Source organism: Pseudoalteromonas sp. BSi20652 (assembly GCF_000239855.1).
Lineage (GTDB): Bacteria > Pseudomonadota > Gammaproteobacteria > Enterobacterales > Alteromonadaceae > Pseudoalteromonas.
Genome location: NZ_BADT01000041.1, coordinates 1 through 57,671 on the forward strand (window position 1 = coordinate 1; position 57,671 = coordinate 57,671).

Consider the following 57,671-nt stretch of genomic DNA (forward strand, 5'->3'; position numbering starts at 1 on the left):
GAAATGTGCGCAATTAACACTCACTGGCATGAACACATATCACGTAGGTCGGGCTAGCGTAGCGATTCCCGACGCTAAAAATATATTTATAATAACTATAGTGTTCTTATTTCACGAGCTGGGTTACCCGCTACCACGGTATTAGGCATTACATTTTTAGTAACCACAGCACCCGCACCCACAATACTATTTTCGCCTATATTAACTCCAGCAATAATAATTACACCTGCGCCAATCCAAACGTTGTTGCCTATTGTAATAGGGGCCGCAAAGTTTTTCTTATTAAGCCTTTCTGCTGGATTAGTAGCATGTGACACAGCTAAAAGCTGAACGTTCGGGCCAATTAAACAATCACTGCCAATGGTAATTGCACCCTCACTAATAGGGGCATCTAAAACAGTACAGTTAATGTTTATAAAAGTACGATCACCAATTTGTATTTGACTGCCATAGTCACAATGAAAGCCCGCTTCAATAATTACTCCATCACCACAGTGTGAGCATAACTCCTTTATTCGCTTTAAATTACCTTTACTGGGGCTTTTATTAAATAAGCGGCAAATTTCGTGCACAGCTTTACGCTGTGCTAGATTATCTTTACTAATACTATTAAATGACTGCATATCAATTTTGTTTAACTTAAATAATGGTGCCTAGCTTAACCTACTTTAAGCATGATGATAATTTGAATAAAACTGTGCTTTTTTTACGCATTCACTTGCCATTTATAATGTTTCGTTTAAAATTAATTAACTTTCGAAACGAAACTTAATTGTAATTACTTATGACCAAACGAAACACCCAGCAACGTCGTCACCTTATTCTTACTCAAGTTAATGAGTTAGGCGAGGTAGCTGTAGATAGTTTAGCTGAGCAGTTTCAAACATCAGAAGTAACCATTCGAAAAGACTTAACCGCGCTTGAAAAAAGTGGCTTATTACTTCGCCGTTATGGTGGAGCTATTGCATTGCCTAAAGAGATAGTAAGCGACGAAATAGACTCAAAGCGTAAAGTAGCCATTGCTAAAGCGGCAGCCGCGCTTATAAAAGATCATAATCGTATTATTATAGACAGTGGGCGCACCACTGCGGCGATGATCCCTGAATTGGCTACCAAGCAGGGGTTAGTTGTTATGACTAACGCGATTAAAGTGGCAACGCGTTTATTAGCACTTGAAAACGAACCAACACTTTTGATGACAGGTGGCACGTGGGATCCGCATTCAGAATCGTTTCAAGGGCAAGTAGCTGAAAATGTTCTATGCTCTTATGATTTTGATCAGCTTTTTATTGGTGCTGATGGTATAGACGTAAAACGTGGCACAACGACCTTTAACGAGCTAGTTGGTTTAAGCCAAGTTATGGCAAAAGCCGCTCGTGAAGTAATAGTTATGGTTGAATCAGACAAGATTGGCCGAAAAATACCAAATTTAGAATTACCGTGGCAAACAGTAACCACATTAATAACCGATTGTGGCTTGGCTGATGATAAACGCAAAGCGATTGAGGCATGTGGTGTAAAACTAATTTGCGCTGAATTTATTGAATAGCCACAAAGTGGTAAATATACAAAATTATTGGAGAGACTATGTGTGGAATCGTTGGGGCAGTTGCAGAACGTCCAGTAAATAGAATACTGATTGAAGGGCTTAAGCGTCTTGAATACCGTGGTTACGACTCAGCAGGCGTAGCACTGCTTAATGGCAACACACTTAATACTGTTAAAGCAGTAGGTAAAGTGGTTAATGTAGAAGCAGCTCTAGAAAAAGCAGGCGTTAGCGGTCATACAGGTATTGCACATACGCGCTGGGCAACACATGGTAGCGTTACAGAAGCAAATGCACATCCACATGTTTCAAATAATCAATTAGCACTTGTACATAACGGTATAATTGAAAACCACGCTACATTACGTGCGGCTTTAAAGGCTGATGGATACGAGTTTTTATCGCAAACTGATACTGAAGTAATGGTGCATTTAATTCACCAACTTCGTAAGCAACACACAACGTTACTTGCAGCAGTACAAGCAGCTGTTAAACAGTTTGAAGGCGCTTTTGGTACCGTTGTATTTGATAAAGACAACGACAACGAAATCATTGTAGCGCGCTCAGGTAGCCCTCTTGTTATTGGTTTAGGCCTTGGCGAAAACTTTATTGCGTCTGATCAGTTAGCATTATTACCAGTTACTCGTAGCTTCATCTTTTTAGAAGAAGGCGACGTAGCGCGTATTACACGTGACACAGTGGAAATTTTTGATGAAAATGGCGATGCTGTAGAGCGTGAAGTGATTGAATCAAACATTACGCAAGATGCATCAGGTAAAGGCGATTACCGTCATTACATGCTAAAAGAAATTTACGAGCAGCCACTTGCTGTACGTAATACGCTTGAAGGGCGTTTAAACGACGACCGCGTGGCAATTGATGCATTTGGCGAAAGCGCTCAGCAAATATTTAAAGATGTAAAACACGTACAAATTATTGCCTGTGGTACGTCTTACCATTCAGGTATGGTTGCACGTTACTGGCTTGAGCAATTCGCGGGTGTTAGCTGTAATGTAGAAATAGCTTCTGAATTTAGATACCGTCAGTCGTTTGTACATGAAAATAGCTTACTTGTTACTATTTCTCAATCGGGTGAAACTGCCGATACGCTAGCTGCATTACGCCTAGCTAAAGAGCAAGGTTACATGGCCTCAATGACTATTTGTAACGTACCTGGTTCATCGCTTGTACGCGAATCAGACCTTGCCTTTATGACCAAAGCAGGCGCAGAAATAGGCGTAGCCTCGACTAAAGCATTTACAACACAATTAGTTGGTTTGTTAATGCTTACTGCGTCTATCGCGCAAGAAAAGCAGCTTGATCAAAGTGCCATTGTAAATGCGATTAAAGTACTACCAGCTAAACTTGAAGAAACATTATTACTCGCTGATGGCATTGCAGACCTTGCAGAAGAATTTGCCGACAAGCATCACTCACTGTTTTTAGGTCGTGGTTCACAGTACCCAATTGCAATGGAAGGCGCACTTAAACTTAAAGAAATTTCGTATATTCATGCAGAAGCTTACGCCGCTGGCGAGCTAAAACATGGGCCACTCGCACTTATTGATGCCGACATGCCAATTATTGTTGTAGCGCCAAACAATGAGCTATTAGAGAAGCTTAAATCAAACGTAGAAGAAGTACGCGCACGTGGCGGCATTATTTACGTATTCGCAGATAAAAATTCACACTTTGAGTCAGACGACACAATGCGTGTAATCAACGTAAACCACACTGACGATATTATTGCGCCAATTGTTTATACACTGCCATTGCAGTTACTGTCGTACTACGTAGCGGTAATTAAAGGTACCGACGTTGACCAACCACGTAACTTAGCTAAATCGGTTACGGTTGAGTAAAATCAAAAGGTTGGTAATTACCTGTTAAAGATAAAAAGGCGCTTAATGCGCCTTTTTTTGTGCCATTAACTCAATAACTTCATCTCAATTAATAGATCTTTATTGCAAGTCAGGATTGCATGGTTTGGAGTGTAATTTAACTACTTGATAATAAGTAATAAGAGGATATAAGAAAATTAAGGCAACAAAGAAAATGATGTTAGAGAGCATTAACATTTCACTGGTAGTATAGCCGCCAGCAGTAAACTCATAATAAAGAGTCAGTAAAACAGTCGTTATTTGAGCGAATATAATTAATAGCCAAATAAAATGATGCAAAAAATAACGCTTATAGATAATGCCTAAGCATGCGCCAACAGTCAGAGTGTCCAAAGTAAGAGTTAGGTAACTAAGCCATGTTGGATGAGTTGTTTGTAAACTAACATTGAATGATGAAGTGTAGATATCATAGCCTGTGGTAGTTAAAAGTAACAGAAGAAACCCATACCAAAAAGTGTTGCTTTTCATAATACTAATACCAAAAACCATAAGGTATATCATTTGGGTTTTTTGGTAATTTTAACCAGCCTTCGCTACTACTTATATATCTTTTAGTAAAGTTTCTTCTAATAGCACCTGCAGGCGCAAGATTTGCGAGTATTTTCAATAATTCGCTAGCTTCATTTGAATTACGACCATAACTCTGAATAGTGAGTTTGATTGTTGGGAAAATTCTGGAGTAAGCTTCGTTCGCATCTTTATGATTACCGATGAATTGGCGATATACGAAATGACCGACAGAAGCTATTCTACCTGCAATTCCTGCCTTTTTTACAATGCTCATATCCTTTGATGAACCCATAACATTCCTTGTTGTTTTTTAAATTATTTACCAATTCAAGTATCTCATGCCCCCTCTCCGATGTAAACTAGCCTCTAGAGGCTGAACTTAATGAAGTATAACTTTCTTTTTGATCTATAACTTGTTGGCTTCATTAATACATATTTATTAAAGGATTAGTCATGCGTTTATTCACTGCTATTTTTATATGTAGCTTATTTATAGTTTCTAATAGCACACTTGCAGAGCCTGATTTAAAACAGCAAACCATTAGCTATACGCAACAAACACATACTATTAATTCAGCAATTTTAAATGAGCAACGTACCGTTGTAGTCCAGCTTCCAAAGAGTTACCAAGCTAATCCAAACAAAGTTTATCCAGTTATTTATCGCCTAGATGGCGCGGGTAACATACCGCTTATAAGTGCAGTGATGGAGCGTTTACAAAATGATAATCGTGCGCCAGAGCTCATTATTGTCGCTATTGAAAACACTAATCGGCTTAGAGATTTTTACCCTACAGTGAATAAAGAGCCACAGGGCCCTGTTGGTGAAGGCGGTGGCGCAGGAAAGTTTTTAGCATTTATTGAGCAAGAGCTCATTCCTTTAGTTAATAAGAACTATCGTACGCATAATTATAAAGTGATTTCTGGCGCATCTGCTGGAGGTGTATTTGCGCTATACGCGTTGCAAACTAACCCTGAACTTTTCCAAGCGCATATTGCTTACAGCCCTGCTGTTTGGTGGAACTATGGCGCTCCGGTAAAAGCGACTAAATCGTTTATCAATAAATCAAAAGATCTGAATAACTATGTTTATATAAATATTGGTGAAGAAGCCGGCATAATGCGTGAAAGATACGATGAACTTAAGAAAGCTTTGCAATCTGATAGCTTGACTAATTTACGCTTTTTCAGTGATGCATTTAATAATGTATCGCATAACTTAACATCTGCCGCTGGGGCCTTTAATGCTTACCACAATTTATTTTTACCTAAGCATATGCCAATGAGTGCGTTAACTAACGATTTAGCGTCTATTGATACTTATTATCAAAACTTATCTCAGCAATGGGGTGAGCAAATATCTCCACCAGATCGCGCTGTTAGATTACTAGGTTACAACTTAACGGACAGCAAGCAGTTTACCCGTGCTATAGAGGTGTTTAAGTACAATATAAAAAATCATCCTAAATCAGTCGATGCGCTTTCAGCCTTATCTTATGGCTATGAAATGCAAGGTAACACTCGCCAAGCGCTTGAGAATATGGAATCTGCTTTAGCAATTGCAGACGATTCATACCCTTATATAAATTACTTAAAAGAAACAAAAGCTAGGTTGCAGGCAGAGTTTGATAAGCGTAACTAGAGTTTTTAGTTACTGTTAAATAAAAACGACGCGCAAGCGTCTTTTTACTAGTTGTAGCTAAATATTATTTAAACCACTAACCCCTACTTAATACGTGCTAAATACGCTAAAATTACAGGCTACTTTTTTAGCAATAAGCCCGTAATAAATATGACCTCAGCCGCAAGCCCTAGCACGTTTACCGAACTTGGCCTTATCCCAGAGCTACTAGCTCGTTTAACCGATTTGGAATACAGCCAACCTACGCCAATTCAAGCTAAGGCTATACCTAGTGTGCTTGCGGGCAGTGACCTAATTGCAGGGGCAAATACGGGCTCGGGTAAAACAGCAACGTTTGCATTACCTATGTTGCAAAAAGCTTTCCTTGAGCAAGGCGCTAAAAAAGCAGCGAGCAAAGGTAACTTTGTAACGGGGCTTATTTTGGTACCTACCCGTGAGCTTGCTACGCAAGTGGCCGATAGCGTTAAGTCGTATTCTGCTAACTTTAATGGCGCAATTAAAACGGTAGCCGTGTTTGGTGGTGTGTCGGTTAATACGCATATGCAGGCTCTACGCGGCGGTGCTGATATTATAGTGGCAACACCTGGGCGTTTGCTCGATTTAATCTCAAGCAATGCTATTAAGCTCGATAAAGTAAATACCCTTGTGCTTGATGAAGCCGACCGTATGCTAAGTCTTGGCTTTACCGAAGAACTGGCTAATTTGTTGGCTCTTATGCCAGCTAAAAAACAAACCATGTTGTTTTCTGCTACTTTCCCAGAGCAAGTAACACAATTAACGCAAGAGCTATTAACTAACCCAGTTGAAATACAAGTACAAAACAAAGAAGAAAGCACGCTTGTTCAACGCGTGTTTACGGTTAATAAAGGCGAAAAAACCACGGTTTTAGCGCATTTAATTAAAACACATAAATGGCGCCAAGCATTGATTTTTGTGAACGCGAAAAAAGACTGTGAGCATTTAGCGGCTAAGCTTGAAAAACGCGGTGTTAACGCACAGGTATTTCATGGTGATAAAGGCCAAAGTGAGCGTACTCGCGTAATAGAAAAATTTAAAGCGGGCGAAATCGAAGTACTTATCGCAACCGATATTGCAGCACGTGGTTTGGATATTGAAAAGCTGCCAGTGGTAATAAACTTTAATCTACCACGCAGTCCTGCTGATTACATGCACCGTATTGGCCGAAGTGGCCGTGCTGGCGAAGTGGGCTTAGCGTTATCGTTAATTGATTATGAAGATTTGCATCACTTCAAAATAATCGAGAAGAAAAACAAGCTTCGCCTTGAACGTGAAGAAGTAACCGGCTTTGCCGTTAACCAAGCTAATCTTGATGCTGCCGAGGCGCTTAAAAATGAAAAGCCAATGGCAAAACCAGAAGGTACGGGCAAGAAAAAGAAAAAAATAAAGCCGATGATATAGATGATGTATGGAGTGGCTGGCGCCGTAAGTAGTTATTTATAGTTACTTTATATTAGGCAGCTATCTCTATGAGACGCTGCCTTTTTAATGCTATCTTATACGTACATAAATACAGCTATAACCTATAAAAAGAAATTAAGTGAATTTATTATCCAAACTAATATTAGTAATTTGTGCCCTAGCCTGCTTTAAATTAAGCGCTAATACCCCATACGAAATCCCCAGAAGCAACGTTATTCAACTTACAGAACTTTCAACCGACCGTGTTTACTCTGTTTACATTCAATTGCCTAAGTCATATAAAAATAAGCCTGATAAAACGTATCCAGTTATTTATGTAACCGATGCACCGTATACCTTTCCCATCGTTGCTGGGGCTACACGATTCCCTATGAATAGTGGCAAAATGCAACAGGCTATTATTGTAGCAATTGGCTATGAAAAAGGGTCCGCTGGCTCTAACAGCCGAATTAGAGATTACACGCCTACCTTTGCAAAAAGTTGGAAAAAGCAAACAGGTAATGCCAAAGGGCATATTCAGTTTTTACAAAGTACAGTTTTCCCTTTTATTGAAAAAAACTATCGGGCCAGTAACTTACAAAGAACCTACATGGGGCATTCGTTAGGCGGTTTATTTGGCGCGACTATTTTATTAACGACACCGGATTTATTTAGCAATTATATTATTGGCAGCCCATCGGTTTGGTTTGATAACAATGCACTATTAGCGTTAAAAGTGAATAAGCCAAAATTGCCTATAAGGGTATATATATCAGTTGGAGCAATGGAAACGCCAGCTTTTGGCGAAGGGCAAAATATGGTTGAAGGGGCGCAGCAATTAGTGCAAAAAATAAAAGCGCTTAAAAGTGACAATATAGAATTAAAAAGTGTTGTTATTGAAGAGGCTATTCATGCAACCGCATTTCCAACAACAGCAATCCAAGGCTTAGATTGGGTGCTGGGTAAAGCGAATATAAATACCAACCTGCATAAATCTTTGAGCAATTTAACGAATTAAATTGCACTATAACGTCGTTAAAAATTTTTTATTTAGAACAACTAGATACAAAAATTTTTTCCTAGCTCTAGCGTAATTTTCTTAACGTTAAATAGACCCCATATATAAGCAGATTGGTATAATACAATTAAATTATTTTTAACAAGCACAAAAAAAGCGACTACCTAATAAGGTGTCGCTTTTTTTAGTAAGCATTATTAGTTTACTTATAAAAGGCTTCAACAGTGCCTTTTCTTGTAAGTAAAAGTGGTTGTCCGCGACGATCAAGGCCTTTTGGAGATGCAAATTTTATCCAACCTTCGCTGATGCAGTATTCTTCAACATCAAAACGCTCTTTGCCGTTGAACGTGATACCAATATCGTGTTCAAAAACGTCTTCCACATGATGTGGGCTACGTGGATTAATAGAAAGGCGATCTGGTAAAGCAGGTTTTGCGGTAGTGTCGTTCATGGTCATATTCTATATTGAATGAAGTATGCGCTATTGTAGGCAATACAAAGCTTTCGCTCAAGAGAGATAGTAGTAAATGTGTTTAAAAATGTACTAATTAATGAGTTGTGTATACAAATGAGATTGCGCTTGGAAAATATTTACAGAGGAGGTTTTGAAGATATTTGACTAAATAATTATAAAGGTAAATATATTAATGGGTTATTGCTAACCCATTAAATTGTGTAGCAATTAGATGCTAACAATGTTTTCGGCTTGTGGGCCTTTTTGACCTTGAGTAACAGTAAACTGTACACGTTGGCCTTCAGCTAAAGTTTTGAAACCGTCGCCAGAGATTGCGCTAAAATGTGCGAACACGTCTGCGCCAGATTCTTGCTCGATAAAACCAAAACCTTTTGCTTCGTTAAACCATTTTACTGAACCAGTAGTTGTATTAGACATAATATGTATCCTAAAAAATTAATATAAGTGTGCCTGAAAAGAGGCGATTGAGCCGGAAAAAATAGTTAACTTGAGGATATCGTGCAGGATTATTACTAAAACAACTCGGTACTAACAAATAAAACAGAACTTCTTTCAAACTAGTATTCAAAATGGGTTATTGCTAACCCATTAAATTGTGTAGCAATTAGATGCTAACAATGTTCTCGGCTTGTGGGCCTTTTTGACCTTGAGTAACAGTAAACTGTACACGTTGGCCTTCAGCTAAAGTTTTGAAACCGTCGCCAGAGATTGCGCTGAAATGTGCGAACACATCTGGGCCAGACTCTTGCTCGATAAAACCAAAACCTTTTGCTTCATTAAAAAATTTAACTGTACCAGTTGTAGTATTAGACATAATAGTATCCTAAGAATTAATATAATTGTGCCTTAAATTAGGCGATTTAACAGGAAGAAAACGTGCATTTAACTGAGGATAACGCGAAGGATTATTACTAATAACAACGTGGTACTTACAAATAAATTGGGTTTTCATCAACCCGATGCCGAGCAGGATAACAGCATGTTTGTGAATACGCCAAGCTTTATATTTATTTAATTTTTAATGAGATAGCAAATTTGCTTAAAAAGATGTTGGCGATTTACATATGGATTAACGTGTTTAATTTATGTGCTTATTTTAATTAAACTTATTTAAATTATATGGTTAAGTTGTTTTTGAAGGACTTTAATAATTAATGAAACCAAGTAAAAAGAGACGAGTAAAAGTCACTTAATTATTGTCTACATTTTTTTATATTATCTTTGAGTTATTAACTAAATCAGCTAAAAACAACCAAACCAAGCATTCAGAAGGTAATTCAAAGGGCTTTAAGGAAAAAGGAGCATAGCAAGTGTGTAGTTGTTACTTAAATAACGGTGTATAAGTTGTCGCGATTTATATTCGTTAAAATAGATTGTTAGTACTAAATGCGTTTTATATTCAACCGGAACACGGCCTAATTGAGTCATAATAATATTTAAATTCATTTCTCTAGCGCTGAAAATAGCTGCGGAGATGGATTTATTATCCAAAGTTCAGGTTATTAAAACAACGTCCTTTATAAAAAGTGGATCGCTTTTCATATTGTGTTTTTTTGTGACTTATTTTCGTCATAGTTTAGTCATCTTACTTTCATCAAAATTACCTTTATCAGTCACATCTGTTTTCTATAGTGCTGCGGTTGATCTTTTTTGAATAACCACTAAACAATGGGAATTACGGATGAAAATTAAAAAAGTCGCTGCGGCAATCGCGCTAACATTTGCGTTTAGCGCCGCTAGCCATGCCAATGTATTGCCACAAAGCCAAACAGATAATAACTGGTATACAAACGCACAAACTACGTTAGCTACTAAAAATACTCAGGCACAAAGTGCACAAGTTACAAAAGCAAAAAACGTGATTTTATTTGTGGGTGACGGCATGGGTATTTCTACCCTTACGGCAGCACGTATTTTAAAAGGCCAACGAGCAGGCAACCCAGGTGAAGAAGGCTATTTAAGCTTTGAAGAATTTCCATACTCTGCGCAAGTTAAAACCTACAACGTAGATGCACAAACTCCCGATTCTGCCGGCACAATGACCGCAATGATCTCAGGTGTTAAAACCGATGTAGGTGTAATAGGTGTAGACGAAGATATTGAACGTGGTGTGTGTTCAACAGTTGCAGGTAACGAGCTTTTAACGGCAACAGAACTAGCTGAAATTAAAGGCCTAGCAACAGGTGTTATTTCTACCGCGCGTATTACCCATGCAACGCCAGCGGCAACGTATGCTAAATCGGCAGACCGTAACTGGGAAGATATCTCAGATATGCCAGCAGGTTCAGAAGCCTGTGAAGATATTGCATCGCAACTGGTTAACTTTGAAAAAAATCTAGAAGCGCGCTTTTTAGGCACCGACGTAGACGGTCTTGATTTTGTAATGGGTGGCGGTCGTCGTCACTTTTTACCAAAAGATGCTGCGGCTAATTCAAGCGACGCAGTGAGCGCTGTTGAAGGCGACCGCACCGATGAGCGTAACCTTGTTACTGAGTGGCAAACACAATACCCAGACGCCACGTACGTAATGGATCAAACAGGCTTTGATGCAATAGCAGACGATGCCACTAAAGTATTTGGTTTATTTAACGAATCGCACATGCAATACGAAGCCGATCGCGCAAACGACGTGGCAGGCGAGCCCTCACTTACCGAAATGACCACTAAAGCGATTGAGGTATTGGGTAAAAACGAAAACGGCTTCTTCTTAACGGTTGAGTCGGGCCGAATTGACCACGCACATCACGCGGGCAACGCTTACAATGCACTTAACGACACCATTGAATTTGCCAATGCAGTGCAAGCCGCAATCGATAATACCAACCCAGAAGAAACCCTTATTTTAGTCACTGCCGATCACAGCCATGTATTTACTATTGCAGGCTACCCTAAGCGTGGTAATCCAATTTTAGGCCAAGTAGTTGCAGTAGGCCAAACAGCGCCAAGCCTTGCCGCCGACGACATGCCATACACCACGGTAGGTTATGCAAACGGACTCGGTTTTAGAGACCTAGGTGATGAAACAGACGCCGACGCAGCGTACTTAAGCGGCTCTGTCGCTGGGCGTGTTGAGTTAAACGGTGTTGACACAACAACCCCGGGTTTTCACCAAGAAACAACCGTACCACTGGGTTCTGAAACGCATGCTGGTGAAGATATTTCATTGCATGCTAAAGGCCCAGGTGCACAACTTGCTCAAGGTGTTATTGAGCAAAACGTTGTATTTCATTTAATTAGTCAAGCTCTTGAATTAACTCAGCAATAATGGCGGCGAACATGAAAAAATTAACAGTACTTTCTTTAGCAGTAATGGTCGCGCTAGCGGGTTGTTCAAGTGATGACGATAAAAGCGATAATAACATTATCGCATTAGACAACGTCATAGCCGTGGGCTCAGCGCAATGTATAAATGGCGGTGTAGAAACCCAAGTGGGCGTAGATACAAACGAAAATGGCGTGCTTGATAGCGACGAAGTTAACTCATCTAACCTAGTGTGTAATGCGCCGGCAACGTCGCTAACTACAGAGCAATTAGCTAACCTTACAGGTAACGCATGGTATAGCGATGCGCAAACTAAGTTAACAGCAACACAGCAAGCTAATACCGAAGTGGTTACAGAGTCGGGCAAAGCTAAAAACGTTATTTTATTTGTAGGCGACGGTATGGGAATTTCTACCGTTACAGCTGCACGTATTTTAGCAGGCCAGCTTGAAGGCGGCATGGGTGAAGACTACCAACTTAGTTTTGAAACCATGCCTTACTCAGGCTTTGTTAAAACATACAACGTAGATGCACAAACACCCGATTCAGCAGGCACAATGACGGCTATGGTGTCAGGTGTTAAAACCGATGTTGGCGTAATCGGTGTAGACGAAGACATTGAGCGCGGTATTTGTTCAACCGTTACCGGTAACGAACTGGTGACCTCGCTTGAGCTTGCTGAAATAGCAGGTAAAGCAACCGGTCTTATTTCAACCGCGCGTATTACCCACGCAACCCCTGCGGCAACGTATGCTAAATCGGCTGGTCGTAACTGGGAAGATAACTCAGATATGCCAGCAGGCTCAGACGCATGTGAAGACATTGCATCGCAACTTGTTAACTTTGAAGCCAACCTAGAAGCACGTTTTGCAGGCATTGATGTAGACGGTATTGATGTTGTAATGGGTGGCGGTCGTCGTCACTTTTTACCAAAAGATGCTGCTGCAAATTCAAGCGATGCAATCAGCACGGTTGAAGGGGATCGTACCGATGGCCGTAATTTAGTAACCGAATGGCAAGCTACTTATCCTAATGGCAACTATGTAATGGACCAAACAGGGTTTGATGCAATTAGCGACGATGCTACAAAGGTATTTGGTTTATTTAACGAATCCCACATGCAATACGAAGCAGACCGTGCAAACGATGTAGCGGGCGAGCCTTCACTTTCGCAAATGACTGAAAAAGCAATTAAAGTGCTTAACAACAACGATAAGGGCTTTTTCTTATCGGTAGAAGCAGGACGAATAGACCACGCGCACCACGCAGGTAATGCATACAACGCGCTTAACGACACCATTGAATTTGCTAAAGCCGTTAAAGCTGCGATGGACAGCACTAACCCAGAAGAAACACTGATTGTAGTGACCGCTGACCACAGCCACGTATTTACTATTGCAGGCTACCCAAAACGTGGTAACCCAATATTAGGCAAAGTAGTAGCGGTTGGCGCCACTGAACCAAGCTTAGCTGCCGACGATATGCCTTATACAACAGTTGGCTACACCAATGGTGGTGGTTTTAGAAACCTAGGCAGCGAGACCGATGCCGATGCAGGTTACGCCTTTGCACCGGTTACAGGGCGTGTTGATTTAACAAATGTTGATACAACCACACCGGGCTTTCACCAAGAGTCACTAGTACCACTTAGTTCAGAAACCCACGCGGGTGAAGATGTAGGTGTATACGCAATGGGCCCAGGTGCGCATTTAGTAACAGGCACTAACGAGCAAAGCTTTTTATTCCATGTAATGGACTTTGCCGCTGACCTAGTTAAAACAGCTGACGAAAAACTAGCGCAATAAATACTGGCTAGTTATAAATTTAGTTAAATATATCTAAATAAAAAACCCCGCCTACTTTGCGGGGTTTTTGTCATTAAACTGACATTTATAATCGTTATGTTATTGCCATAAACTTGAAATATAAATAAGAGATAGCTAAATGAAAAAAGCGTTATTAATAATTGCCACGCTTGTAAGTACAAGTAGCTTTGCCTCGCAATGTGATATTGATGCCAAGCATTTAAAAGCGAATTATAAAATTACCAACAGCCATAAAGCGCAGCAAAGTAGCGAGTCACTTACCCTTTGGCGAAACGATCAGCAAGTAGCACATCAAAGTGAAGTAATAACCGAGCTTTGGCAGCACTTAGCCAATAATCAAATACGACCAATACGTTACTTTAATGCCCAGCAACGCGGTATTGAATACCAACCATCTGAAGTACGCGGTGTACAAAATTGGAGTGCTAAAAGTCAGCTGGTGGATAATCACTTAATTAAAAAAATGACCCTTACAAAAACGCAAGGCACAGGCTGTGATGAAGTAAAAAACTATACATTGAGCGAAAATGGCAACGACTTTAACCTTGCCTTTTATACGCATTCAAAATTAGTAAAAACATTTAGTATTAGTAATAAAAAAAGCCAAACAACTACCTTACTTAGCCTTAATAATGTAAGCACTGATGAGCCATTAATTAGTGCTCAATTTGCACAGTGGGATCGCTTTCAAACCACCGATTACGCCGACATTGGCGATAACGAAGGTGACCCATTTTTAGCTAAAATGATAAACCTTGGTTTTATAGAGCACGGCGCAACTGGCTTTTATAAACAGCAGGGCGAGGTTATTCAAGGCGGACATCACCACTAGGTTTTTAAGTGTTGTAGCTCATAGTTAAAAAATGACAGGCGGCTATGAGCTGCAAGTAGGTATTCAAAAGTAGATTAATTTAAGCCATTCCCACCCAAGTAATAAAACAAACACTTTCCTATTTTTATAAAACGCACACCATCAGAAGCATAATATTTATAGTTGGCAATAATTTACACTATTTGATATTAATAGATGTCCACGCAATAGGGACGTTTGCAAAAATGTCTATTAACAAAGCTGTTATATGGGGACTTTAATGCGAGTACTTCTAGTTATATGTTTTTTATGGACTAACTTATTATTTGCCTGCGGCAATGATGAACTAGGTCAATCAGCCTCTTTTGCAAAAATAAATGAAGACTATAGCGTAGGTAACTTTGCTGGTTATGATGTCTACGTACCTGAGATATTTAAGGGCTATTATTTAACGTCATTTATAGTAGTGATAAAAGGTACTTTATTAGCAGACTTGGATTTTACTGAAGCTAATAGTTATGAAGGTTATTACAAGGTGTTTTTTCAAGTTAATCCTGAGAAATTAGATTTATTAAATATAGTACTTGGTTATTCAACAACAAAAGACAAAAAAGGAATTGTAATGTGTGGTGAAAGAATACAGTTAAATTTAAAAGAGTTGCTCAGAGTAAATCAACCAGAAATGATCATCGCGCCCCCACCACCACTAAAATAGATCGAATTATTAAATTATTTTTAAACGTCGATCAAAGCGCTTGAAATAGTTTGTTCGGGTTTTGTTTGGTCTTATATTTATATAGCTTAAGTAGTTCGCTATGTTTAAACAAAGTTAGGATTCATTTTTTATGATCAAATCTATCACTGTTACTAAAAAAAATTACACCGACTATGCTGATTTTGCAATAAAAAGGCTGTGTACGCCTCAAGGTAAAAAAGGTTTAGGGTTTATAAAAAATGTGATTGTTTGGTTTGTAACAACTGTTGTTTTTATGACTATCTTTCAGGTCGAGTCTATTCGCCTTTCTAACTTTCATTGGCCAAGTGGGTTAATTGTAGCAGTGCCATTTTTAATATTTATTATTGTATTTTTATACAATATTAATAAGTTAAAAAAGCAATCTATTCCTAATGAAAATGGCGTAATGATTGGCGATAAAACAATTGAATTTCAGGCTGATGGCATTTGCGAGACTAATCATCTAGGACGTTACTTTTATAAATGGCAAGCCGTTGAGGCAACTGAAGAAAATAAAGGCGATTTATATATATTTATAGACAAGCTATTGGCTTTAATAATCCCAGCTAGCACATTTACAAACGAAGCCGAAAAAGAAGAACTAAAAGCTTTAATTAAAGCCCATATTTAGTAATGCGTCATTTTATAAATATTTACACCGTCTTAGTGTTTATTTTAATGCTGATACCTATTTCATCAATGGGAAGTGAAAAACAAGCTAACACTACCGATGAACAATGGGGTAAGTATCTAGAGCATAGAGCTGCTTGGAATAAAATGCTTAAAGAGCGCTATGAAAATGAGTTAAAGCATACTCCGCCAAAACCGCCTTGGATTAAGTTTCCAAATTATCATCCGAGCGATATATTTAGGAGAATGGGTGACGGCGAAAGCTACATAAGTGACTATTTCTCTATCTATTTTCAGTACGCTTCTAAGGCTGAAATAAATGCTTATAAGATTAAATATCCTGAACACGCAGACTGGCGTGGAACATATCAGCGCTTTGAACACTAGCTAAAGTACAGCCATGCTTTTAGGTATCTTATTTGATTGTGGCACTTACTCACAGTGCTATTAACTCACGCTAATAGCACATATCAGTTTTTAGACGCTACTCAAGATGAGCATCATCAGGCTTTTTAGGCTTACTCGCTACTTCTGTTAAGCCGTCTTCGCAGTCGCCGCTGTCGCAGGTATTTAAATCGCTTTGTGCTTGTTTATCTTGTTGCAGAACTTGTTTTAAATCTTCCATGCGTTGGCGCACGGCTACGCCGTAGCTTGCATCGTCTCCCCATAATGCAGCAAGTTGTATAACGGCAGCGCGGTCGTGTTCTCTAAATAGCTTGCCAGCGCGCTCGGCGTCTTGTTTGTTGTTTCCAAGTAGCTCCAGTGCTTCTACGGCTAAGTTAATCGCTGAGTCGACCGTTTCGCGGTTAAACGCATCTACTTTTAAATTAAGTAATTTGTATGCGTGGCGGCGGTCGATTGCGCGAGCAACAATTTTTAATTGTGGGTAGTTTTTGTGTGCAAGCTTAATTATTTCAATGGTTTTGTCTGGGTCGTCAATGGCAACAACCAGCATTTGTGCTGTATGAGCGCCTGCGGCTTCAAGGAGTTCTTGGCGTGCGGCATCGCCATAAAATACGGTGTTACCAAAACGGCGTAGTAATTCTATTTGGCTTGGACTGTGGTCAAGTACGGTTATTTCGTAGCCTTGGGCGTGCAGTAAACGCCCCATAATTTGTCCAAAACGTCCGTAGCCCGCAATAATAACGTGTTTGGCAGTGCTAATTTGCTCTGGCTTGTCGAACTCTGGCGCATTGGTATGGCTGCGTTTTTCGAGTCGTTCGTACGCCATTAACAACAGCGGGGCCACTAACATTGATACAGCAACGACAAGGGTCACTAAGCTTGTTTGTTCTGGCGTTAAAATGCTTAGCGTAGTGGTTACACTTAAAAGTACAAAGGCAAACTCACCCCCTTGGGCGAGCGCTAAGGCAAATAATAACTGCTGTTTTCTGTTAATTTTAAAGGTAACAGCAAGGGCAAATAAAATGCAGGCTTTAACTACAATGAGTAAAACCACTAAGCCTATAACGGTACTAAACTCGTTAAATAGCAGCTCAAAGTTAATTGATGCGCCAACAGTTATAAAAAACAATCCTAACAGTAAGCCTTTAAAGGGCTCTATATCGGCTTCTAATTCGTGTTTAAATTCACTCTCAGCAAGTACAACGCCGGCTAAAAAAGTCCCCAGTGCAGGCGATAAACCAATACTTTGCATAACTAGCGCAATAGCGACCACTAAAAACAGTGCAAAAATAGTAAATATTTCACGCATGTGCGTTTGGGCAATATATCTAAATAACGGGGCCGATACATATTTACCGCCCGCAATAATAGCGGCAATAACTGCAACTGATACACAGACTTGTTGCCATACAGGCCAGCTTGCAATGATGGAGTCGCTAATGTCTTTTGTGCTAGTTTGCGGGGCAAATGCGAGCAGTGGCAATAGGGCTAAAATAGGAATAATGGCGATGTCTTGAAACAGCAATACAGAAAATGCATTTTGGCCGGCTTCGCGCTTTAGCCAGCCTTTTTCTTCAAGGCTTTGTAGCACAATAGCGGTTGACGACAACGCGAGCATTAAACCAATGGCGAGTGCAGTTTGCCAATGCATGGCAAAAAACCAATAACAAAACGCAAAAATAGCCGCTGCCGATAGCGCAACCTGTAAGCCACCGAGCCCTAAAATAGAGTGGCGAAGTTTCCATAAACGCGAAGGTTGTAGTTCAAGGCCAACTAAAAATAGCATCATTACTACGCCAAATTCAGCGAAGTGCATTACATCGGTTTGATCGCCCACAACACCGAGCGCATAAGGGCCAATAAGTATACCGGCAATTAAGTAACCTAACACTGAGCCAAGTCCGACTCGTTTTGCAATAGGCACAGCGACTATGGCTGCTGCTAAGTATATTAACGCTATTTCTAACACATGCTTATCCTAAAAACGTATAGACAAATAGCATGGCTTAGCTACGTATAAAATACAACGGCTTATGTGGCTCAATGTTATTATTTATTGTGTGCGTTTTAAAAACGCACACATAAACTTAAATATTACATATGTTGATAATAGCTGAGCTTTGTTGGTCAGATGATTTAGTTAAATGTATTTATTACCATCAAAAAATTAACTTAAAATGCATTGAAGTGTGCGCTTTACTGTTATTGTAACGTTTAAAATAAAGATAAAACTTTTGCTACTAGGACGAACTGCATTTTATGATTTCGCTAAATAATGTGTTTTTTACACGCCAAGATGGCGGCTTGAAACGACAAATAATTAATGATTTATCGTTAACTATTTTGCCTGCAGCACACATTGCTTTATTAGGTGATAGTGGATCGGGCAAAACGACATTATTAAATTTATTAGCCGGTTTATTGTCTCCTGATGCAGGAACTATTACGGTTAATGAGCAAAAAATTAGTGAATTGAGTGCTAATGAGCTTGCGCTTTATCGGCGTAAAATAGGTATTATTTTTCAGCACTATCAATTACTCAGCCCGCTAAATGTAAAAGACAACATGTGCTTTCAGGCAAGGCTTAACGGGTTATCTCCAAGCGACGATGAAGTAAATACAATGGCTCAAAAGTTGGGTTTAGAAGGTAAGCTTACAGCAATGCCTGAGCAACTATCGGGCGGTGAGCAGCAACGGGTGGGCATAGGTCGTGCGCTATTAAATAAGCCTAAGCTGTTATTGGCTGATGAACCTACGGGCAACCTTGATGCCGCTCGTTCACACGATATTGTTACGCTATTAAAAAGCCTGTGCGAAGAGCAACAAATAATACTTATTATGGTCACTCATAGTCAGCGATTGGCCGACCAATTTACTACGCAATTATTTTTAAAAGATGGCCAAATTAATGGCTGAACTCAAACTTATTTTAATAACGTATATGCAGTTTTATCGCCGCCATGTAGGGCTGTTATTACTGTTTTTCATTGGTTTTAGTTTAGGCGCGGCGCTACTTACTGCAATACAGGGTTTAAACTTAGAGGCCGGTAAGCGCTATCAACAAACCACAGCGTTAATTGCAAACCCAGTCACGCATTTTGTACGCCCTGTACTGGGTGAAAACAAGCTGCCTAATAGTTTGTGGTCGCGTATTAGGGCGGCTGGTTTTGTGCAGGTTCAACCTGTTTTAGAGGGCGTAATTGAAACCAATAAGCAGCAAAAACTCGCGCTGCGAGGCGTCAATTTATTGCAGTGGCTTACACAAAATACTGGCGGCTCAGCATCAACAACAAATAATCGTTATTCTGGTTTTGAACAGCTACTAAATACTGTTTATATCGACCCTAAATTAATGCAGCGGCTAAATTTAAAAAACAGCCGTATTAATATAAAAATGGGCGATGCCACTCGTGCTTTAGCGGTAAGCGAATTACAAGGTTTAGGCATGACCATGCTGGTGGACATTAGCCTTGCCGACACATTACTGCGTGCAAATGGGGCAATTAATTACCTTGAAGTAAGTGGCTTAAATAAAAAACAAGCAGCTCAGTTAAGCGTGTTGTTAGGCGATCAAGCACGCCTTGAAGCTGCACAAGAGCAGGCTTTTGATGCGCTTTCTGAGGCGTTTTTCTTTAATTTACAAGCGCTGGCTTTGTTAGGTTACGTGGTGGGGGCGTTTTTAAGCTTTAATGCAATTAAGCTGGCGTACAATGCGCGTGCTCACTTGCAGCAGCAAATGTGGGTGCTGGGTTGTCAAAGGTCGGTATTAATTAAGGCGCTGGTTATTGAATTAACGTTGCTTAGTTTTTTTGCTGCAGTGTTAGGTGCGTTATTAGGTGCGGCACTGGCAAACGCCTTAGTTATGGATGTATCGGCGACTCTTCGAGGGCTTTACCAGCTAGACAGAAGTTTTGTAGTAAACCTTGATAGCAACATGGTTGCCAGCGGTTTTACACTTAATATTGTTGTTTTGTTAGGTTTTTTAGCCAGCCAGTCGGCTCGATTAAGTACTTTTTTAGCGCGCATTAAATGGCTAATGTTTGCGTTAGCTATTTGTGCAGCCAGTTACTTAGCGCTAACTGCACATACCAAAATAAGCGCCTTGTTGCTGTGTGTTTGTGTGCTACTACTCTTTTTTGTAATTACGCCTCCGGTAGTTAAAGCCGTATTTAAACTACCGTGGCCAACACAAAATCCCATTATTCACTGGTTAAAAGCCGACAGCATAGTGCAATTACCCGCACTATTAAGCTCGGTACTGGCCATTTTAATGGCGATGGGAGCAGCGGTAGGTATGCAAATTATGGTTGGCAGTTTTAGCGACACCTTAGATACACACCTGGAAAAACGCCTAAGCGCCGATTTATACGTAAGGCCAGATCAAAACATTCAAGCGTTAGGGATTGAGTTGAGTGAGCTCCCAGAGGTTGAAAAGGTAGGCGTATTTTGGTCAGCTAAAAGTGAGCTTAAAACACCTAAAACCATGATTGCTGTTGATGTTATGGCATTTGGTGCAACAGCCAGCTACAACCAACACCTTACTTTGTTAAACAATAAAGCACCTACATCTGCAGTATTTGAAAAAAACATAAACGGGGTTGTAGGTTGCTTAGTGAACGAACCCGCCTTGCTACAGTACTCGCTTAAAGTAGGTGACGTAATCACCCTAAAACAGCATATTAATACACTAACGTGCCAAGTACGCGCTGCCTATTTTGATTACGGTGAGCAAGGTTTAAATGTAGTAGTCACTACAACAGCACTATTGAATAGTAACTTAAATTACACCGAGTATGGGTTATCGCTTTGGCTAAAGCCTAATAGTGACGTTGACGCCATGGCTGAATATATTCAAAAACAGCACCAATTAGATAGCCAACAAGTCATTGCTAATCAGCAGTTTAAACGCTTTGCAAAACAGTTATTTGGTAAAACTTTTTATGTTACTCAGGCGCTTAATATATTTATTATGCTGATTGCATTATTTGGCATGTGGGTCAGCTTTTTAACTTTAGGGCGAGGGCAATTACAACCTATGGCGGTATTACAAACGTTGGGTGTGACTCAGCAGCAATTATTGGGTGCAAAAATACTGCAAGCCGCACTCATTATTTTAACCACCTTGTTATTAGCTATACCGCTTGGGCTTTGCCTTGGGTGGGTGCTGTTAACCTACGTAATGCCAATTGCCTTTGGTTGGACCATGGCCATGACCGTTAATTGGGTGCAGTTAGGTGGCTTTACCGTGCTTATGTTTATTTTAGCCTTGTTTGTGAGCGCGTTACCGCTAATAAAATTAACGCGAAGCGCAGTTGCTGATAATGTTGCCAAGCTATAGGACTTACATGAATATACTTAAAGTAGCCAGTACCTTTATTTTTATTGGCGCATTAAGCGCGTGCCAGCCCGAAGCAGAGCAAGTAAATCAAAATAAAAAAATGCATAGCGGGTTTGCACAACAATTTGGTGAGCCTGTAAGTAAACGCCAAGGGTTGAGCTTTCCACGCGATCATGGGGCGCATCATCAACAAGGAATTGAGTGGTGGTACGTAACTGCTAATTTAAAAGCAGATAATGGCGACACCTTTGGTGTGCAATGGACTTTATTTAGGCTCTCGGTTGATGAGCAAAACACACAAACAGAACCATCACCTTGGTGGAATGGGCAGCTTTACTTTGCTCACTTTGCCATACAAACCGATACCCAGCATCAAGCGTTTGAGAAATACGGCCGCTCGGGACAAGTAAATATAACAGCGCAGCCATTTGAAGCTCGCCTAGATGATTGGCAGTTAGCAAGTAAGGAGGCAACATTTTTACCGCTTAGTTTAAAGGCACAGCAGGAAAATTACAGTGCTAACCTTGTGCTGGCTAATAGCCCGCTTGTAAAACATGGCGAGCAAGGTTATAGCCAAAAAACTCACCAAGGGCATGCATCTTACTATTATAGCTATCCGTTTTTACACGCTAAAGGCGACATCACATTTGCGGGTCAAACTTTTAAAGTAACTGGAGATGCTTGGTTAGACAGAGAGTGGTCTTCGGCGTTAATCGATCCTACCCAAAATGGTTGGGACTGGTTTAGCATTCAGGCTGATGATAAAAAACAGGGGGGCTTAATGGCATTTTGTATTCGTAATGGTCAACAAAGTTATGATTACTGTAGTGCATCGCACATTACGCAAAGTGGAATTGTGCGCGCCATTGCAAATAACGAAGTGACCTTACAGGTTTTAAAAACATCTGAGCTTAAATCTAACGCGGCACAAACAACACAAAATAGTAAAAGCTACCCCATTAAATGGATGCTCAACGTTGAAGGGTTTGAACCTATTATAATTGAAGCGCGCAACCCCGATTCGCGTAATCAATTGAGTATTCCCTACTGGGAGGGGCGAATTAAAGCCCAAGGTGGCTTTAAAGGGAGAGGTTATGCGGAGTTGGTTGGTTATTAGCGGGTTATAAAAAAATTATAAAAGGGCTTTTTAGAAAAGAAATGCACTTAAGTTAAGGCCTAAGTGCATTTTATTATTTAAAGCTAAGGTTGATATGCTCGATTTTATTGGTCGAATTTTACAGGGCCGTTAATATTATCAATACTTACATCGCCAGAGCCCGCTTCTGTAATTGTTAACCCTTTAGCATGATTAACGCGAATACTACCCGAACCATCTTCAATGGTAACGCTTGCATCAACATGCTCAATGGTTAAGTCGCCTGAGTTATCTTCAACGTCTACAGCGCCATTAATATGTTGTATTGCTATGCTCCCCGAGCCATCTTCAACAGTTAACGTGCCACGTACATTGCTTACATTCATATCGCCTGAGCCATCATCAATATTTGCATTGCCATTCACGTTATTAATAGTAATGCTGCCCGAGCCATCGTTAAGATCTAGGTTACCAGTGATGCTTTGAAGAGAAATATCGCCCGAGCCGTCGTCTATGTTTAAGTTTTTAGCCCCATTGATAGATAAGCTGCCAGAGCCATCTTTTACATCAATATTATTTGTCATGGCGTTAATGGTAATGTCGCCTGAGCCGTCATCAATATCTAGCTTAAGGTTGTTAGGCACGGTGACCACTAAATCAATACTTGGCGATTGACCGCTGTAAAAGCTAATTCCATTATTGCTTGTGTTTTGGGCAACAAGCTTTGCTTTAGTGCCACTTTGATCGAGTGTGAGCTCGTATTCGTCGTCAATGTCGGCTGTGTAAATGGTGGCGTTAACACTAATACTGGTTGCTGTTGATGAGCCGGTTATTTTAAGTGAACCTGCGCCGCTCAAAACATTTAAATACTCAAGGTTGTTACTTGGCAGTGTAAGTTGTTGTGTTTGTTTTACCGACGCAACGCTTGGTGAAATATGAAACACGCAGCCACTTAATAATAAAATACCGCTAATTAGCGAAAGTGGTTTTGCGATACTTAAGTGTGTTGATGAGCTCATGGTTAGTCCTTTGGTATTTATTGTTTGTATTTGTATAAACAATATAGAGCAAAAACGGTGCCGAAATTTAAGTTATTGTTTTATATGGGGTGTTGTTTTTTTATGAAAGTTGAAATACTAATAAGTGGTTAAAATAACTAACTATTAATAAAAAAGGATGCTAAATGCATCCTTTTTATATTTAAGTTTTTAGCTGTTGTATTAATGTGCTCTGAAGTAGCTTATTTGCTGCTTAATTTTTTCAGCCAATGTCATTAGTTCACTTGCCGAATTTACAGTGCTTTGCGTACGAGACTCACCCTCTTTAGCGAGTTGACTTATTGAGTGCAAGTTTTGAGTGATTTCTTCAGCAACGGTACTTTGTTGATCTGTTGCTTCGGCTATATTGTTTGATGAGCGAGTTAAATCACCAATACTTTGAGTAATAAAGTTAAGTTGCTCTCCTGTTTTTTCACCCTCTTCAGCCGATTTAATACCTAATTGACGGCTTTGTTCCATTTGCTTAGTTGCGGCAGTAACTTGTACTTGCAGCTGCTCAATGGTTTGGCTAATTTCTAAAATTGATTTTTGAGTGCGTTGCGCTAATGTTCTTACTTCATCGGCTACAACTGCAAACCCTCTACCTTGTTCGCCAGCTCTTGCAGCTTCTATTGCTGCATTAAGTGCTAGTAAGTTAGTTTGCTCAGCAATTCCATTAATTACTTCGGTTACTTTGCTTATTTCGTTACTTGCGGTGTTTACTTTTTCAACAGAGTTATGGCTATCGTTTAGTTGTTGGCTTAGCTGCATTAAGTCATTCACAACTTGAGTTAATTGTGTACGACCTAGTTGAGCTTCGGTATCAACTTGTTGAGTTCGTTGAGCGCCTTCGTTTGCGTTACTGGCTACATCTTTGATTGATACTGACATTTCTTCAATAGCGGTGGCTATTTGATCTGTTTGCCCCATCATTGCATGTGCTTCTTTACCATTAGTGAGTGCGATATTTTTAGATGTGGCTGCTTGGTTTTCAAGTTCAATTACTGAGTCTTGTAAAGCGAGTATCAGTTTTTTTAGTTCAACCGACATGCTACTAACACTTGCAGTTATTTGATCTATTTCATTTTCACTATTGATGTCGGTGCTTATGAAATGCTGTGACAAATCACCGTTGCCTAAAGCATCAACGCTATGTGTTAATTGTCTTAATGGTTTAAGTGTTTTCACTAACACCCAAAATAATAAAATGGAGATAGCTAAAATTACCCCCAACTAAAGGTCACACTGCTAAATACCATTAATTTTATGCTTTCTTCGGTTAGTTCACTTTCTTTTACACGACCAAGTAAAGTCCAATTCCATCCTGGTACTGTTTTGCTATAAGCAAACATTGGGATGTTATTTTTATTATTATATTTTAATGCCTGACCTTTTTTAATTGCCTCTAGATTAAGACCGTTAAGTGCTTCAGAGGTTACTTTTGAGTCAACTGAGGCTGACTTACCAGCTATAACTACATCATTTGTATTTCTGAAAATAAACAAGTCACCGCTTTCTTCAATTATTATTTTATTAACCGATTCTCTCAGTGATGCCAATGCGTCGTTTATATTGAAACCGATGTATAAGATACCAATTACTTGGTTTTGTTTATTTTTAATGGGTTGGTAAACAGTCATGTATTCGTTGCCGAATAACTTAGCGTAGCCCTCATAGCTTTGACCATTTATTAGAGGTTGGTAGCCTGGGTGGTTTTTTCCTAGGTAAGTACCAATAGCGCGTTGTCCATCGCTCTTTTTTAAAGACGTAGTAATACGAAAAAAATCATCACCTTCTCGCATAAATACAGTGGCGTTGCCGCCAGTTAATTTAGCGTAATTTTCAACAGTATCAATATTGTTATTAACTTGCTCGCCATCATGTAAAAGAACCGGCACCATGGTATCTACGACCAATACTTTTTGATCGCTTTTTTTAAACTCACCCGGATACATGTCTTTAAATACAGTCGCATTTCGTTTTGCTATTGCAAGTAGGCTGTCATATTGAAGCTCCAAAAGATCTGAAATAGCCATTATTTCAGACTTAATCGCTGTTTCACTTTTTTCAGATAGCGTATTAACCGAGATTAAATAAGTAGATAGCCCTACTAAGCTAAAAACACATAACGTCAAAGTGAATGCAAGTGCACCAATTTGTTTTGATATTGACCAGTTTTTATAGCTCATATTTTACTCCAAGGAAGAACGATATTTATAGCGTATTTGGTTTAAGCTCAGGTGTATTAAATCGTTTTATTTGTTAACTCGCTAGTAACTAACTTAATTTGACAATTGATTAGTCATATCAAGTGAATATAGTAAATAGTAACAACGAGTTAGTTTGTCATTACCATGATGTTACTTTTATAATTTAACCTTATTATAGTCAGTATGGTTACATATATTGTTATTTTTTAAATATTATTACAGAGGATTAGAAAGCGGCTACTAATAATGTATTACTAAGCGCAAATATAACAGAAAGCTAATTAATAATAGCAAAGGCTTAAAGGGCCGCTTTTACATTGCTTACACACTATATGATGGTTTGCTTTTATAGTTGATAAAGAAAGACCCGGTATGGCATGCCATATCGGGTCTTTCTTTAACCTATTACGTTTAAGTAAAAGTTAAAAGCTGTAAGTGATGTTGCCGTATAAAAAGCGCCCATCTAAGCTATATGGTGCGTACGGTGTATACGGGAATATCTGACCAAAATCAGAGTAACCAATATTATCTACTGTTGCTTGAGGGTACTGATCGAACAGGTTATTAGCACCTAGTGCAAATTTCCATTCATCATTTGGACGATAAGCCACTTCTAAATCGGTTATCCATTTTGCATCTAGGTATTCATCACGGTCGCTTGTTGTAGAAATATCTGCAACTTCACCGTAACGCGTGGCGCGCAGTGTTGTTTGCCATTCGTCAAGGTTCCAAACAGCTGATAGGTTCCATTTACTATCAGGAGTGCCTTCTTCAAAACGACCTACTTCACGACGCGCAAATACTACGTAGTCGTCACCTAATGAGTTAAGTTGCTCAGGGTTGTCGTCAACGTGTGTTACTTCGGTGTCGTTAAAGTTAGCGGCTGCGTTTAAACGTACGTCGCCAAGGTTATCTAGTTCAAGTGTGTAAGTTGCTACTATATCTATACCTTGCGTACGGGAGTCGATTGCGTTGGTAAAGTAACGCACGCTTTCGGTATTTAGTTCGCCAGCGTCGGCTAAAATTTGTTGTACTGCTTCACCCGATAAATTTTCTGATAAGACAACACGATCATCAATATCAATACGGTACGCGTCAACCGTTAGACTAAAGTTACCTTGAGTGTATACAAAGCCTGCTGTTAGGTTTACAGAGTCTTCAGCGTCTAGCTCTTTAGCACCTAGCGCTTGTGCTGCTGGCGCGTCAGTTGGGAAAAGTCCCACTTCAAAAGGTTGGTTGTTTTCAAGCACGGTTGAAATTTGGCGGTATGAGCTTTGTGCCAACGACGGTGCGCGGAAACCAGTACTTAGTGCGCCGCGCAAAGATAGGTTGTCGGTAATGCTGTAACGTGTTGCTAGTTTTGACGTGAATGTGTCGCCAAAGTCGCTGTAATCTTCATAACGACTCGCTAAAACTACATTCCATTTTTCAGTTAGATAGGTATCAAACTCAACAAAGAGCGCTACGTTATGACGGCTTTCGTCAGTGACACTTTCTGGACCAAAACCTGAAAGAACTTGTGCACCACCGGCAGCAACTGGATTGCCGTCACTATCAAGTGCTGTAATATAAGAGGCTTCTTCGCCTTGCTCTATTTTGTAGCTTTCGTGGCGGTATTCAGCACCAACAGTAAAAAATACGTCGTCTGGTAAACCTAAATCAAGTGTTGTACTTGCATCACCGTTCACAATAAATTGGTCATAAACTAAGGCACCGTTATCAAATTCGGTTTGGCTGGTGGCGCCTAAAGACGTATTTAAACTATTTACTACGCCCAAAGCAAAGTCGTTACGTCCGTAGTTGGTACTTACATCCCATGTCCAGTCGCCTGTTTCGCCTTCCAAGCCTAGGGCTAACGAGTAGTCTTCAACATCGGTTTTAATTTGCGGTAAAAAGCCATCAGGGTAAAGTGTTAATACGTTACGACTATCTTTTGCTCGGCGGTAAAAACCACCTGAATTACCTTCGCGCTTTGAGTAACTACCAAAAGAATATAGGTTTAAGCCATTATCTAAATCGTAACCCATGTTGTAAAACAACGCGTAATCTTCAAGCTCTGCTTTACCAAAACGGTGGTTGTAACGATCGATAGTAAATTCGCGTGGGTCTAAGCTGCCATCATCTAGGCGGCTGTATTGTTCGCGCGGGTCAAAACCAGAGCGCTGAGTGGGATCATTATCACGATACTCAATTGATACGTTTACAAAGCCTTTATCAGATAATGAAAAACCAGAATTTGCGCTAATGGTACGGGTGCTGCCATCATTTATTTTACGGTCATCACCGGTATTAAACGCTAAGTTGCCGTTTGCATCTGCATACGCACTTTGGAGACTCGGGGCTCCCGCCATTTGCGTGTCGTATTGCCCGTAAGTAACACTTACACTACCGCCTTCTGTAGCATCTTTAAGAATTATATTAATAACACCCGCAATAGCATCTGAGCCGTACTGTGCGGCAGCGCCGTCGCGTAAAACCTCTACGCGTTTAATTGCTGATGTTGGGATCATATTCAAGTCTACGGCTGTTGAACCACGACCTACTACGCCACCTAAGTTTAAAAGCGCACCAGAATGGCGACGTTTACCATTAATCAGTACTAATGTGTGGTCAGGTGCTAAACCGCGTAAAACAGCGGGGCGAGCATGATCGGTACCATCAGCAATCGTTGCACTTGGGTAGTTAAAGCTCGGTACTTGATTAGCAAGTACTTGGCTAATTTCAAGCTGACCTGTGCTGGCCATATCGGCGCTTGTAATAATATCAACAGGTACTGAACTTTCAGCAATACTACGTAGGCTACGACGTGTACCCGTTACTGAAATTACTTCAATGTTTTTTTCTGCTTGATTATTTTGCTCTGCGGCAATGGCGATAGAATATGGTGTACTAAGTGCTGTGGTAACAGCTAAGCTAAGTGCTAGTTTATTTGCAGATAAACGCTTAAAAGTCATTAATTATTCCTTGAGACCGTCGTTGTTTTGGTGAGTTTGAAAAAGGAGCGCATCATATAGAGGTGATTAGCTCAGTGCAAAGACGAAAACTATCTAAGTTATTCGAAGTTATTAACAAGTAAGGCCAGTGTTTACGCATGTTAGAGACGTTAGGATCGTTATCGTTGCAACTTTGTGCCGAATGGTTGCAATTTCAGGATAAGAATATTATTTCGCATAATTTTTTAATTATTTTATGCATTTAATTATTTTTATATTTAAGCGGGTAGATACGTTAAGGGCTGTTAATAAAGCGATGTGTAAATAAATATGGTCAAGTAAATTACTTGACCATATTTATCATTTTGTCGTTAGTTATTATTCAGGCGCTACTTCTAATGTAGTGAATAATGCATAACGTTCAGAATCAACACCTTCATCAGTCGCTTTAACTTTTAATGAAGACTCAATTAAGTATAAACCAGGTTGATTCCAGGTTGCTGTGAAAAAGCCGTCTTTATCTGTGGTTACTTTAGCTTCGCTACGTTCGTTACGATAGCGGGTGTCGCCTTTTAAAATACTTACTTCAATCCCTTCGCCAGCTGGTTTTCCGTTTTTTAATAATTGAAAACGTGCTTGTTCACCTACAAATAAATCGTTTGGATGCGTTGGACCGCTAAGCTCTAAGCCTAAACCTAACAGTGCAGGCTTTGAGGTGCCATTTCGGCTTACAAATGTATCTACTGTTGAAACAACCTTGGTTGTAGTTACATCTTTAGCGTTACTAGGTAACTTAGCGTCTATTTTTTTACCAAATACGCGCTTGCGCTTACCTTCTTCATTTTTGTAGAAGGTCATGTACATTGGCTTTTGGGTCATTGCAATGTGGTAAGTACCTTGATCTGTTAAGCTTACCGCAGCTGAGCTTTTACGTTTTAAGTAATAAGCACGAATGGTTTCAGATACTGGTTCACCATTTGGCGCAAGGGCCATTAATAACGTATCGTCGTACTCAGCGCCTTTTTCTTTTGGCTTAAAGGCTTTGTCGGGTGCAAACGTTTCGTTTGAAATACTCGCGTCAATCATTACGTAATGCGCTTTATCGCCAGACAGTGAAGTATGTGAAGGTAGCAACCAACGTCCGTGAGCATTTGCTGAAGTTGACACCAAAGCCGATAAGCTCAATGCGCCGATTAATGCCGTTTTTAATAAACTAATTTTCATTGTTTTTCCTTTGCTTAAATTCTAGTAATAAATAGGTGCTACTTAACCTGAACTCTGGTTAAGAGGTTTACTAACATATTGAAAATAGCTGCTCGAGATAGATTTATTATCTAGAGTTCAGGTTACTTAGTGCTTACAGTGGCGAAACTTTGTGAAAACTCGTTTTTACCATCAATTGTAATTTTTCCCGACTTTGTTAAATTAAGCTCAACACGGGCGTAATCTCTGCCGCCTTCTTCGCGTACAACTTCAATATTAAGTAAATATTTACCTGGTTTTACTGGGTTACTGTCTAAATCATTACCTTGCCAATTTATGGTGTAAGTGCCTGCGCGCTTGGTTGCGCCGCTGATGCCGTCAAAATTAATATCGCTTTTACCCGCTTTACGCCACCATTGGCGTAGGTCTTTAAACCATTCTGCTTTTTGCACCCAAAGCGCAAGCGTAGTAACGTGTTTACGCTCTGGCGTTTCCAGCCAAACCGCAACATAGGGGCGGTGATACGGTTGTACTTCTAAGTCGGGAATCGTTAATTGAACTTCTAGTTGTGGTGTTTGCGCATGTACTGTTGTTTGAAAAAACGCAGCTATTAGCAATAATGCAGCACTTATAAATAATTTAAATTTAACCATTAAGACACTCCTTTTATTTGTGGAACCCAACATAAATAAATAACCAGTGGAGTTGCGACTCCTAGTAAGGTTATCCATATTCCTGCTAAGCGTTTTTTTCTATTTTGAAACAAAATAACCATGCCGGTGATGGCAAATAAAATCATTAGTACGGCGGATATATCAATTACCCAACTCCATACTTCACCGCTGTGGCGGCCTTTATGTAAGTCGCCAATAAGGCTTAAAAAGCCACCTGTTTGGTAATCAAGATTTAGCTCGCCAGTTGTAAAATCAAGCTCTGCGTAGGCAAACCCAGCAGGCAGTGGGTAGTCGAGCATGACAAGTGCATCTTCTTTTTCCCATTCAATACTTTTTACCTTAGTAAGTGCATATTGCTTGGCTAAGTAAGCTTCTATTTCAGGATAAAGCGTTGGCAGCGTGTCTCTTTGTGCATTGGCTTTATCAATAAGAGCGGCTGGGATCATTGCCGTTACTTGACCATTATTTTTATCGTTTTTAAGCCAATTAATATGGTTGAGCACAATGCCGCTAACACAAAATAAAATAAGCAAAAAAAACAAAGCTGTAGAAATATAAATATGCAGTGCACGGCTTGTACTATACAAAGCCCGCTTATTAATAAACGCCATAAATTATTTAACATTATAAATTTTATTGCATGATAATGATTTGCATTAGCAATTACAAATTTACTTACTTAACTTTACATTAAAATTATTAACCGAAGAGGTTGCACGGGCTTGAATTTATGTATTTAAGCAAAGTTTCAATTGGGAGTTCAGCTAACCGATTGGTATTTATTAGATCAGACTTTGTAGTGATGACAGGCCAGATAGATGCGTCAATCTCGAGCCTATTACCAGTAGATTTACGTAGTTAACATTGAAAATAGCTGCTTGAGGTTGATTTATTATTTAAAGCTCAGGTTATTTAATACTTAGGAGGGGTAGATGGTCTTAAAATAAGGTAAATAATTACCGATATTTCTATAGCTGCAACAAGGTAAATAACCCAAAGAGGGGCTGCAGAATAAAGTAAAAATATAAACCCAATCAACATGCCGATGGCGGCGTAGCACTTGGCTTTTATAGGCACTACTTTATGTGTTTGCCACTGTTGTAATGCAACCCCATAACGAGGGTGGTTAAGTAACCAGTGTTCGAGCGCCGGTGATGAGCGAGTAAAGCAAGTGAGCGCTAAAATAAAAAATATAGTCGTGGGCATTACGGGTAATACAATACCTATGATACCGAGCGCCACAAGCAGTAAACCTAGCGCTTTAAGCCATAAATTTTTATAACAAACAAGGGCTGCTTTTATATTCACTTAGACTCTTTTGGGTAGTGGTCCGGTATTTTTAATTGTAGGCTAGATAGCAATTAATTCGAAGCTTAAAATCAATAAAAAAGGGCAAACACAGTTTGCCCTTATCAATATTTAATACATTATGATTAGCCTAGAAATAATAACCTAAGTTAATATTGAAGCGGCGCTCTGTATCGCCATCTCCGATCATTGTTCCGCCAATAAATGGCTGGTTACGTGCTTGAATAAAGTCGAAGTAACTAAAGAAGCCACCGGCTGCTACGCTCATACCTGTTACGTTCATCCATGTATCTGGGCTATTGTCTGACTTGTTGTAGATAGCGCTGTAATCGTTATAAAATTGAAACGCGCTTATAGGCCCCCATTCTACTGAGTAGTTATAAGCGAGGTTAACACTAGACATTGTTGCTTCACTTGAAACCGTGTCGTAGAAGGCGTAAGCCGCGACTGAAATACGATCACTCCTATCGTCTAAATCGTAATCGTATTCGCCATGTTGAAGCTGGATGTTCCAATTATTAATTTGACTATCTAAATGCATAGCCCATGCTGTATAACTCCCAGCACGGTCTACGCCATCATGTAAACCACCGCTTAGTAATGAAATACCAATATCAGTGGTTACATTTTTACTGTGTTCAATTTGATAGGTTGCACGCCCAGCAAAGGTATTGTATTCACCAAGTTCTTTAGCAGGTTCATCGTAAGTACCTTCATCTACACTTCGGCTGCCCACTATATCGTAAGAGTAGCGGTGGCTTTTATCAGATGCAGAGCCATCTACACCACCTAGTTCGTCATTTTTAAAAAAGCCTAAATCTAGCTTCCAGTTATTTTTAAGTTTACGCTTTACTACAACACCTAAATCAAAGTCGTCTTCAAGTCCAACGTAGTAATTACTACTGAAAAAGTAGTTATGAGAGTTATAAGGACCGTTCCCAAAAGGAACTTGGGTTATACCTGCTTGACCTTCCCAGCCATCAATAAATTCGTAGCCTAAGTAAGCATATTTAACAACGGTCATGTAATCGTAAAAACGAATTTCACCATTTAATGATATATCGTTAATTTCGCCAGACAGATTTAAACGAAAAATATCAAAATCAAAGTCGTCGCCGCGATCTTCATTATCTTCATCGTATGAGTTAATACTGTAGTTTGCACGAATAGCACCTCCAATTTTTATGCCTTCGTCTTTTTTATCAGGCTCTGCAACAGCGATCACTTGGGTATCTGCTTTTTTGCTAATTTCGGCTACTTGTTGCGCGTGTTGCTTATTGATTTTTAGTTGCTTCGATTTTTCTTCAGCTAACTGATTCTCAAGCAATTGCATTTGTTGCTTTAGTTGTTTTAATTGGTTTTGAATCGTGTCGAGATCTGCTGCATAAGAAGTGCTTGTAACACCACCTAAAATTAGTGCTAGTGTTAATTTTGAGAGTTTAGTCATAATAGCCGCTCAGATTTTGATAAAAAATAAAAATTCAAGGCGTCAAAAAACGCCTTACGTTTAGAGTAAGTACAAAAACTATGTATTTTTTATTGTTTATTCTTTAGGAGCTTGAGTCAGCGCACCGACTTCCAGTAAAGGGGATGCATCTAATTTGTCTGCATCCATCATTGCTGCTACGCGCTGCATTGATGAGAGTAAAAGGCTCTGTTCCCACTCAGCAAGCGAAGAAAACTTTTCAATAAAGTGTTGCTGCAATGGCTGAGGTGCTTTTTCAAGTAACTCTTTTCCTTTTTGAGTGAGGTATAAGCTTACTCTGCGTTTATCCATTTGACTGCGTACGCGTGTTACTAAATCTCTGCTTTCGATTCTATCGAGAATATTGGTGACGGTTGCTGGGCTTAAATTTACATTTTGCGCAATGCGGCTCGCCGTTATTCCATCGGTTTTTTCTACTTCTTGCATTATAAGCAGTTGTGGGCCAGTTAAACCCGAAGTTTTATTTAGCTGCTTAGAATGTAAGTCAATCGCGCGGATCACTTTACGTAAAGAAACCAATAACTCGTCATATTTTTGCATTTGCTTATCTCATCGATGGGGCGGTAGTTTGCCGTAATCGCGAAATGTTACACACCAAATAAATTGAATTCAAATAATATATTGTACTTTATACTACTTTTATTAGTTTTTAATAGTTAGAGCAGTAATTAATATCGGCATAGTGTATTTGTATATTATTAAATTTTATTAACACGTTATTAGCTAAGATTTGCGCACACTACGTATGTTGGCACTTATTCGCAAGTTTTAATGGTTATACTTTAGTATTATTTAATAACAACTATTAGTACGAAGTAATTGTTTGCAGGTTACCTGTTTAAGTATTAATCAGCTATGAATAAATTAATTCTCAGCGCATTTAGTATAATCAATATTTAATGTGTATGGTTTATACTTTGCGCATACTTTATTGTGTATCTCAGTATCAAAAATCTTTAGTATCAGTATTATAGGACAAGGTATGAAATTATCGTCATCAGTTAGTATTGAGCAGACCGAAACCGGTCTTGAATTTATTAATGTAACGAGTAAGTTGTGTGAGGCAAAAATATTTTTGCAAGGTGGGCAAATTACCGAGTTTATCCCTAAAAATAACAAGCCACTTATATGGGTATCACAAGACGAAACCTATCAAGAAGGGGCAAGTATTCGAGGTGGTATTCCTATTTGTTGGCCGTGGTTTGGTACACACGCTAATGATGGCTGGCCTGCCCATGGTTTTGCGCGCACAAGCGTGTGGCAAGCCGATGAAGTACACGAATCTGATGAGCAAATTACAGTTAGTTTAAAGCTACCCATGAAGCTTGTTAATACAACGTACTGGCCACATCAGTCAGCATTAAAAGTTGAGTTTGTATTAAGCGATAAATTACAAGTTCGCTTAACAACTACCAATTTAGGAAATACACCATTTAGCTTTACTCAAGCACTGCATACTTATTTTCCTACATCAGACATTACAAATACCCACGTTGATGGTTTGCAAGGCGCGAAATATATTGAGTTTAGTGAGGGGCCATTTGTACAAAATGACATTGTAAGCTTTGAGCGCGAAACCGACATGGTTTATACACAAGCAAATACAATGCAAACTATTAATACGCCAGAAGGTGTTATTAATGTAAGCCGCGAAAATTCAAGTTCGTGTGTACTGTGGAACCCATGGATAGAAAAATCAAAACGCTTATCTAACTTTGCTGACGATGAGTATAAAACAATGCTCTGCCTAGAGGCCGCTAATGTATTGGAAGATAAAGTAACGCTTGAGCCAAAACAAAGCCACACCTTAATAACCAGCATTGGTTGGTAAGTAATTAAAAGCAGTAATAGGGATAAATAGTGTTTAACAATCAACAAATAATGGATTTACCAAAGCATAGTGATATTAGCTTTAAGCCATTGGCTAATAAGGCCTTATTGCATACACAGCTTAGCTCGCTTCTGTTTTATATTCCGCTAATTGGAGCGCTGATTGCTGTTTGTTATTTTAATGAAACCTTTGCTAATAATGCACAAACGTATTTGCTAATTGGTATGCCTATTTTAGTGGCCGTATCTATGGCGTACAACATGATAAGTGTGAGGTTGCGAGGTTTTGCAGTGCGAAATCATGACATTGCTTTTAAAAAAGGTGTTATTTGGCAACAAGTGACGGTATTGCCTTTAGCGCGTGTACAGCATATGGAAATACACCAAGGGCCAATAGAGCGAAAACTTAGCCTTGCGAGCATTAAATTATTTAGCGCTGGCGGTGTAAGTGCCGATTTACAAATTAGTGGTCTAACCCATGATGATTGTAAAAATATGCGCCAATTTGTACAAAACTACCGCCAAGACGACGCAACTACTCAGGCAGCTTTAGTCGATGAGTAATACAACTATAGAAGATCAAGTCAGTCCTATTTACTGGCAAAAAGTATCGCCCTGGGCACTTTTATACTTTGTTGTGCACTTTAGTGTGCGCTTTGTAAAAGATGGCCTTTTAAACTTACTGCCTATGCTTGTCGTGTTTGTTACTCAAGTAGAAAATAAGTTGTTTTGGGCGCAGGTTGCAGGTGGGATTGCGCTAATTTCGTTGCTTATTTACTCATTTTTATATTATTTAAATTTTAAGTTTTGTATTAGTAGCGACAACGAAATTTTGCTTAACAAAGGTGTATTTAAAAAAGAGCGACTTACGCTTAAATTTGGTCGTGTGCAAAACGTTAATATTGCCGAGCCGTTTTATTTTACCCCCGTAAACTTAGTTAATTGTATTTTTGATGCAGCTGGCAGTGTGTCGCAAGAAGTTGTTTTACCCGGCGTCACTAAAGATTATGCACAGCAAATGCGTAAACAAATATTTGATTTTAAAGCGCAGCAACAGCAAGAAATACAAAATACTGAACAAAGCGAAACAGACACTATCGAAAACAGTCTAAGCATTAGCAATAAAGAAATAGCTAAATTTGGTTTAATGTCGAATATGGCCATTTTAGCAATCGCTGCTTTTGCCCCTTTTATAAACCTAATTGTTGATTTTTTAGAGAAGCAAATTATTGCGAAAGTAGAAGGCTTTTATCAACAAGAGCTTGGTATGCTGGCCAGCGCAGCTACCTTTGCGATGATCACCTTAATTGTTTTGCTAGTTTTGGTAGCTGTGATGCTATCGGTGACTATGTCGCTTATTCGTTTTTATAACTTTGAGCTTTATTTTAAAGGTCAAAAGTTTAAACGTATTGCTGGCTTGTTAGAGCGCCATCAGCTTTCAATGAGCATGGATAAAGTGCAATCTATTGTTATAAAGCAAAACCTAATGGGGCGATTACTAAAGCGATTTACCGTTGAGTGCTTGCAAGCAAGTAGCGGGGGAATAGCAGCAGGTGTTGCGGCTAAAAAAAATAAACAAACGTTAGTATTACCTGTATTAAATAGCGAACAAGTTGATAGTGTATGCCAATGGATTTACCCGTGGTTTAATAGTAAAAAACTCGCTTTTAAGCGCGCAGAGCGAGCGCTTTTGTATAAAAATTTAGGCTTTTATTCATTGTTACCGAGTGTATTAGTGTTTGGCTTTTGTTTTATTGCTGATATTAATACTTTGATAAGCCTTGGTGTTTTGGTGGTGTTTTCTGGCTTGGTAACTTTGTCGTATCAGCGTTATGGTTATTACATGCATGAGGATAATGGCCGATTTTACATGGTTGTACGCAAAGGTATGATTGGCGTTCATTACCGTGTTTTTGAGCTTTATAAAGCGCAAAGTGCACGTAGTATAAGTACGTACTTAATGAGAAAATCAGGCTTAAAGAGCCTGTATATACAACTTGCTTCAGGCTTTGCATTTATGCCCTACATAAAGCAGCAAGATGCTGACTTTATTATAGATTTTACAATTAAGCAGATTGAGTCAGATACTCGCAGCTGGATGTAAATTCCCCTAATAAAACATGTGTAAATACACATTTGCACATGCTTTATTACACTTTCTTACTGCCCATGAAGGACATTTAATAATACCTTAGGTGGTATTAAGGAATTCTTTTAGGGGCGCTCATGAAAAAAACACTTATCGCATCGGCTTTATTACTAGCAGCACCGAGCTTTGCAGCCGATTGGCAAACTATTCATACCGAACATTTTAATATTCACTATAGTATTGAGCATATAGATTTTGCTAAATCTACTGCAACAGAGCTTGAAATAGTACGCACCAAAGTGCTTGAGCAGCAAAACCGAGCACTTGATAAAACAGTTGATGTAGTGGTGTTTGACCCCTTAAATGCAGCAAATGGCTTTGCGCTACCTACCTCAAGTAACCCTGTAATGGCACTTTTTACTACGCCACCACAATCCGACACCGTTATATCAAACAGCGCTGGCTGGCAGCAGTTACTTGTGTTGCATGAATATATTCACTTAGTGCACTTAGCACAGCCTACACGCAATCACTGGCAGCAAAAAGTACGCGGTATATGGGATTTATACGACTTAACTTACAGTGATACGCCGCGCTGGGTAGCCGAAGGTTATGCCACATTGATTGAGTCTAAAATGACGGGTCGTGGACGTTTGTTTGATAACTACTCAGAGTCAATACTGCGAGAATTTGCTCAGCAAGGTGCTTTGCCAACCTATAGGCAATTAAATGGCGAGCAGGGCTTTATGGGCGGCTCAATGGCGTATTTAATGGGGAGCCGCTTTTTAAATTGGTTAGAGAAAAACTATTCAGAGCAAACACTCGATAGTGTTTGGACGCGAATGCAAGGCGTAAAAACGCGGAATTTTGATGAGGCATTTAGCGGTGTGTTTGGGCAAAGTGCAGCCAAGCTATATCGCCGATTTATAGCTGAATATACCTATAAAGCAATGCAAATAGAGCAAAGGGAGCTGTTACTTAATAGTGAACTTTGGCTTGAGCTTAACTTATATGCAAGTAATCCAGTACTTTCAAAAGATGGTAGTAAAATTGCGATTGTTGAGCGAGATAAAGAGAGTAATACCAAGCTTATAATTTATAGCACGGATGACAACATTAAAGCGCAAGAAGAGTTTACTAAAGCGCAAAAAGAGCTACTCGAAAACGATGCACAAGATATTCCCGATACAGCGCCCAGTGTGTTTAAGCGCGAACAAAAACAAGTGCTTAATCAAATTAATCGAGCCGGTATTGCAAACCCGCAATGGGTAAATAGCACAACGTTGTATTTCAATGCGTACAGCAATGAAGAGTCGGGTATTTATAACAAAGTGTCTGACATATTTAGCTATAACACTGACACTGGAAATATTACACAACTTACCGAACTTGCTGGTATACGCCGATTTAGCGTAACCAGTAACGGCGAAACCTTGTATGGCGAGCAAATAAGAGATGGCTACTCTGAATTAGTAAAGGTTGATCTTAATACGCAAACCATCACACCATTATTTACAAAAAGCCTTGAGACAACTTACGATTACCCAATACTCAGCCCTGACGAGGCTAAATTAGCTTATTTATCAACGTCATTAAATGAAAACTGGCAATTGTATATACAAGATGTAAATGGCGAACAACAGCTATCAGTACCTATGCCAAACGGGTATCAATATTTAAGTCAGCCAAGCTTTAGCCATAATGGCGAGTCACTTTACTTTGTTGCAGGTTTAAATAGCGCCACCGATATTTATAACTACAACATAGAGAGTAAAACACTCACCAAGTTAACCCAAGGGCAAGAGGCCGTTGCCCACCCAATTGCAATGGCCGATGGCTCGTTACTCTATTTTTCGATAACTGCAGATGGGCCAAATGTAAAAACACTGCCAAAAGCTATAAAAAGCACTGTAGTTACTGAGTTTGCAGCTAACAAAAAAGCACCGCTGCTAATAGTAAACGAACATACGCTTCCAAAAGCTAAAATATATACGCACCAAACAACGCAGCAAACAAATTACAACGTGCTCGACCAGCACGCTACTTTCGCGATTGGCTCTCAGTATTATTCGGCTTCTACCAGTTTGTTAGATTTAAGCATTAAAAGTAGCGACTTATTAAAGCAGCTCGACTTACAAGCGGGTTATAGCACTGATTTACACGATGGAGCACTGCACGGTGGTTATGTGCAGGCAAAATATAATGCGCTTGATGTAAAACTGAAACTAGCATTGTTTGACTATAATTTAAATACATCGCGCCAGTATCAGCAAAGCCTAAATGCAGACATGGATGCCCGTGGTGGTTTTGCTGCAATAAGTTACCCTGTTAAATTAGGGCAGCTAAGTTTAACGCCAGAGCTTGCCTACAATTACACTGATTATAAGCAAAGCCATAAAAATTGGACGCGTTTAGGCGTTGCTCAAAATTGGCAATATGATCGTCAAGACTTTGTGATAGGCCAGAGCCTTTATGCGAGTTGGTACGATGGCAGTAGTAAAAGCAATAGTTGGCAAGGTTACGATTTAGCCGCCAAAGTTTTTGGTAAAGCGTTTGGTATTCCTCTTTATGCAAACTTTTCTCAAAAGCAGCGTGATGATAGCAGCCTTGCATTAGGTGGCTTTAGCTCAAATCTTATTAATCAGCAGCAAAATAGTGAATATGTACTTTCATCGGAGCTGCCTTTTTACAGCGCAACTGCAAAGCGCTATCAAGGCTACGGTGGCGGCTTTAGCTTTAAAGAAGGCATGCCGTGGCTTTATTATAAGCAACATCAACTCGACGGCACCGTATATGCACAAAGTTACGGTTTAAAATACCAAGGTGATTTTAGTTTTGGAATGGGGCCTGCAGGCGTAAATGATTTAACATTTAATATGGGTGTGTCGCGGGTTGAGGGCAGCAGCTTTGATGATGAAATGCGAGCGTGGCTGAGCTTTTATTATTCACTTTAAATTACAGTTAATTAAGTGTTATATTCTGATTTAGTTTAATAAAATAAGTATTTTAACAATGTCATTTAAACACCTAAAAGTCCCGTTGGATGTTGTACTCCCAAGCGTCCCGTCCGACGCACCAGGCTTAAGATATGAAAAGCCATCCATTGGTAATAACTATTGGGTTGTTGATGACTTTTTTGATAATGAAGAGGCGATGAGTATTCGCTCTTCATGTTTAAAAAGCGAAGTTTGGAAATACGGCAAACCTTATACTAAAGAACTCTGGCCTGGAATGCGTACGCCCGATGTATTAAATGATTCACAACTTAATAAAGTAGAAGAATATGTTAAGTCTGTTATAAAAAAAGATAAATTATGGGTTGCTAAGTCAGACAAAGTTGTAGTGGATACGAATACTGCAATATTAGTGGGTGCAGATGAAGGGGCTTCTCGGCCTCATGTAGATAATCGTTATTTATGCCGATATGCCGCTGTTTTATATTTAAGTCCAAAACCTAAAGCCTCTGCTGGTACCTCTTTTTATCGGTTAAAATATGCAAATGAAGCCGCAGGTGGAAATATTGTAGATCCTCCTTTTGCTAATCTTGTTGATGCGTTAAACGTTACTAGCCTGCCTTATAGTGCATGGTATAAAGATATAGATATTGATAATCGCTTTAATCGTTTAATTATATTTAAAGGTAGTATTGTTCACAGTGCATCTGAGTATTTTGGAGACGATTTAAATACTAAAAGGCTGGCAGTAACATTTTTTTGGATGTGCGAGGATTAAAAAATTCATGATTTCGTGTTTCTTAATACCACTCTGCTTATAGATGGGGTCTATTTAACGTTAAGAAAATTAGGCAAGTAGTTTTTGTATCTAGTTGTTCTAAATGAAAGTTTTTTAACGACGTTATAGTGTAATTTAATTCGTTAAATAAATCAAAGGCTTATGCAGGTTGGTGTTGTATAGGCAATGTATAGATAACTATTTTTGAGGTTTACAAACACCCTCTTGTTAAATGTGTAATACTTTGCTTTTATTCGCTTTTTTCAGTTCGCTGCTTGCTTGAACGATTTTTTTGTGATTGTTTTTACGTTTTCTGCGAGTAAACCACAAGTAAAAGCCAGTACCTGCTAGCCACACAGGGCTCAAGCCAATTACGCACCACAGTATTTTACTTATTAGCCCTGCAAAGTAGCCAAAATGAAGCTTTCTAAAGCTATCAATTACTTGCCAGCCAATGCCTACTTCGCGAATATCCCAGTTAGCTATGTGCTCGCCTGTTAGCTTGTTATAGCTAACCGTATTGGCATATTCGCTAGCAAGTGGCTTGGCGGTATCGACTTCGCCAAATAAAGTAATGTTTTCGTCAGGCTCGAGTGGCATAACTAAAAACGTGCCGTTAAAAGTGGGTATTTGGTTTTTACTATCGTCTAGTATGTGTTGAAAAGAAATATCGCTACTGTGTAAGTTTTTGGTTAGTACAAAGTGCTCTTCCTCAGCGTGTTCAATAACTTCGTGATACCACACCGCCCAGTTAAAGTAGCCACCTGTAACAGCTAAAATAATAATGATGGGAGATCCTATAACCCCCGTCATTTTATGAATGTCGCTAAGTACTATTTGTAGTGTTGCACGCCAGCGCACACTAAATAGACGCTGCCAAAATTTACGATAAATAATAAGCCCAGTAATACCCAATACCAATAAAAATAATGCAAAAAAGAAGCCTAGAACAGTGCCGGTTTGCCCTGGTAAGTTTTTAAAGTCGTTAAGTAAAAAGGTGTAATGCAGTTCTAAAAACCAATCTGTAAAATCATGGCTTGTTCCCACGGGAGCTGACAAAATATCAACAGCATATTGATTTAAATGAAATTTATACCAAACTTGTGACTCGCGTTTGATTAAGTAAACCCGATCAGCTGCATCGTCATTAAAAATTTCCCAGCTACCGATGACATACTCTGGGTAAGTGTTCTGAGTGATGGAAATTAACTTATCCATATCTAAACGTTCAGGTTGAGTACTGACCACAAAATGACTTTTGGGTATAAGTAAGCCATCTATCTCGCTTTTAAATACGAGCACACTGCAGTAACACTTATTACAACTAATGGAATAATTGCAATGAGAGCAACCCGGCTATGAATTTTGAAAAGTGTTTTTCTCATAGGCTATCATTATCTAAATTATTTATATGCAAATAATATCAATTGTTATTTGTATTTGATGGTGGGCGTGCAAGTATTCGGAAAACTAATAAACTGTGCACATTACATAACAGGTTTTGTAAATATAAGTTTCCAGTTCCTTGAAAGGGTTTTTGCTGTTTAGTTGAGTTAAATTAACCACACTCTACAATGCCGCGCTCATAGTAAAAGCCTTTTAAAACAGATGTTTATTAAATGTTTTTATTTCCGTGTTTAATTAACATTTATGTAACGAGCGAGGTTGCTTTGGCGCATTATTTGCCTATATTGTCTTCATTTATTTTGGTTTTTAGTTTTTTACCATTACTAAACAAAATTCGGAAAAATCGTAGTGTTTCAGGTTTGTCACTATTAATGATGACATTTGGATTAGCACAAAGCCTTTATTTTATAACCTACAATATGTACTTTGAGCGCTATTATATTGCGTTACCATTTATTGTAACCGGTGCGTTAAGCGGGCTTATTTTATATTTTTTTGCACGTTTCAACGCAGCTAAACGAGAACGCCTACAGCTGGTTACTATGCTAGGTTTTTCGTTACTGCCTTTTTCACTGCTTTTAAATTCAAGCCTTGATACTGCAACGGTATTAAGCGCTTTAACGTATGTTGGTCTTGTGATGAGTTCGGTACGAGTTATGCCGCAAACTTATAAAACTCTGCGTACGGGTAATGTGAGTAATTTAAGTGCACGCTATTTTAGCTTGCAGTTTATTGCGGGTATTTGCGGATTATTTGTTGAGCTTTCAACCACTGCGCCTAGTACGGCACACTTACTTATGTTTGTTATGCTGTTACTAACTAATGCTGTGCAATTTGGTTGTATGCAGTACTATAAAATACGCCCTGTAATGGCTTAAAAACAAGCTACTTAAGTTCCTATTTAGCCTAATTTATGGCAAATTACTCTATCTAATAAAAGGATAAAGTATGAATTGGAATCAGTTTGGCTATATTTGCCGTGTTAATAGCTCTAAAACACTAAGTACAGGGCAAAAAGATGAGCTAAGTACACAGCCCCATTTAAATATGTATGCCAATAGCGGGTCGCATAGTAAATTAGCGCATAATCTGGTGACGCAAATTGCATCTCAAGATGAAGCAACATCGCAAAAGCAAGCTGCGTATTATCAATGTTTACCGGAATTAGTTAACGAATTTAAGTTTGAACACAAGGGCTGGCTTAGTTACTTAAGTATTGTATTTGTTATTTATGTTTTATCCTCTTTGTTGTATCAGTCTTTTGTTGTGCCTGCTTTTTTAGAAGTATATAGCGCACACACCATGTCTTTAAGTCATACATTTGATGATTACTTTACTTATTGGTATGTGCCAATCATTTTACTCGTTTTATTGCTGAGTATTATTTTTACCGTTATTTTAAAGCTTAAAAATGCGAGTGCTCTCACAGAGCTAAAGCCTTTTTCGGGTTTATTTAAAGTCCTCATTCCTCGCCAGTTAGTTAATAAATACAATTCTTTAATTTCAACATTACTCTTCCCAATTAATCACAAAGAGGGGAGCAAAGCTTCTATACCCCAAACCGAGCATTTAGCCAAATGCGAGTTATTAGGCTTAGAAACCCAAGAAGAATTTAAAGCGTTATTAAAGCAGCAGCTAAAATTATTTAATGCGCATATTAAAAGCTATATAAATAAGCTCGTTATTATTTATGGTTTAGTTATTGTTGTATCTATTTACCTGTTTGTTAAAGCGGCTTATCAACCACTATTTATGCTAGGAGAAGTACTATGAGAACAAAAGGATTTACGTTAATAGAGTTGATGGTGGTGGTGTCTATTATTGGTATTTTAGCTGCGGTTGCGCTACCTCAATATAGTCGATACATACAAAAAGCAGAGCTTGTTGATCCACTTGCAATGGCTGCTGTCATTCGAGAAGACGTTACGGTTTATTATCTTGAAAACAGGCGTTTTCCAGCAAGTAATGAACAAGCAGGTGTACCTGCAAGTGAATTTTTGATTGGCAATCGGGTAACGGGTATTACAGTTGATAATGGTGCTATTCATATTAGCTTGGGCAATAAAGCTTCACAGCCTTTGCAAAATACAGTTTTAACATTCAGACCCGCAGTTGTAACGGGAAGCCCTACAAGCCCAATTGCGTGGTTATGTGGGTTTGACAAACCGGTAACTGGCATGCAAGCGGTTGGCGAAAATAAAACAACAGTACCAAAAGAAATTTTACCTTCAGCGTGTATATAAAAGCAATTTAGGGGATTAAAGTGCAATTAACTATTCATCAAATTGATGCGTTTACGAATGTGTTATTTAAAGGTAATTACGCGGCAGTGATCCCACTAGAATCGTGGTTAAGTGACGATTTAATGCTAAAAATTGGAGCTGAAAATAACGTATCTGAAACGGCTTTTACCTGCCAGCAAGACGATGGCAGTTTTGTTATTCGCTGGTTTTCGCCGTTAATGGAAATCGACTTTTGTGGTCATGCCACACTTGCGGCTGCCTATGTTTTATGTGAAGAGCATAATATATCGCAAATTCGCTTTGTTGCTGATGCGGTGGGCGAGCTAATCGTTAATAAAAATGCTGATGGCAGCTTTGCAATGACCTTTCCTAAACAAGCACCGGTTGAAGTGCAAAATGTGCCGCAGCAATTGCTTGATGGCCTGTCTATACAACCGAGTAAAGTGCTTAAAAATCGCCAAGCTTACTTTGCTATTTACAAAAGCGCTGATCAAATACTTGAATTAAAAACTAACTCAGAGCTTTTAAAAACGCTTTACCCACTTGATGTAGTGGCCAGTGCTCCAAGTGCTGAATATGATTTTATATCTCGTTATTTTTGGCCTGCAAGCGGTGGCGACGAAGATTATGTAACGGGCTCAATTCATACTGGCTTGGCACCTTACTGGGCGCAGCAATTGGGTAAAACTACGTTAAGTGCTTATCAGGCTTCAAGCAGAGGCGGGCATTTAATTTGCAAAGTGGCTGATACAACCGTTACCTTAACGGGGCATGCTGTAAGGTATTTAAAAGGTACTGTTTATATCTGATCTGTGAAATTAGGTTAAAAAAAGGCCACGTAAATCGTGGCCTTGGTTTACTCAATTAGTAGAGGTATTTTACGCTTCTAACGCTTTTGCAATTAAGCGATCAATATATTTTTTATGCGCCTTGGTTGCTGTATCTGATCCCCAAGCAACACTTGTATCGGCAATTTGAGTTAGCTGATATAACGCCGCTGTTTTAGCTAGGTTATCGTATTTACTTGCTTTACCAAGGCCTGCAATTGCAATTAGCTGGTTCACATACTCAATTTGTAAGTTGTGGCTAATAGAATTTACGTCTTTGCTTTTAACAAAAATACTGGCTGTTAAATCTTGCATAAACTGAGTTAGGCTATATTCATTACCGTATAAAGCTGTGTCAGAAATACGCAGTAACACAGCAGGGTGTAATAGCTGTGCAAGTACAGATTTTTGCATGCCTAAAATCATTTGATGTGCTTTAGGGTCTTCATTTTTACCGTAGTGATTAAAGCCACGACGTTGCAGTTGAAGGTAGTTGTATAGAGGCTGCATGTTTTGTAGTACATCTGGTGCAAATACAAACTTGGCTAGTATATCCATTGCTTGTGTTTGACGCTCAAGCGATACCGGTGTAAATGGTTTATCTGCATTTGTATCACCCACTACAGCGCGCTCAACGTATACGCCACCAATCTGGCGAGAAACAACACCTGCTTGAGCTCGGTATTGACCAAATAAACTATTAGCAGAAGTAACAAGCTGTTGGTAAGACTCACCTTTAACTGTTGCTTTATCTTTTAGCTCAGTAAATAGTTTATTAATTAGCGCCATACGATCTGCGCCATAAGCTGCAGGGTTTGACGACAAATCACCAATCATTACACGAGGATCGATATGGCGACCTGGTGCGCGCATATCGTCGGCATCGTTACCAAAGGCAAGGGCGTGCTCACTTGAACGAGCAAGTATTTTATCAAGCCGAGCTTGCTCAGCCGCTTCATCTGCCAGTGCTACGCTATAACCGTAATTAATTGCCCAATCGTCATAAGGACCTGGTTTTGTTTGAAAAATATCACCTTGCTGCACACCAATTGGCGCAATGTTAGCCGGTGCATAATCCATAACAGAGCCGGTTACTATGCCTTGGGTTTTGTTTTTGTCGTGTACTTCTTTTTCATCCCACAAGATAGATGATTTCATGTTGTGGTTAAGACCTAAAGTATGGCCTACTTCGTGAAGTACCAATTGCGTTAAACCTTGGCGGAGCATTTCTTTGTCTTCAATCTTGTCGCCGCTAGCAAGGCCTTTTGCAAGCATTAGATTTTGTTGAATCTCATGCCCAAGAGAGCAATTTAGCTCGCCGGTATTTGTTGTTTCACCGTGGCTCATTGTTCCTTGAGTGAAAAGTGTGTCGTAAATCCAGCGGTTTTTCATAAACACAAACTCAAGCATAATGTCTGAGCCCAGTATTTCGCCAGTTAAAGGGTTGGCAAGTGCAGGACCGTACCCGCCAAATGGAGGTCTAGGTGATGAAGTCCAACGCAGTACGTTGTAATTAATATCGCCCGCATCCCAATCTGCATCATCTGGTTGTACTTTTACTTCTAATGCATTTTTAAAGCCTGCTTTTTCGAAAGAAGTGTTCCACGTTAAAACGGCGTCACGAATAGTATCGCGCCATTGGATAGGTGTGGTGTTTTCTATCCACCAAGTAATTGGTTTTACTGGCTCTGAAAGCGCTGCACTTGGGTCTTTCTTTTGTAGATCCCAACGTTTTATAACATCTTGATAAGGTGCCCAATCGGTAGATGTCATTTGATCGAATTGATTTGTGAAATAACCAATGCGAGCATCATCCATACGTGGTGCATAGTTGTTGCTAGGTAGAGCAACAAACGAGTGCTGCACTTTTACCGATACACTACGCGGATCGCTAACCGCATTTGAGCCACGTACTGTTGGGCTTGGGTTGGTAAACACATAATCAACAACCACGTCTAAGTTGTTAGGGTATGGGCGCTGTTTAATAATGCGTGATTTTTTATCGTCTAATTTGCCAACTTTAAAACGCTTTTTAGCATTTTTATCTTCTGGATTTGGCGTCGGCGATACTTTATGAAGTGCTTCGCTTAAAAATAATTTATTTACATTAAATGCTATTTTACCGTCTTCTTCTTTTTCAATTTTGATGCTTGCAAGTACAGCTTCACTAATATTGGCATCACTTGCTTTTGAAATGGCACTGTTTTCGTCAAATTTATAGCGAGGTGTTTTACTAATAATATCGATACGATCAAAGTATTTTCTAAATTCAATTAACTTAGTTTCACGGTACGAACCACGATAATGGCCAGCATCGGTAACGCCGTCAACAGTATGTGCAAAGTATACAAATGGCGTATTAAGTTGGGATTCGTTAATCACCATTAAATGCTCACCGGTTTTTTCGTCTTGATAGAGGTTAAATACACCAGCGAATTCGGTTTGCCCTTTAATCATTTCACTGAGTGTTTTTGACTCTTTTTCGTCTTTTTTATCGGATGCGAATGCATGGCCGCCAAGTGCTAAGCTAAGCGCAAGGGTAATAGTTGTTAATTTCATTATTTGATCTTTTTAATATTTGTTAATTTAATTAGACTGTACGTAAATTAATTTTATTTCGCACATCTTCGCGATGAAATTTAAAGGTTAATAGGTAATTGTTTGATATTAAAGGATAAAAATTTGTAACAAAATATAATGAATGAGATGAATAACAGGTTTTTTCTCTTTCATATGTGAAAGTCGTAGTAATCTTATGTGTAGTTGCAACAGTTGCTTACAAATGTCATCTTAATGTTTCATGTAGCTCTGGTATTATGAAGTTAATAGAAGTTTAGGGATAATAGGATATGCAAACAAATTTACTTAAATGGGTTTTTCCTTTTGTAGCGCTTGCCGTTGGTGTTGTTGGCTTTATGGGAATAAATGCCATTGCACAAGAGCCAGAAAAAAAGAAGTTATTGATACTCGTCCTACGGTACAAGTTGAACCCTTGGCCGCAAACAACCACCAAGTTATTATTAATAGCTATGGTGAAATAAAACCGCTTGAAAATACACAACTCTCGGCGCAGGTTTCGGGAGAGGTGCTAAGTTGGCACCCTAATTTTGTAGCCGGTGGCATTGTTGCTCGTGGCGAGACGTTGTTCACTATCGAAAAAGATAACTACGAAGCGGCAGTGCTTGTTGCAGAAGCTGAACTTGCACGTGCACAAGCAGGCTTAATAGAAGAGCAGGCTCAAGCACAAGTAGCCGAAGATGAAGCAAAGCGTTTTCCAAGTAAAGCGCGTACCGATTTATTTTTACGTAAACCACAGGTACTAAGTGCGCAGGCATCTGTTAAGTCAGCGCAAGCTGCAATAAAGCGTGCACAACGTGATTTAGCAAATTGTGATGTTACAGCCCCATACGACGCATTAGTTATTAGCCGAAATGTAGGTGTGGGCCAATATGTAACAATGGGGTCGCAAGTTGCGGAACTAAACAATATTGAAACGGCAGAAGTTATTATCCCGATCGCAGGGTTTGATAGCATCTTTTTGCCAGAGCGTGTTAAGGGTATTACCGCAACCGTTATCCAAAAAGGCCTAAACAGCTTTACTCGTGAAGGGGTTGTCGACCGTGATTTGGGTATCGTTGACAACGCTACCCGTATGAGTAGCTTAGTAGTGCGCATAGAAGACCCGTATGGTCTAAAAAACAAACAACCAGCCATTAAGTTTGGTAGCTACGTACAGATAAATTTTGCCGGTGCGATGCTAAATAATATTTACCGTTTGCCGCAAGAGTTAGTTAATAATCAAACCGTGTGGATTGTTAATGAAGATCAGCAGCTTGAGCCGCGTAAAGTAACGGTTATTCGTGAAGAGGGTGAGTATTTTTATATCAGTGATGGCTTGCAAGCAGATGATAAGTTAGTTATCACTTTGCCAGAATATCCGCAAAAAGGCATGGCTGTAAAAATCGCAGGTAATCAAGATACTAAAAAAATAGACGCACTTGAAAGTGCCTCCACTGAAAAATTATAAAGGTAGATTGAGTTATGAATAACACTGAACTACCAGTTACAGCGCCAAAAGCTGAAAAGCAAACAGGATTAATTGCTTACTTTGCTAATAACTCTGTTGCTGCCAATCTGATGATGTTTTTTATCATTGCAATGGGGATAATAAGTTACTTTACGATTCAGCGACAAATGTTCCCTAATATAGAAGTTAATTATATCAGTGTATCGGCCAATTATCCTGGGGCCTCACCACAAGAAATCGAAGAAAGTATATTAATAAAAATTGAAGAATCATTAAAAGATATAACAGAGATAAAAAAGGGTGTTTATCGCGCATTTAGAAATGGGGGAACGGCCAGCCTTGAAATAAACACCGATGCTGAGCTCACTGACGTGCTAGATAAGGTGAAATTGCGTGTTGATGGTATAGCTACTTTTCCGGCAGGAATGGAACCGGTCACCATAAGTCAGATTGAATTTAGGCAAGATGTAATTGGTATGACGCTTGTTGCCGACATACCGCTTACTGAACTTAAGCCCATTGCCAATCAGATTGAAGACGAGTTGTTACAGTTATCGAATGTATCTTTGGTTGTAAACGATGTACCGCTTGATGAAATTGCAATTGAAATAGAACCCGATACGTTGCGCCAATATAACTTAACTCTTAGCGATGTTATGAATGCAGTGCGCCGATATTCAGCTAATTTTTCGGCGGGGCAGTTAAAAACAGACGCGGGTGTTATTTCTGTACGCGTAGAAAATCAGTTTTACTCAGGTGAAGAGTTTAGGCAAATTCCGGTAAAAATAGGGGCTAATGGCGCTAAAGTTTTGCTGCAAGATATTGCCGTGATTAAAGATCAATTTACAGAAGGTGAGCGCTATTTTAAATTTAATGGTGAAAATGCGGTTTATTTATCGGTAAAAGCAACTGAAAATCAAAATATTATTCCGGTGGCTGACTCAGTAAAAGCGTATATTGATCAAAAAAATAAAACGTTACCTCTGGGAGTCCGTTTAGAGCCATTAATGGACTTTACCTACTACCTAAATGCACGTTTAGATATGATGAAAGCGAACCTATTTCAAGGTGCGATTTTAGTCGCAATTATGCTTTCGCTATTCTTGCGCTTTAAATTAGCACTTTGGGTAATGATTGGCTTACCTGTATGTTTTTTAGGGGCGATGATGTTGATGCCGTTGTTTGGTGTCACTATTAATATTGTGTCTTTGTTTGCATTTATTATGGTGCTAGGGATTGTGGTGGACGATGCCATTGTCATAGGCGAAAGTGCCTACACCGAAATAGAGAAAAAAGGTGGCGGCGTTGTTAACGTGGTTAATGGTGCAAAACGCGTAGCGACACCAGCTACTTTTGGTGTACTTACAACTATTGCTGTGTTTGCACCATTTACGCTCTCTAGTGGCCCTGAAAGTGCGTTCTTCTATGGTATTTCAGTGGTTGTTATTCTGTGCTTGATTTTTAGTCTTATTGAATCAAAATTAATTTTACCAGCACATATTGCGCATACTCATTTTCCACCTATTAATCCAGATGGCTGGCGTGCACGTTTTAATAACCGTTTTTTTGGCTTTGTTAATGGTCCTTACAAGCAATTTATAGTGAACTGCATAAAATGGCGCTGGACGGTTATGTTTGGTTTTATTGCGTTGTTAGTTTTAACTTTTGGTTTAATTTCATCTAATCAAGTTCGCATGATCCCTTCACCTAAGGTGCCTCACGACTTTCCTCAGATTAATGTAGAAATGAATGATAATGTATCTGACATTCAGACGATTAACGCGATACGTGAAATTGAAGCGATGGTGCTAGAGGTTGATAGACAAACAGAGCGTGAAGTAGGCCAAAAGATGGTGCGCGATTTATTGGTGTTTAACCAAGGCCGTACTGAGGCGCAATTACTCGCACCATTAGTAGATGAAGATTTGCGTCCTTATAATGCATTTGAGCTGTCTCGACGTTGGCGTGAAGCGATGCCTGATATTGCCGGTGTTAAATCATTAACTATCCAGGATGATGTTGGTGGCGGGGGTGGCGGCAGTGGCGGCGAGTTTGGTTACCTACTGTATGGCTCAGATATCGATACACTTAATGATGCGGGTCGTCGTTTTATACAGTTATTACAGCAGCAGGAAGGTTTGTTTGATATTAGCTCAACTATCGACCCCGCCAGTAAAGAAGTACAAATGAGTTTAAAGCCGGTTGCTTATGACTTAGGTTTAGATTTGGCGACAATAGCGAACCAAGTAGGTGCAAGCTTTTATGGTGGCGAAGCACAGCGTGTTATCCGAAACGGCGAAGAAGTACGCGTAATGGTACGTTACCCTAAGCTGACTCGCGAGGCATTTTCATCGCTTAAACACGCGGTTGTTACAACGCCACAAGGCAGAGAGGTTTTGTTAGGGGATGTGGTTAAGCTGACCGAAACACCGGGTATTAGCTATATTCGTCGTGAAGGTGGTTATCGTACGGTGTATGTTTATGGCAACATTGACGAGGAAGCAATCGAACCAAGTGAAGTGGTTAAACAAGTTAAAGAAAACTTACTTCCACAACTTCAAGAAGAATACCCAAGTGTTAAGTCTGAATTAGGTGGTGCAATAGAAGAGCAGCAAGCACAAGCAAGTGAGCAAAAATTGTTTTTTATTGGCGGTATGATTTTAGTTTACATATTATTGGCTGTACCACTTAAAAGTTATTCACAACCTTTAATTGTAATGTCCGTTATTCCATTTAGCCTAACAGGCGCAATTTGGGGGCACTTTTGGTTTGGTTTAGACATTAGTTTAATGTCAGGATTTGGGCTAATTGCTGCAGCTGGGGTAGTGATAAATGACTCCTTGGTAATGACTGACTTCATTAATCAGGCACGTCGCGCAGGGATTAGTACTAAAGATGCTGTGATAGAAGCGGGTTGTGCTCGTTTTAGACCAATATTGCTTACTTCAATTACTACATTTGCAGGTGTACTACCTATTATGTTTGAAACGAGCCTGCAGGCTAAGTTTGTAATACCGATGGCGGTAGCACTTGGCTTTGCAGTGATGTTTGCAACATTAATAACGCTTATATTGGTACCCTGTTTGTATATCATATTAGCTGATATTGGTGCGTTATTTAAAAGCACTTACCGACGTGCTTTTAAACGAGGAAGTGTAAAAGTTTCAGTTGATAGCTAGCATTTAATAAATGCTAAACAATAAAAAAGGACGGGGTGTTAAAACCCCGTCTTTTTAGTTTTTATGATGTTTTATTAATTAATCTTTAAATTGCTTATGGCAATCTTTACAGCCTTTAGCCCATGCGCCAAAAGCTTTACCAATTACGGCCTTATCGCCTGATTGAGCCGCTACTGCTAATTCATCTGCATATTGTTGAAATGCAGTTGCTTTTTTCATAAAAGTATCGTTTTCAGACCAAACTGCAGCTAGTGCAGCTGTGTCGCCTTTATCTGTTCCTTCGTAAAACGCTTCCCATGGCATTTTTGAAAGTGCAGCTGCGTTGTTAGCACGCATTTTAAATTGCTCTGCGTCAAAAGGTACTTTACCTTTTAGCATTGCGCCCATGTCACCAATTTGCACTGAGATCATTGAAAATGCACTTTGACGGTATTCAATCGCATCGCTTGGTTCTTTAAACGCAGAGTTTGCAGATACGCTTAGAGCGCATGTTGCTAGCGCTATTGTTGCTAATACTTTTTTTAATTTCATGTTTGCCCCTGTTGAAAATTGTAATTATAAATTTGATATCTTGTATCTAACATCGTATTTATTCAAGTGAATACGTAAGATTTAATTAGAGCTTAATCGTTTATATCTATGTCGGCAAATATCATTCCGCGACGCATGCTTCTAGTTGCTAAAAATACCTCGCCAAGTAATGACATAAATGCACATATCAATAATGCCATGGCAGCAACAAAACAGCTGGCAATGGTAACACCTAAATTAATAGACTGGATGTGTGATAAAAATAACAACATAACTACCGCGCATACAAGAAGTGCGCTTAATACACTTAAACTAAAAGCAATATGTATACATCGAGAACGTTTTAATAGGGCGCGCAGCTCTGTAGCGAGTGATTTATTAAAGTCCTCATCAGTACTCACTTTTAGTTTTCGCTCAAGTTGGCGTGCACGATCTGTTATGCGTGCTAAGCGGTTTGATAAAACTCCTAAGGTTGCAGCAATACCGGTAATTAAAAATACTGGGGCTACGGCTGTTTGAATAACTTTAGCCATAGTCAAAATGTTTATTACTTCGTTATTCATGTGATTCTCAAAGAAAAGTTAATGTTGTTTACATTAGTTCACAAAGGTGTATTTTTATTTATTATTTAAAATCAATGGCTTGTGTTTTTTTTTATTGTTTTCAACAATAAACGTCATTTTTTTGTAACCAAGCTGTTGCTAGGGGGGTTGTGAACGCTTTATATTCATAGATACGCCTTAATCATTTTGATTACTTCAAATACAATAATACATAACCTATCCAAGGGGAACTCATGGCTAATAATATAATAAAAAAAACGGCTATTGCTACGGCAGTATCAAGCGCGTTTATTGCGACTTTTGTTAACGCAGCTGATTTACCAAATGCAACAGTTAATTACAAACATGTAGAACAAGTTATAGAAGTAGCTGCAGACAAAAAAGAACCTTCAGCACATATGATTGTTTTAAAAACAGCAACATCTGTTGACGCTGTAACTGCGGGTACTTATCAAGCGTCAAGTAACCGTGAAATCACAGCGCAGGTTGAGCAGCTTCAAGACATTATGGCTGCTGAATTAAGTAATTTAGATTTTGATGCAAAAGTTATTGGTAGAACAAAGATTTTAGCTCCAACTTTAATCGTACAAGCAACCCCAGAAGCTTTAAAGCAGATAGCTAAAGATGATCGCGTTGCAAAAGTATTACCTATGTTTGACCGTGAACTTCACGTTGCAGCAAGCTCTGATTACATCAACGCTAAACCATTAATTACTGATGGTATTGTAAGCGGTAAAGGTCAGCGTGTTGCAGTACTAGATACAGGTATTGACTATACTCACGCAGCATTTGGTGGTGACGGTACTGTTGAGGCTTATCTTGCTGCACAAGCAGATCCAACAACGGTTGCATGGCCGCAAGGTGTTGTACAAGGTGGTTATGACTTTATTCGTGATGATGCGGATCCAATTGAAAATGACGCTGCAAATTCACCATCTACAGGTGATGCAACAAATCATGGTACATCATCTGCAAACTCTGTAAACGGTATTGCACCAGATGTAGAGCTATATGCATATTCTGTATGTGGTGGTGGTTGTCCAAGTGCTGCTCAAGCTGCGGCACTAGAAGCTGCAATGGATCCAAATGGCGATGGTGATATTTCAGACCGTGTAGATGTAATGAATATGTCACTAGGTGGTGAGTTTGGCGATACATATACAGGTGGTGGTGCACAATACCTAATTCAACGTGCTGTTGAGCTTGGCGTTAACATGGTGATTTCAGCAGGTAACGATGGTGATAACCCATTCCGTGTTGGTGGTCCAAGTACAACACCTAATGCATTATCTGTAGGTGCAATGACACACCCAACAACTGAAGTTGGCATTGCAAGTGGTACGGTTGCCGGTGTTGAAGGCGATATTCAAGTATCAGGATTTGGTCCACAAGGCGACTTTACTATATCAGGTGCTGATATTGATTTAGTTTACCCAAGTGCCAACCAAAACGGCTGTGATGCATTTGCAGACGATGTTGATTTTACAGATAAAGCTGTATTAATTGACCGTGGTGCCTGTGCATTTACTCAAAAAGTATTAAATGCACAAGCTAAAGGCGCAGAATTTGTATTTATTGCAAATAACGTTGACGATGGAACACCAGCGCCAATGGGTGGCTTTGATGCTGACGTTACGATTAAAAACGTAGGGATTAATTTCGCTGCAGGTGCAGCATTAAAAGCGCAGCTAGAAGCTGGCGGCCCAGCGACTTTTGATATTAGTGTTGAGATTAAAACGACAGCTGGCGCGGTTGCGACATTCTCATCGCGTGGTCCTTCAATGGATGGCTTATTAAAACCAGAAATAACAGCACCTGGAACGAGTATTGATGTTGCTGCTGCAGGAACGCAAACAGGCACAAACCCTGTATCGGGTACGTCTTTCTCAGGTCCAATTACAGCTGGCGCAGTTGCTATGATCCGTGAGGCTCATCCTAATCGTAACGCGTTTGAGATTAAAGCAACAATCATGAATGCGGCAAATCTTGAAGTAACAAACGAGCCATTGGCTATTAATCCAGATTCAGATCTTGCGCCTATTAGTATGATTGGTGCTGGTTTAGTTGATGTGACTAAAGCGGTTAACTTACCGGTTGCAGCATGGGTACACAATGCCGAGTTTGATACAAAACAAGCTGCGCTTTCTTACGGTTTAGTGAGTCTTGCAGAAGCTGGTTCAATCACTAAAACAGTCACTGTGAAAAACTTCTCTGCTGAAGCTAAAACATACAGCCTTCGTACAGAGGCTCGTTACAAAATCGATGTAGATTCTGGAGCGGTAAGCTGGGATTTCCCTGAGTCAGTAACAATACCAGCAGGTCAAGCTGTAAACTTTGACATAACAATGATAGTTGATCCTAGCAAGCTACCTACATGGGAATTAGAAAACCCATTCAGTGCTGATGAAATTGCTGCTCGAAGCGCTGCGCTTACATCAATTGAGTTTGATGGTGCGTTAGTATTTGATGATGCGTCAACAGAGACAACTCATGATTTACACGTTGTTTATCATGCAATGCCAAAAGCGGCAACAGAGCTAAGCTATACTGCTGAACTGATTGACAATGAAGTTGCACTCGTACTTGAAAATACAGGTCAAACTGAAATCACTCCTCAAGCTGAAAGCATTATTGCGGTAGGCACAGAGAAGACAATTGAAGAGGCAGAATATAACATTCTGTCGAGCTCATTCTCTGCATTTGGTGCTGACTTCTGTGATTCAGGTATTTACATCACATCATCAATTCAACTACGTGACCCGCTAACGCACACTTTCCAAGCAGGCTACAGAGTTGAAATAGATACAGATAATGATGGCGTTGCGGATCAGTTTTTACAAAACTTAAATGACCGTGGACGTACAACGGCGTCACCGGGTCGTAGCCGTACATTAATTGGTACTACAGATGGTGCTGGCAACGATGCTTGGGCATGGGGTACACCACTTCTTCATTCAGCAGGCGAAGATACTATTACATTTACCGGTTGTTCTGAGCTAATGAACATTGATAGTACGTTACTTGGTCAGCCAATGAACTTTAGAGTATCTGTGGGTTACCCAAGCTACCAATCAGGTGTTTTCTCTGAGACAGACAGTGTAACGGGCTCAGTGGTATTTGGTGTTCAACCAGAGGTTCAAATGACTTCGCTTGAAACTGGCGAAGCTGTTGCATCACTTCTACCTGGTGAAAAAGCAATGGTATCTGCAAGCGGTCCATTTGTTTTATCTCAAGGTTCTGGCACTAACATCATCAAGGCAATGACAAGCGAAGAGCTTACATTACCAGCTATTGAAGCGCCTATCTTAATTGGTGGAGAATTTTCAGTCTCTGAAGATGCAGTGAGCGGCACAGTAGTCGGTACACTTACAATTGAAGATGCCGAGTTTGATTTAGCGGTTTCTGAGTACTATGTTCAATCAAACACAAATATAGGTTTAAGTGTTGATGAGCAAGGTCAAGTTGTTGTTGCTGATACAGCTATGTTAGCAGGCAATACAGTTGCTGAAATGGAAGTTGTTGCAATTGATATTCGCGGCAATGTATCTGAACCAGCAATGGTTACTGTTACTATCAATGAAGTTGTTGCTCCAATTCCAACAGTTGTACCTGAGACAGTTAAGAAGAGTTCTTCAGGCTCACTAGCTTGGTTAACACTGCTTGTTGCGCCTTTCGCATTTATGCGTCGTCGCAAGCAAAAGTAAACTGAAAAAACTTTGTAAGTACTAAATAAAGGGAGCTTCGGCTCCCTTTTTACATAGCTTCACAAACTAAATCA

General features: G+C 39.5%; 42 protein-coding genes and 4 pseudogenes. 26 read left to right on the top strand and 20 right to left on the bottom strand.

Going from position 1 to position 57,671, the window contains the following annotated elements; genetic code table 11:
- Positions 1 to 95: 95 nt before the first annotated feature.
- On the bottom strand, positions 96 to 623 hold the full coding sequence (locus tag P20652_RS14740; RefSeq protein WP_008166314.1) for a sugar O-acetyltransferase: 528 nt from the start codon (positions 621 to 623) through the stop codon (positions 96 to 98).
- A gap of 161 nt (positions 624 to 784) precedes the next feature.
- Between P20652_RS14740 and P20652_RS14735 the strand changes: the two genes are divergently transcribed.
- On the top strand, positions 785 to 1,549 hold the full coding sequence (locus P20652_RS14735; protein WP_008166317.1) for a DeoR/GlpR family DNA-binding transcription regulator: 765 nt from the start codon (positions 785 to 787) through the stop codon (positions 1,547 to 1,549).
- A gap of 38 nt (positions 1,550 to 1,587) precedes the next feature.
- Positions 1,588 to 3,408 (top strand): glutamine--fructose-6-phosphate transaminase (isomerizing), encoded by a 1,821-nt coding sequence (glmS, locus tag P20652_RS14730; RefSeq protein ID WP_008166318.1) that lies wholly within the window; start codon positions 1,588 to 1,590, stop codon positions 3,406 to 3,408.
- 511 nt (positions 3,409 to 3,919) lie between these two features.
- On the opposite strand, the gene P20652_RS17475 is transcribed toward glmS, so the two are convergent.
- Positions 3,920 to 4,249, bottom strand: coding sequence for a hypothetical protein (locus P20652_RS17475; protein WP_033017096.1), 330 nt, complete (start codon positions 4,247 to 4,249; stop codon positions 3,920 to 3,922).
- Positions 4,250 to 4,410: 161 nt separating this feature from the next.
- Here P20652_RS17475 and P20652_RS14725 point away from each other — a divergent pair, with 161 nt between their 5' ends.
- The 3 genes and pseudogenes from P20652_RS14725 (at position 4,411) to P20652_RS14715 (ending at position 8,035) form a co-directional block, all read left to right on the top strand.
- Entirely contained in the window at positions 4,411 to 5,598 is a 1,188-nt protein-coding gene (locus tag P20652_RS14725; protein ID WP_008166325.1) for an alpha/beta hydrolase-fold protein, read from the top strand.
- A gap of 150 nt (positions 5,599 to 5,748) precedes the next feature.
- Positions 5,749 to 7,049: pseudogene (locus P20652_RS14720) on the top strand (DEAD/DEAH box helicase).
- Between the two features lie 107 nt (positions 7,050 to 7,156).
- The gene (locus P20652_RS14715; protein ID WP_008166328.1) at positions 7,157 to 8,035 is read left to right on the top strand and encodes an alpha/beta hydrolase; all 879 of its coding nucleotides are present in this window, start codon (positions 7,157 to 7,159) and stop codon (positions 8,033 to 8,035) included.
- A 202-nt stretch (positions 8,036 to 8,237) separates the two neighbouring features.
- Here the strand turns inward: P20652_RS14715 and P20652_RS14710 are convergent, their stop codons facing one another.
- From P20652_RS14710 to P20652_RS20365, 4 genes are all read right to left on the bottom strand, one after another.
- Positions 8,238 to 8,486: a DUF3297 family protein gene (locus P20652_RS14710; protein WP_007377376.1), complete on the bottom strand. Its 249-nt coding sequence runs from the start codon at positions 8,484 to 8,486 to the stop codon at positions 8,238 to 8,240.
- A 231-nt stretch (positions 8,487 to 8,717) separates the two neighbouring features.
- Entirely contained in the window at positions 8,718 to 8,927 is a 210-nt protein-coding gene (locus P20652_RS14705; RefSeq protein ID WP_007580429.1) for a cold-shock protein, read from the bottom strand.
- A 187-nt stretch (positions 8,928 to 9,114) separates the two neighbouring features.
- A complete protein-coding gene (locus P20652_RS14700; RefSeq protein WP_006792548.1) occupies positions 9,115 to 9,324 on the bottom strand; it encodes a cold-shock protein in 210 nt (69 codons plus the stop codon).
- A 473-nt stretch (positions 9,325 to 9,797) separates the two neighbouring features.
- Positions 9,798 to 9,956: a hypothetical protein gene (locus P20652_RS20365; RefSeq protein ID WP_158307893.1), complete on the bottom strand. Its 159-nt coding sequence runs from the start codon at positions 9,954 to 9,956 to the stop codon at positions 9,798 to 9,800.
- Positions 9,957 to 10,191: 235 nt separating this feature from the next.
- On the opposite strand from P20652_RS20365, the gene P20652_RS14695 reads away from it, so the two are divergent.
- The 6 genes from P20652_RS14695 (at position 10,192) to P20652_RS14670 (ending at position 16,162) form a co-directional block, all read left to right on the top strand.
- A complete protein-coding gene (locus P20652_RS14695; protein WP_008166335.1) occupies positions 10,192 to 11,775 on the top strand; it encodes an alkaline phosphatase in 1,584 nt (527 codons plus the stop codon).
- Positions 11,776 to 11,786: 11 nt separating this feature from the next.
- Complete coding sequence (locus P20652_RS14690) at positions 11,787 to 13,577, top strand: alkaline phosphatase (RefSeq protein WP_008166337.1); 1,791 nt, start codon at positions 11,787 to 11,789, stop codon at positions 13,575 to 13,577.
- 139 nt (positions 13,578 to 13,716) lie between these two features.
- Positions 13,717 to 14,430: a hypothetical protein gene (locus tag P20652_RS14685; protein WP_008166339.1), complete on the top strand. Its 714-nt coding sequence runs from the start codon at positions 13,717 to 13,719 to the stop codon at positions 14,428 to 14,430.
- A gap of 259 nt (positions 14,431 to 14,689) precedes the next feature.
- Positions 14,690 to 15,124 carry a hypothetical protein gene (locus tag P20652_RS14680; protein WP_033017097.1) on the top strand — a complete coding sequence of 145 codons (435 nt, stop codon included), beginning with the start codon at positions 14,690 to 14,692 and terminating at the stop codon, positions 15,122 to 15,124.
- Between the two features lie 130 nt (positions 15,125 to 15,254).
- Entirely contained in the window at positions 15,255 to 15,776 is a 522-nt protein-coding gene (locus P20652_RS14675) for a YcxB family protein (protein WP_008166343.1), read from the top strand.
- A 2-nt stretch (positions 15,777 to 15,778) separates the two neighbouring features.
- On the top strand, positions 15,779 to 16,162 hold the full coding sequence (locus P20652_RS14670) for a hypothetical protein (RefSeq protein ID WP_008166345.1): 384 nt from the start codon (positions 15,779 to 15,781) through the stop codon (positions 16,160 to 16,162).
- Positions 16,163 to 16,259: 97 nt separating this feature from the next.
- On the opposite strand, the gene P20652_RS14665 is transcribed toward P20652_RS14670, so the two are convergent.
- A complete protein-coding gene (locus P20652_RS14665; protein WP_008166347.1) occupies positions 16,260 to 18,149 on the bottom strand; it encodes a monovalent cation:proton antiporter-2 (CPA2) family protein in 1,890 nt (629 codons plus the stop codon).
- 290 nt (positions 18,150 to 18,439) lie between these two features.
- Here P20652_RS14665 and P20652_RS14660 point away from each other — a divergent pair, with 290 nt between their 5' ends.
- From P20652_RS14660 to P20652_RS14650, 3 genes are read left to right on the top strand one after another with little or no spacing between them, the layout of a single operon-like run.
- Positions 18,440 to 19,096 (top strand): ABC transporter ATP-binding protein, encoded by a 657-nt coding sequence (locus P20652_RS14660; RefSeq protein WP_008166349.1) that lies wholly within the window; start codon positions 18,440 to 18,442, stop codon positions 19,094 to 19,096.
- Positions 19,089 to 21,518, top strand: a complete 2,430-nt coding sequence (locus tag P20652_RS14655) for an FtsX-like permease family protein (protein ID WP_008166351.1) — start codon at positions 19,089 to 19,091, stop codon at positions 21,516 to 21,518. The genes P20652_RS14660 and P20652_RS14655 overlap by 8 nt, the downstream gene beginning before the upstream one ends.
- A 7-nt stretch (positions 21,519 to 21,525) precedes the next feature.
- Positions 21,526 to 22,635 (top strand): lipocalin-like domain-containing protein, encoded by a 1,110-nt coding sequence (locus tag P20652_RS14650; protein ID WP_008166352.1) that lies wholly within the window; start codon positions 21,526 to 21,528, stop codon positions 22,633 to 22,635.
- A gap of 104 nt (positions 22,636 to 22,739) precedes the next feature.
- Here the strand turns inward: P20652_RS14650 and P20652_RS14645 are convergent, their stop codons facing one another.
- The 9 genes and pseudogenes from P20652_RS14645 to P20652_RS14610 all read right to left on the bottom strand — a co-directional run bounded on the left by P20652_RS14645 (position 22,740) and on the right by P20652_RS14610 (position 34,005).
- Complete coding sequence (locus P20652_RS14645) at positions 22,740 to 23,633, bottom strand: hypothetical protein (protein WP_008166353.1); 894 nt, start codon at positions 23,631 to 23,633, stop codon at positions 22,740 to 22,742.
- A 201-nt stretch (positions 23,634 to 23,834) separates the two neighbouring features.
- Positions 23,835 to 25,840 (bottom strand): annotated as a pseudogene (locus P20652_RS21420) (methyl-accepting chemotaxis protein).
- Between the two features lie 443 nt (positions 25,841 to 26,283).
- Positions 26,284 to 28,815 (bottom strand): TonB-dependent siderophore receptor, encoded by a 2,532-nt coding sequence (locus P20652_RS14640; protein ID WP_008166356.1) that lies wholly within the window; start codon positions 28,813 to 28,815, stop codon positions 26,284 to 26,286.
- A 357-nt stretch (positions 28,816 to 29,172) separates the two neighbouring features.
- Complete coding sequence (locus tag P20652_RS14635) at positions 29,173 to 30,018, bottom strand: DUF4198 domain-containing protein (RefSeq protein WP_008166357.1); 846 nt, start codon at positions 30,016 to 30,018, stop codon at positions 29,173 to 29,175.
- A 122-nt stretch (positions 30,019 to 30,140) separates the two neighbouring features.
- Positions 30,141 to 30,650, bottom strand: a complete 510-nt coding sequence (locus P20652_RS14630) for a DUF2271 domain-containing protein (protein ID WP_008166358.1) — start codon at positions 30,648 to 30,650, stop codon at positions 30,141 to 30,143.
- Complete coding sequence (locus tag P20652_RS14625; protein WP_008166359.1) at positions 30,650 to 31,282, bottom strand: PepSY-associated TM helix domain-containing protein; 633 nt, start codon at positions 31,280 to 31,282, stop codon at positions 30,650 to 30,652. The genes P20652_RS14630 and P20652_RS14625 overlap by 1 nt, the downstream gene beginning before the upstream one ends.
- Before the next feature lie 301 nt (positions 31,283 to 31,583).
- Positions 31,584 to 31,979, bottom strand: a complete 396-nt coding sequence (locus tag P20652_RS14620; protein ID WP_008166360.1) for a YbaN family protein — start codon at positions 31,977 to 31,979, stop codon at positions 31,584 to 31,586.
- Positions 31,980 to 32,109: 130 nt separating this feature from the next.
- On the bottom strand, positions 32,110 to 33,426 hold the full coding sequence (locus P20652_RS14615; protein WP_008166361.1) for a porin: 1,317 nt from the start codon (positions 33,424 to 33,426) through the stop codon (positions 32,110 to 32,112).
- A gap of 96 nt (positions 33,427 to 33,522) precedes the next feature.
- Complete coding sequence (locus P20652_RS14610) at positions 33,523 to 34,005, bottom strand: MarR family winged helix-turn-helix transcriptional regulator (RefSeq protein WP_008166364.1); 483 nt, start codon at positions 34,003 to 34,005, stop codon at positions 33,523 to 33,525.
- A gap of 442 nt (positions 34,006 to 34,447) precedes the next feature.
- Here P20652_RS14610 and P20652_RS14605 point away from each other — a divergent pair, with 442 nt between their 5' ends.
- From P20652_RS14605 to P20652_RS14585, 5 genes are all read left to right on the top strand, one after another.
- Positions 34,448 to 35,296 (top strand): D-hexose-6-phosphate mutarotase, encoded by an 849-nt coding sequence (locus tag P20652_RS14605; protein ID WP_008166365.1) that lies wholly within the window; start codon positions 34,448 to 34,450, stop codon positions 35,294 to 35,296.
- 29 nt (positions 35,297 to 35,325) lie between these two features.
- Complete coding sequence (locus tag P20652_RS14600) at positions 35,326 to 35,859, top strand: PH domain-containing protein (RefSeq protein WP_008166366.1); 534 nt, start codon at positions 35,326 to 35,328, stop codon at positions 35,857 to 35,859.
- Positions 35,852 to 37,399 carry a PH domain-containing protein gene (locus P20652_RS14595; protein ID WP_008166367.1) on the top strand — a complete coding sequence of 516 codons (1,548 nt, stop codon included), beginning with the start codon at positions 35,852 to 35,854 and terminating at the stop codon, positions 37,397 to 37,399. The genes P20652_RS14600 and P20652_RS14595 overlap by 8 nt, the downstream gene beginning before the upstream one ends.
- A gap of 122 nt (positions 37,400 to 37,521) precedes the next feature.
- Positions 37,522 to 40,338: a PD40 domain-containing protein gene (locus tag P20652_RS14590; RefSeq protein WP_008166368.1), complete on the top strand. Its 2,817-nt coding sequence runs from the start codon at positions 37,522 to 37,524 to the stop codon at positions 40,336 to 40,338.
- A 58-nt stretch (positions 40,339 to 40,396) separates the two neighbouring features.
- Positions 40,397 to 41,116, top strand: coding sequence for a DUF6445 family protein (locus P20652_RS14585; RefSeq protein WP_008166369.1), 720 nt, complete (start codon positions 40,397 to 40,399; stop codon positions 41,114 to 41,116).
- Positions 41,117 to 41,366: 250 nt separating this feature from the next.
- Here P20652_RS14585 and P20652_RS14580 read toward each other — a convergent pair.
- Positions 41,367 to 42,501, bottom strand: a pseudogene (locus tag P20652_RS14580) (PepSY-associated TM helix domain-containing protein).
- A gap of 285 nt (positions 42,502 to 42,786) precedes the next feature.
- On the opposite strand from P20652_RS14580, the gene P20652_RS14575 reads away from it, so the two are divergent.
- From P20652_RS14575 to P20652_RS14560, 4 genes are all read left to right on the top strand, one after another.
- The gene (locus P20652_RS14575) at positions 42,787 to 43,401 is read left to right on the top strand and encodes a SemiSWEET family transporter (protein ID WP_033017122.1); all 615 of its coding nucleotides are present in this window, start codon (positions 42,787 to 42,789) and stop codon (positions 43,399 to 43,401) included.
- A gap of 70 nt (positions 43,402 to 43,471) precedes the next feature.
- Positions 43,472 to 44,296 carry a hypothetical protein gene (locus P20652_RS14570; protein ID WP_008166372.1) on the top strand — a complete coding sequence of 275 codons (825 nt, stop codon included), beginning with the start codon at positions 43,472 to 43,474 and terminating at the stop codon, positions 44,294 to 44,296.
- Complete coding sequence (locus P20652_RS14565; RefSeq protein WP_008166373.1) at positions 44,293 to 44,766, top strand: pilin; 474 nt, start codon at positions 44,293 to 44,295, stop codon at positions 44,764 to 44,766. The genes P20652_RS14570 and P20652_RS14565 overlap by 4 nt, the downstream gene beginning before the upstream one ends.
- Before the next feature lie 20 nt (positions 44,767 to 44,786).
- Positions 44,787 to 45,575 (top strand): PhzF family phenazine biosynthesis protein, encoded by a 789-nt coding sequence (locus P20652_RS14560; RefSeq protein WP_008166374.1) that lies wholly within the window; start codon positions 44,787 to 44,789, stop codon positions 45,573 to 45,575.
- Positions 45,576 to 45,644: 69 nt separating this feature from the next.
- Here the strand turns inward: P20652_RS14560 and P20652_RS14555 are convergent, their stop codons facing one another.
- Positions 45,645 to 48,152 carry a zinc-dependent metalloprotease gene (locus P20652_RS14555; protein WP_008166375.1) on the bottom strand — a complete coding sequence of 836 codons (2,508 nt, stop codon included), beginning with the start codon at positions 48,150 to 48,152 and terminating at the stop codon, positions 45,645 to 45,647.
- A gap of 290 nt (positions 48,153 to 48,442) precedes the next feature.
- Between P20652_RS14555 and P20652_RS14550 the strand changes: the two are divergent.
- Positions 48,443 to 49,620 (top strand): annotated as a pseudogene (locus P20652_RS14550) (efflux RND transporter periplasmic adaptor subunit).
- 14 nt (positions 49,621 to 49,634) lie between these two features.
- Entirely contained in the window at positions 49,635 to 52,799 is a 3,165-nt protein-coding gene (locus tag P20652_RS14545) for an efflux RND transporter permease subunit (protein WP_008166378.1), read from the top strand.
- 78 nt (positions 52,800 to 52,877) lie between these two features.
- Here P20652_RS14545 and P20652_RS14540 read toward each other — a convergent pair whose 3' ends face one another.
- Both P20652_RS14540 and P20652_RS14535 read right to left on the bottom strand, forming a co-directional pair.
- Complete coding sequence (locus P20652_RS14540) at positions 52,878 to 53,330, bottom strand: cytochrome c (protein ID WP_008166379.1); 453 nt, start codon at positions 53,328 to 53,330, stop codon at positions 52,878 to 52,880.
- A gap of 92 nt (positions 53,331 to 53,422) precedes the next feature.
- Complete coding sequence (locus P20652_RS14535; RefSeq protein WP_008166380.1) at positions 53,423 to 53,893, bottom strand: DUF2721 domain-containing protein; 471 nt, start codon at positions 53,891 to 53,893, stop codon at positions 53,423 to 53,425.
- A 233-nt stretch (positions 53,894 to 54,126) separates the two neighbouring features.
- On the opposite strand from P20652_RS14535, the gene P20652_RS14530 reads away from it, so the two are divergent.
- A complete protein-coding gene (locus P20652_RS14530) occupies positions 54,127 to 57,597 on the top strand; it encodes a S8 family serine peptidase (protein WP_008166381.1) in 3,471 nt (1,156 codons plus the stop codon).
- Positions 57,598 to 57,671: the final 74 nt, after the last annotated feature.

Excerpts from the sequence above, each read along its gene's own strand:
- P20652_RS14590 (WP_008166368.1), top strand. The coding sequence starts at position 37,522 with ATGAAAAAAACACTTATCGCATCGGCTTTATTACTAGCAGCACCGAGC.
- P20652_RS14635 (WP_008166357.1), bottom strand. The coding sequence starts at position 30,018 with ATGAAAATTAGTTTATTAAAAACGGCATTAATCGGCGCATTGAGCTTA.
- P20652_RS17475 (WP_033017096.1), bottom strand. The coding sequence starts at position 4,249 with ATGGGTTCATCAAAGGATATGAGCATTGTAAAAAAGGCAGGAATTGCA.
- P20652_RS14540 (WP_008166379.1), bottom strand. The coding sequence starts at position 53,330 with ATGAAATTAAAAAAAGTATTAGCAACAATAGCGCTAGCAACATGCGCT.
- P20652_RS14650 (WP_008166352.1), top strand. The coding sequence starts at position 21,526 with ATGAATATACTTAAAGTAGCCAGTACCTTTATTTTTATTGGCGCATTA.
- P20652_RS14655 (WP_008166351.1), top strand. The coding sequence starts at position 19,089 with ATGGCTGAACTCAAACTTATTTTAATAACGTATATGCAGTTTTATCGC.
- P20652_RS14545 (WP_008166378.1), top strand. The coding sequence starts at position 49,635 with ATGAATAACACTGAACTACCAGTTACAGCGCCAAAAGCTGAAAAGCAA.
- P20652_RS14700 (WP_006792548.1), bottom strand. The coding sequence starts at position 9,324 with ATGTCTAATACTACAACTGGTACAGTTAAATTTTTTAATGAAGCAAAA.
- P20652_RS14565 (WP_008166373.1), top strand. The coding sequence starts at position 44,293 with ATGAGAACAAAAGGATTTACGTTAATAGAGTTGATGGTGGTGGTGTCT.
- P20652_RS14735 (WP_008166317.1), top strand. The coding sequence starts at position 785 with ATGACCAAACGAAACACCCAGCAACGTCGTCACCTTATTCTTACTCAA.
- P20652_RS14685 (WP_008166339.1), top strand. The coding sequence starts at position 13,717 with ATGAAAAAAGCGTTATTAATAATTGCCACGCTTGTAAGTACAAGTAGC.
- P20652_RS14695 (WP_008166335.1), top strand. The coding sequence starts at position 10,192 with ATGAAAATTAAAAAAGTCGCTGCGGCAATCGCGCTAACATTTGCGTTT.
- P20652_RS14705 (WP_007580429.1), bottom strand. The coding sequence starts at position 8,927 with ATGTCTAATACAACTACTGGTTCAGTAAAATGGTTTAACGAAGCAAAA.
- P20652_RS14530 (WP_008166381.1), top strand. The coding sequence starts at position 54,127 with ATGGCTAATAATATAATAAAAAAAACGGCTATTGCTACGGCAGTATCA.
- P20652_RS14570 (WP_008166372.1), top strand. The coding sequence starts at position 43,472 with ATGAATTGGAATCAGTTTGGCTATATTTGCCGTGTTAATAGCTCTAAA.
- glmS (WP_008166318.1), top strand. The coding sequence starts at position 1,588 with ATGTGTGGAATCGTTGGGGCAGTTGCAGAACGTCCAGTAAATAGAATA.
- P20652_RS14595 (WP_008166367.1), top strand. The coding sequence starts at position 35,852 with ATGAGTAATACAACTATAGAAGATCAAGTCAGTCCTATTTACTGGCAA.
- P20652_RS14615 (WP_008166361.1), bottom strand. The coding sequence starts at position 33,426 with ATGACTAAACTCTCAAAATTAACACTAGCACTAATTTTAGGTGGTGTT.
- P20652_RS14660 (WP_008166349.1), top strand. The coding sequence starts at position 18,440 with ATGATTTCGCTAAATAATGTGTTTTTTACACGCCAAGATGGCGGCTTG.
- P20652_RS14605 (WP_008166365.1), top strand. The coding sequence starts at position 34,448 with ATGAAATTATCGTCATCAGTTAGTATTGAGCAGACCGAAACCGGTCTT.
- P20652_RS14680 (WP_033017097.1), top strand. The coding sequence starts at position 14,690 with ATGCGAGTACTTCTAGTTATATGTTTTTTATGGACTAACTTATTATTT.
- P20652_RS14610 (WP_008166364.1), bottom strand. The coding sequence starts at position 34,005 with ATGCAAAAATATGACGAGTTATTGGTTTCTTTACGTAAAGTGATCCGC.
- P20652_RS14710 (WP_007377376.1), bottom strand. The coding sequence starts at position 8,486 with ATGAACGACACTACCGCAAAACCTGCTTTACCAGATCGCCTTTCTATT.
- P20652_RS14740 (WP_008166314.1), bottom strand. The coding sequence starts at position 623 with ATGCAGTCATTTAATAGTATTAGTAAAGATAATCTAGCACAGCGTAAA.
- P20652_RS14625 (WP_008166359.1), bottom strand. The coding sequence starts at position 31,282 with ATGGCGTTTATTAATAAGCGGGCTTTGTATAGTACAAGCCGTGCACTG.
- P20652_RS14535 (WP_008166380.1), bottom strand. The coding sequence starts at position 53,893 with ATGAATAACGAAGTAATAAACATTTTGACTATGGCTAAAGTTATTCAA.
- P20652_RS14725 (WP_008166325.1), top strand. The coding sequence starts at position 4,411 with ATGCGTTTATTCACTGCTATTTTTATATGTAGCTTATTTATAGTTTCT.
- P20652_RS14690 (WP_008166337.1), top strand. The coding sequence starts at position 11,787 with ATGAAAAAATTAACAGTACTTTCTTTAGCAGTAATGGTCGCGCTAGCG.
- P20652_RS14645 (WP_008166353.1), bottom strand. The coding sequence starts at position 23,633 with ATGAGCTCATCAACACACTTAAGTATCGCAAAACCACTTTCGCTAATT.
- P20652_RS14640 (WP_008166356.1), bottom strand. The coding sequence starts at position 28,815 with ATGACTTTTAAGCGTTTATCTGCAAATAAACTAGCACTTAGCTTAGCT.
- P20652_RS14675 (WP_008166343.1), top strand. The coding sequence starts at position 15,255 with ATGATCAAATCTATCACTGTTACTAAAAAAAATTACACCGACTATGCT.
- P20652_RS14630 (WP_008166358.1), bottom strand. The coding sequence starts at position 30,650 with ATGGTTAAATTTAAATTATTTATAAGTGCTGCATTATTGCTAATAGCT.
- P20652_RS14585 (WP_008166369.1), top strand. The coding sequence starts at position 40,397 with ATGTCATTTAAACACCTAAAAGTCCCGTTGGATGTTGTACTCCCAAGC.
- P20652_RS14555 (WP_008166375.1), bottom strand. The coding sequence starts at position 48,152 with ATGAAATTAACAACTATTACCCTTGCGCTTAGCTTAGCACTTGGCGGC.
- P20652_RS14670 (WP_008166345.1), top strand. The coding sequence starts at position 15,779 with ATGCGTCATTTTATAAATATTTACACCGTCTTAGTGTTTATTTTAATG.
- P20652_RS20365 (WP_158307893.1), bottom strand. The coding sequence starts at position 9,956 with ATGAATTTAAATATTATTATGACTCAATTAGGCCGTGTTCCGGTTGAA.